This is a genomic window from Nocardia sp. SYP-A9097 (assembly GCF_009649815.1).
GTDB lineage: Bacteria > Actinomycetota > Actinomycetes > Mycobacteriales > Mycobacteriaceae > Nocardia.
This window is the reverse complement of the sequence record NZ_WJIC01000026.1, coordinates 9,444-66,578: the sequence shown is the minus strand read 5'-3', so window position 1 is coordinate 66,578 and position 57,135 is coordinate 9,444. Positions and strand designations below refer to the sequence as shown.

At 64.8% G+C, this 57,135-nt stretch carries 55 protein-coding genes, 2 pseudogenes and 1 riboswitch (1 of these 58 cut by a window edge); of the genes and pseudogenes, 29 read left to right on the top strand and 28 right to left on the bottom strand.

The features are described 5' to 3' along the window. From GFY24_RS33340 to GFY24_RS33325, 4 genes are all read left to right on the top strand, one after another. Positions 1–364: the 3' portion of a hypothetical protein gene (locus GFY24_RS33340; protein WP_153809093.1), read on the top strand. The gene continues 38 nt to the left of window position 1, outside the view; the window shows 364 of its 402 coding nt (coding positions 39–402); its start codon lies off the left edge, out of view; its stop codon occupies positions 362–364. Positions 365–429: 65 nt separating this feature from the next. After that, on the top strand, positions 430–1,053 hold the full coding sequence (locus GFY24_RS33335) for a TetR/AcrR family transcriptional regulator (protein ID WP_309231637.1): 624 nt from the start codon (positions 430–432) through the stop codon (positions 1,051–1,053). Between the two features lie 97 nt (positions 1,054–1,150). Further along, positions 1,151–2,038: an alpha/beta fold hydrolase gene (locus tag GFY24_RS33330; RefSeq protein WP_153809134.1), complete on the top strand. Its 888-nt coding sequence runs from the start codon at positions 1,151–1,153 to the stop codon at positions 2,036–2,038. Positions 2,039–2,138: 100 nt separating this feature from the next. Further along, complete coding sequence (locus tag GFY24_RS33325) at positions 2,139–2,909, top strand: hypothetical protein (protein ID WP_153809092.1); 771 nt, start codon at positions 2,139–2,141, stop codon at positions 2,907–2,909. 108 nt (positions 2,910–3,017) lie between these two features. Here GFY24_RS33325 and GFY24_RS33320 read toward each other — a convergent pair whose 3' ends face one another. Continuing rightward, positions 3,018–3,968 (bottom strand): alpha/beta fold hydrolase, encoded by a 951-nt coding sequence (locus tag GFY24_RS33320; RefSeq protein WP_153809091.1) that lies wholly within the window; start codon positions 3,966–3,968, stop codon positions 3,018–3,020. Between the two features lie 193 nt (positions 3,969–4,161). Between GFY24_RS33320 and GFY24_RS33315 the strand changes: the two genes are divergently transcribed. From GFY24_RS33315 to GFY24_RS33295, 5 genes are all read left to right on the top strand, one after another. Next, positions 4,162–4,929: a metalloregulator ArsR/SmtB family transcription factor gene (locus GFY24_RS33315; RefSeq protein ID WP_228566895.1), complete on the top strand. Its 768-nt coding sequence runs from the start codon at positions 4,162–4,164 to the stop codon at positions 4,927–4,929. A 38-nt stretch (positions 4,930–4,967) separates the two neighbouring features. Then, positions 4,968–5,474 (top strand): hypothetical protein, encoded by a 507-nt coding sequence (locus GFY24_RS33310; protein WP_153809090.1) that lies wholly within the window; start codon positions 4,968–4,970, stop codon positions 5,472–5,474. Between the two features lie 173 nt (positions 5,475–5,647). Further along, positions 5,648–5,819: riboswitch (M-box (ykoK) riboswitch) on the top strand. Positions 5,820–6,021: 202 nt separating this feature from the next. Next, positions 6,022–6,723: an MgtC/SapB family protein gene (locus GFY24_RS33305; RefSeq protein ID WP_153809089.1), complete on the top strand. Its 702-nt coding sequence runs from the start codon at positions 6,022–6,024 to the stop codon at positions 6,721–6,723. After that, complete coding sequence (locus GFY24_RS33300; protein ID WP_309231636.1) at positions 6,720–8,450, top strand: ABC transporter permease subunit; 1,731 nt, start codon at positions 6,720–6,722, stop codon at positions 8,448–8,450. The genes GFY24_RS33305 and GFY24_RS33300 overlap by 4 nt, the downstream gene beginning before the upstream one ends. 12 nt (positions 8,451–8,462) lie before the next feature. After that, positions 8,463–9,779 carry a nitrate/sulfonate/bicarbonate ABC transporter ATP-binding protein gene (locus tag GFY24_RS33295; RefSeq protein WP_153809088.1) on the top strand — a complete coding sequence of 439 codons (1,317 nt, stop codon included), beginning with the start codon at positions 8,463–8,465 and terminating at the stop codon, positions 9,777–9,779. Positions 9,780–9,849: 70 nt separating this feature from the next. On the opposite strand, the gene GFY24_RS33290 is transcribed toward GFY24_RS33295, so the two are convergent. Continuing rightward, positions 9,850–11,385, bottom strand: a complete 1,536-nt coding sequence (locus tag GFY24_RS33290; RefSeq protein ID WP_309231635.1) for a DHA2 family efflux MFS transporter permease subunit — start codon at positions 11,383–11,385, stop codon at positions 9,850–9,852. 258 nt (positions 11,386–11,643) lie between these two features. Between GFY24_RS33290 and GFY24_RS33285 the strand changes: the two genes are divergently transcribed. The 6 genes from GFY24_RS33285 to GFY24_RS33260 all read left to right on the top strand — a co-directional run bounded on the left by GFY24_RS33285 (position 11,644) and on the right by GFY24_RS33260 (position 16,302). After that, positions 11,644–11,877 (top strand): hypothetical protein, encoded by a 234-nt coding sequence (locus tag GFY24_RS33285; RefSeq protein ID WP_153809087.1) that lies wholly within the window; start codon positions 11,644–11,646, stop codon positions 11,875–11,877. A 19-nt stretch (positions 11,878–11,896) separates the two neighbouring features. After that, positions 11,897–12,997 carry an SPFH domain-containing protein gene (locus GFY24_RS33280; protein ID WP_309231634.1) on the top strand — a complete coding sequence of 367 codons (1,101 nt, stop codon included), beginning with the start codon at positions 11,897–11,899 and terminating at the stop codon, positions 12,995–12,997. Positions 12,998–13,040: 43 nt separating this feature from the next. Further along, positions 13,041–13,436, top strand: coding sequence for a cold-shock protein (locus GFY24_RS33275; protein ID WP_375336135.1), 396 nt, complete (start codon positions 13,041–13,043; stop codon positions 13,434–13,436). Positions 13,437–13,548: 112 nt separating this feature from the next. Continuing rightward, positions 13,549–14,658, top strand: coding sequence for an ATP-dependent DNA ligase (locus tag GFY24_RS33270; protein WP_309231633.1), 1,110 nt, complete (start codon positions 13,549–13,551; stop codon positions 14,656–14,658). Continuing rightward, complete coding sequence (locus GFY24_RS33265) at positions 14,655–15,719, top strand: ATP-dependent DNA ligase (protein WP_309231632.1); 1,065 nt, start codon at positions 14,655–14,657, stop codon at positions 15,717–15,719. The genes GFY24_RS33270 and GFY24_RS33265 overlap by 4 nt, the downstream gene beginning before the upstream one ends. 94 nt (positions 15,720–15,813) lie before the next feature. Continuing rightward, positions 15,814–16,302 (top strand): hypothetical protein, encoded by a 489-nt coding sequence (locus tag GFY24_RS33260; RefSeq protein WP_153809084.1) that lies wholly within the window; start codon positions 15,814–15,816, stop codon positions 16,300–16,302. Between the two features lie 22 nt (positions 16,303–16,324). On the opposite strand, the gene GFY24_RS33255 is transcribed toward GFY24_RS33260, so the two are convergent. After that, positions 16,325–17,434: an epoxide hydrolase gene (locus tag GFY24_RS33255; protein ID WP_309231631.1), complete on the bottom strand. Its 1,110-nt coding sequence runs from the start codon at positions 17,432–17,434 to the stop codon at positions 16,325–16,327. Positions 17,435–17,447: 13 nt separating this feature from the next. Between GFY24_RS33255 and GFY24_RS33250 the strand changes: the two genes are divergently transcribed. Both GFY24_RS33250 and GFY24_RS33245 read left to right on the top strand, forming a co-directional pair. Continuing rightward, positions 17,448–18,353, top strand: a complete 906-nt coding sequence (locus GFY24_RS33250; protein ID WP_309231630.1) for a WYL domain-containing protein — start codon at positions 17,448–17,450, stop codon at positions 18,351–18,353. Positions 18,354–18,363: 10 nt separating this feature from the next. Next, positions 18,364–18,615: a hypothetical protein gene (locus GFY24_RS33245; RefSeq protein WP_153809081.1), complete on the top strand. Its 252-nt coding sequence runs from the start codon at positions 18,364–18,366 to the stop codon at positions 18,613–18,615. 24 nt (positions 18,616–18,639) lie between these two features. On the opposite strand, the gene GFY24_RS33240 is transcribed toward GFY24_RS33245, so the two are convergent. Together GFY24_RS33240 and GFY24_RS33235 are read right to left on the bottom strand one after the other, a co-directional pair. Next, positions 18,640–19,509, bottom strand: coding sequence for an LLM class F420-dependent oxidoreductase (locus GFY24_RS33240; RefSeq protein ID WP_228566885.1), 870 nt, complete (start codon positions 19,507–19,509; stop codon positions 18,640–18,642). 28 nt (positions 19,510–19,537) lie between these two features. Beyond that, positions 19,538–19,936, bottom strand: a complete 399-nt coding sequence (locus GFY24_RS33235; protein ID WP_309231629.1) for a helix-turn-helix domain-containing protein — start codon at positions 19,934–19,936, stop codon at positions 19,538–19,540. 154 nt (positions 19,937–20,090) lie between these two features. On the opposite strand from GFY24_RS33235, the gene GFY24_RS33230 reads away from it, so the two are divergent. Continuing rightward, the gene (locus GFY24_RS33230; protein ID WP_153809079.1) at positions 20,091–21,011 is read left to right on the top strand and encodes an NADP-dependent oxidoreductase; all 921 of its coding nucleotides are present in this window, start codon (positions 20,091–20,093) and stop codon (positions 21,009–21,011) included. Here GFY24_RS33230 and GFY24_RS33225 read toward each other — a convergent pair. Beyond that, positions 20,982–21,893, bottom strand: a complete 912-nt coding sequence (locus GFY24_RS33225; RefSeq protein WP_309231628.1) for an AraC family transcriptional regulator — start codon at positions 21,891–21,893, stop codon at positions 20,982–20,984. The two genes, GFY24_RS33230 and GFY24_RS33225, sit on opposite strands and share 30 nt — an antisense overlap. A gap of 151 nt (positions 21,894–22,044) precedes the next feature. Here GFY24_RS33225 and GFY24_RS33220 point away from each other — a divergent pair, with 151 nt between their 5' ends. Further along, positions 22,045–23,091 carry a trans-acting enoyl reductase family protein gene (locus tag GFY24_RS33220; RefSeq protein ID WP_194853114.1) on the top strand — a complete coding sequence of 349 codons (1,047 nt, stop codon included), beginning with the start codon at positions 22,045–22,047 and terminating at the stop codon, positions 23,089–23,091. Here GFY24_RS33220 and GFY24_RS33215 read toward each other — a convergent pair. Both GFY24_RS33215 and GFY24_RS33210 read right to left on the bottom strand, forming a co-directional pair. Next, the gene (locus GFY24_RS33215; RefSeq protein WP_153809077.1) at positions 23,075–23,728 is read right to left on the bottom strand and encodes a TetR/AcrR family transcriptional regulator; all 654 of its coding nucleotides are present in this window, start codon (positions 23,726–23,728) and stop codon (positions 23,075–23,077) included. The two genes, GFY24_RS33220 and GFY24_RS33215, sit on opposite strands and share 17 nt — an antisense overlap. A 16-nt stretch (positions 23,729–23,744) precedes the next feature. Continuing rightward, on the bottom strand, positions 23,745–24,890 hold the full coding sequence (locus tag GFY24_RS33210) for an acyl-CoA dehydrogenase family protein (protein ID WP_153809076.1): 1,146 nt from the start codon (positions 24,888–24,890) through the stop codon (positions 23,745–23,747). Positions 24,891–25,061: 171 nt separating this feature from the next. Between GFY24_RS33210 and GFY24_RS33205 the strand changes: the two genes are divergently transcribed. Beyond that, entirely contained in the window at positions 25,062–26,525 is a 1,464-nt protein-coding gene (locus GFY24_RS33205; protein WP_153809127.1) for an SDR family NAD(P)-dependent oxidoreductase, read from the top strand. A gap of 346 nt (positions 26,526–26,871) precedes the next feature. Further along, positions 26,872–27,249 carry a DUF2784 domain-containing protein gene (locus tag GFY24_RS33200; RefSeq protein WP_153809075.1) on the top strand — a complete coding sequence of 126 codons (378 nt, stop codon included), beginning with the start codon at positions 26,872–26,874 and terminating at the stop codon, positions 27,247–27,249. Positions 27,250–28,003: 754 nt separating this feature from the next. On the opposite strand, the gene GFY24_RS33195 is transcribed toward GFY24_RS33200, so the two are convergent. Continuing rightward, on the bottom strand, positions 28,004–31,282 hold the full coding sequence (locus GFY24_RS33195; protein WP_153809074.1) for a protein kinase: 3,279 nt from the start codon (positions 31,280–31,282) through the stop codon (positions 28,004–28,006). 122 nt (positions 31,283–31,404) lie between these two features. Between GFY24_RS33195 and GFY24_RS33190 the strand changes: the two genes are divergently transcribed. Further along, positions 31,405–32,247: a Shedu anti-phage system protein SduA domain-containing protein gene (locus tag GFY24_RS33190; protein ID WP_153809073.1), complete on the top strand. Its 843-nt coding sequence runs from the start codon at positions 31,405–31,407 to the stop codon at positions 32,245–32,247. 339 nt (positions 32,248–32,586) lie between these two features. On the opposite strand, the gene GFY24_RS33185 is transcribed toward GFY24_RS33190, so the two are convergent. Continuing rightward, entirely contained in the window at positions 32,587–33,027 is a 441-nt protein-coding gene (locus GFY24_RS33185) for a hypothetical protein (protein ID WP_153809072.1), read from the bottom strand. Positions 33,028–33,326: 299 nt separating this feature from the next. On the opposite strand from GFY24_RS33185, the gene GFY24_RS33180 reads away from it, so the two are divergent. Continuing rightward, positions 33,327–34,619 carry an IS630 family transposase gene (locus GFY24_RS33180; protein WP_309231627.1) on the top strand — a complete coding sequence of 431 codons (1,293 nt, stop codon included), beginning with the start codon at positions 33,327–33,329 and terminating at the stop codon, positions 34,617–34,619. A gap of 118 nt (positions 34,620–34,737) precedes the next feature. Here the strand turns inward: GFY24_RS33180 and GFY24_RS33175 are convergent, their stop codons facing one another. Next, positions 34,738–35,352: a TetR/AcrR family transcriptional regulator gene (locus GFY24_RS33175; RefSeq protein ID WP_153809071.1), complete on the bottom strand. Its 615-nt coding sequence runs from the start codon at positions 35,350–35,352 to the stop codon at positions 34,738–34,740. A gap of 56 nt (positions 35,353–35,408) precedes the next feature. Between GFY24_RS33175 and GFY24_RS33170 the strand changes: the two genes are divergently transcribed. From GFY24_RS33170 to GFY24_RS43890, 3 genes and pseudogenes are all read left to right on the top strand, one after another. Beyond that, positions 35,409–36,422, top strand: coding sequence for an NADP-dependent oxidoreductase (locus GFY24_RS33170; RefSeq protein ID WP_228566884.1), 1,014 nt, complete (start codon positions 35,409–35,411; stop codon positions 36,420–36,422). A gap of 115 nt (positions 36,423–36,537) precedes the next feature. Beyond that, positions 36,538–37,430: pseudogene (locus GFY24_RS33165) on the top strand (IS982 family transposase). A gap of 40 nt (positions 37,431–37,470) precedes the next feature. Further along, a complete protein-coding gene (locus GFY24_RS43890; protein WP_153809070.1) occupies positions 37,471–37,947 on the top strand; it encodes a carbohydrate-binding module family 14 protein in 477 nt (158 codons plus the stop codon). Between the two features lie 85 nt (positions 37,948–38,032). Here the strand turns inward: GFY24_RS43890 and GFY24_RS33155 are convergent, their stop codons facing one another. The 12 genes from GFY24_RS33155 to GFY24_RS33100 all read right to left on the bottom strand — a co-directional run bounded on the left by GFY24_RS33155 (position 38,033) and on the right by GFY24_RS33100 (position 47,084). Continuing rightward, positions 38,033–38,374 (bottom strand): hypothetical protein, encoded by a 342-nt coding sequence (locus GFY24_RS33155; RefSeq protein WP_153809069.1) that lies wholly within the window; start codon positions 38,372–38,374, stop codon positions 38,033–38,035. Positions 38,375–39,190: 816 nt separating this feature from the next. Next, positions 39,191–40,267: a lytic polysaccharide monooxygenase auxiliary activity family 9 protein gene (locus GFY24_RS33150; protein ID WP_153809068.1), complete on the bottom strand. Its 1,077-nt coding sequence runs from the start codon at positions 40,265–40,267 to the stop codon at positions 39,191–39,193. Positions 40,268–40,595: 328 nt separating this feature from the next. Beyond that, positions 40,596–40,718 carry a site-specific integrase gene (locus tag GFY24_RS33145; RefSeq protein ID WP_194853112.1) on the bottom strand — a complete coding sequence of 41 codons (123 nt, stop codon included), beginning with the start codon at positions 40,716–40,718 and terminating at the stop codon, positions 40,596–40,598. Between the two features lie 138 nt (positions 40,719–40,856). Beyond that, positions 40,857–41,741, bottom strand: a complete 885-nt coding sequence (locus tag GFY24_RS33140) for a DUF4913 domain-containing protein (protein WP_153809066.1) — start codon at positions 41,739–41,741, stop codon at positions 40,857–40,859. Continuing rightward, positions 41,738–42,820 carry a type IV secretory system conjugative DNA transfer family protein gene (locus tag GFY24_RS33135; protein ID WP_153809065.1) on the bottom strand — a complete coding sequence of 361 codons (1,083 nt, stop codon included), beginning with the start codon at positions 42,818–42,820 and terminating at the stop codon, positions 41,738–41,740. The genes GFY24_RS33140 and GFY24_RS33135 overlap by 4 nt, the downstream gene beginning before the upstream one ends. Next, a complete protein-coding gene (locus GFY24_RS33130; protein ID WP_153809064.1) occupies positions 42,817–43,197 on the bottom strand; it encodes a hypothetical protein in 381 nt (126 codons plus the stop codon). The genes GFY24_RS33135 and GFY24_RS33130 overlap by 4 nt, the downstream gene beginning before the upstream one ends. A 57-nt stretch (positions 43,198–43,254) precedes the next feature. After that, complete coding sequence (locus tag GFY24_RS33125) at positions 43,255–43,728, bottom strand: hypothetical protein (RefSeq protein ID WP_153809063.1); 474 nt, start codon at positions 43,726–43,728, stop codon at positions 43,255–43,257. An 85-nt stretch (positions 43,729–43,813) separates the two neighbouring features. Further along, the gene (locus tag GFY24_RS33120; protein WP_153809062.1) at positions 43,814–44,689 is read right to left on the bottom strand and encodes a hypothetical protein; all 876 of its coding nucleotides are present in this window, start codon (positions 44,687–44,689) and stop codon (positions 43,814–43,816) included. A 66-nt stretch (positions 44,690–44,755) separates the two neighbouring features. Then, the gene (locus tag GFY24_RS33115) at positions 44,756–45,673 is read right to left on the bottom strand and encodes a hypothetical protein (protein ID WP_153809061.1); all 918 of its coding nucleotides are present in this window, start codon (positions 45,671–45,673) and stop codon (positions 44,756–44,758) included. 74 nt (positions 45,674–45,747) lie between these two features. Further along, positions 45,748–46,194, bottom strand: coding sequence for a hypothetical protein (locus GFY24_RS33110; protein WP_153809060.1), 447 nt, complete (start codon positions 46,192–46,194; stop codon positions 45,748–45,750). Positions 46,195–46,313: 119 nt separating this feature from the next. Then, on the bottom strand, positions 46,314–46,730 hold the full coding sequence (locus GFY24_RS33105; RefSeq protein ID WP_153809059.1) for a hypothetical protein: 417 nt from the start codon (positions 46,728–46,730) through the stop codon (positions 46,314–46,316). Between the two features lie 132 nt (positions 46,731–46,862). Continuing rightward, positions 46,863–47,084 (bottom strand): hypothetical protein, encoded by a 222-nt coding sequence (locus tag GFY24_RS33100; RefSeq protein ID WP_153809058.1) that lies wholly within the window; start codon positions 47,082–47,084, stop codon positions 46,863–46,865. A gap of 44 nt (positions 47,085–47,128) precedes the next feature. Between GFY24_RS33100 and GFY24_RS33095 the strand changes: the two are divergent. Next, a pseudogene (locus GFY24_RS33095) lies at positions 47,129–47,947 on the top strand (transposase); the annotation flags it as partial. Positions 47,948–48,985: 1,038 nt separating this feature from the next. On the opposite strand, the gene GFY24_RS33090 reads toward GFY24_RS33095, so the two are convergent. From GFY24_RS33090 to GFY24_RS33065, 5 genes are all read right to left on the bottom strand, one after another. Continuing rightward, the gene (locus GFY24_RS33090; protein WP_153809056.1) at positions 48,986–50,002 is read right to left on the bottom strand and encodes a hypothetical protein; all 1,017 of its coding nucleotides are present in this window, start codon (positions 50,000–50,002) and stop codon (positions 48,986–48,988) included. Positions 50,003–51,127: 1,125 nt separating this feature from the next. Next, the gene (locus GFY24_RS33085) at positions 51,128–52,486 is read right to left on the bottom strand and encodes an integrase core domain-containing protein (protein WP_194853110.1); all 1,359 of its coding nucleotides are present in this window, start codon (positions 52,484–52,486) and stop codon (positions 51,128–51,130) included. 726 nt (positions 52,487–53,212) lie between these two features. After that, positions 53,213–53,497 carry a hypothetical protein gene (locus GFY24_RS33080; protein WP_153809054.1) on the bottom strand — a complete coding sequence of 95 codons (285 nt, stop codon included), beginning with the start codon at positions 53,495–53,497 and terminating at the stop codon, positions 53,213–53,215. Between the two features lie 464 nt (positions 53,498–53,961). Beyond that, positions 53,962–54,168, bottom strand: coding sequence for a hypothetical protein (locus tag GFY24_RS33075; protein ID WP_153809053.1), 207 nt, complete (start codon positions 54,166–54,168; stop codon positions 53,962–53,964). Positions 54,169–55,130: 962 nt separating this feature from the next. Beyond that, a complete protein-coding gene (locus GFY24_RS33065; RefSeq protein WP_153809052.1) occupies positions 55,131–55,385 on the bottom strand; it encodes an IPT/TIG domain-containing protein in 255 nt (84 codons plus the stop codon). A 111-nt stretch (positions 55,386–55,496) separates the two neighbouring features. Between GFY24_RS33065 and GFY24_RS33060 the strand changes: the two genes are divergently transcribed. Next, on the top strand, positions 55,497–55,769 hold the full coding sequence (locus GFY24_RS33060) for a hypothetical protein (protein WP_153809051.1): 273 nt from the start codon (positions 55,497–55,499) through the stop codon (positions 55,767–55,769). A gap of 519 nt (positions 55,770–56,288) precedes the next feature. After that, a partial coding sequence (locus GFY24_RS33055; RefSeq protein WP_194853109.1) for an IPT/TIG domain-containing protein occupies positions 56,289–57,135 on the top strand: 847 nt, incomplete at its 3' end.

Sequence of the window (57,135 nt, the reverse complement as noted above, 5' to 3'; positions counted from 1 at the left end):
TATCGCCGCGGCGGCCGCGGCGCTCGTGCTGGCCGCGCCGAACGCCTCGGCGTATGTCACCAGCGTGAGCGTGTCCTCCGGCTCGGCGATCAGCCTCGGTAGCAGCAAGTACGGCACCAACTGCGGGTACACGGTCACCGTGAACGGCAGTCCGAACGAGTACGTCTGGCTCTACGACAGCAATAGCGCCACCTTCAGCCCGCAGCAGTTCAGCCTCGGCAGCGGCGGCAGCGCCACCTCGAGTTGGACGCCGACCTCCACGGGCACGCATGCGCTGCAGGCGTGGACGTACAACGGCTCGCAGTGGGCGTGGGTACAGGTGAGTACCGGGATCAATCTGGGTTCGGCCTGCGTGGTCAGCTGAGCGCGGTGAGCGGTCCGGCGCCGGGTGTGCGAATCCGCCCGGCGCCGGGCACTACCCTTGACCCGGTGCAGACAGGCCAGCCCCCCTCCGACGCAGAACCCCGTATCTGGGGTGGAACCACCCTCACCGAACGCCGTGCGGCCCGGCGCGCCGCGCTCTTGGACGCCGCGCTCGATCTGATCGGCGAATCCGGTGCGGGCGCGGTGACCATGCGCGCGGTCTGCCGCACCGCCAATCTCACCGACCGGTATTTCTATGAAAGCTTCAGCAGCCGAGACGAATTGCTCGATGTGCTGTACCGGCAGATCGCGGAGGAATTCCTGGAGCCGATGACCGCGTTCGCGGTCGCCGATGATCCGACTCGGGATCGGGCGCTCTCGCAGCTACTGGTCGACAAGGTCCTGGAAGATCCGCGCAAGTCCCGGCTGTTCCTGGTCGAGCCGTACTCCTCCACGGGGCTGGGGCAGACGACCATCGCGGTGATGCCCGCGTTCACGCGGTTGATTCAGGATCATCTCTTCGCCCATATCGAGGATCCGGTGCGGCGGCGCCTGGCGGCGGTCACCATGGCCAGCGGTAACGCGGGCATGTTCTCGGCATGGCTGAACGGGACGCTGCGCGCGACCCGTGAGCAGATCGTCGATCATCTGGTGGCGACCATCGCGGCGTATCGCACGATGTATCGCTGAGCCATTCCCGGAGCCATTCCCGCAGGTCACCCTCATGGTACGCGCGTACCACCATTGTGGTACGTTTCAACCATCAACGATGATCGAAGGGGCGGCCATGGCCAAGATCGGACGGTTCAGGAACGACGCGTCGCGGGAGGCATTCCTGCGGGCCTACACCGAGGCGGAAGCGCTGTGGCCGTTGCCCGCGACGACCTCCGATATCGAGACCTCCTTCGGTTCGACGCATGTGCGGCGCTCCGGGACGGGCGATGGCACGCCGATCGTGCTGCTGCACAACTTCGGCGGCAATGGGCTGACGTGGTACCAGGTCGTCGAGGACTTCGCACGGAACCGTGTCGTCTACGCGCTCGATACCGTCGGCACGGCGAGCCGCAGCGTGCAAACCGCGCCGCTGGCAAAGGAATCCGATTTCGCGGCCTGGCTGCAGCAAGTCCTGGACGCGCTGGGTCTCGAGCGAGTACATCTGATCGGCTATTCACACGGCGCGTGGCATACCGCCGCTGTGGCCCTGCATGATTCGCGCCGGCTGGCGAGCATCACCTTGATCGAACCCGGCGGCGTGCTGACCAAGCCGGAGTGGAAGATCCTGTGGAAGATGGTCCAGTTCGGCATGAAGGGCAAGAGCGATGCCAACCTGCGCGCGATGATGGAATGGCTCTCCCCCGGCGTCGAACTGACCCCACTGCAAGCCGCGCTGGTCAAACCCGCGATCGAGTACCGCATGAAGATCGGCTGGGCTCGGGTGCTCAAAGATGCCGAACTGCAATCGATTACGGTTCCGACGCTGGTGATCTTCGGCGGGGAGAGCCTGGTGGCGCATCCCGAGGTGGCCGGCGCGCGGATCGCCGAACATCTTCCGCACGGTGAAACCGTCACCTATCCGGGCGTCGGGCACGGCCTCCTGTTCCAGATACCGGACCAGATCGCCGCCCGCACACTCGAATTCATCGAACAGCACGAGGACGCACCCGCGACGCGATAGGTCGCCCGCAGGTCCGCGGGATCGCCCCGGCCGGCCTCGCGCCTACTCGCGGTTATGCAAGCACCGCGCGCTGTCGGCCCGGGTTGGCACAATGCGCGGTATGCGAGTGAGCTACTTCGACACCTTCGACCCTGTCCCGCGCGAGCGGTTGAATACCAATACCGTGGCGCGACTCGATGGGGTCGTGTCGTTCTCGGAGTTGCTGCCGGTTCTCGAGGAACTGCGGGCTCGATATGCCCCGGCGCGGCTGGTGTGCACGCTCGATGATGTGAACCAGTGCGCGTACACCAGCATGCACGCTTCCTTCGACGACCGGCTCGACTATCGCGATGACGGGTACGACGAAAAGGACTCCGCCGCAGTGCATCACGCGGACAACTCGGGTGCGGTCCGCATCGCCGCCGCCCTCGAGGATCCGGGCCTACGGGTCGAATGGGCGGCATTGGACGGCACGCGGGCCGGAACGGAGGCGACCATCGCGGCGCTGATCGAGGCGAATCGTCACCCCGAGCGTGTATTGGATGATGTGGTTTTGATTCAGCGCGTTCCGGTACCTCGCGATGATCTGGCGATCGCGGGAATCCCGAACGGCTACTTCGAAAGCGATTGGGATATCTTCCGAAACCACGCTGTCGTGCGCCGATTGGCCGTGCATGGTTACCGTCACATCGGTATCGGCGCGGCATTTCTGGGCTTCGACCGCCCCACCGCTCCAACTATGGACGAGGCGCACGCGGTGGCGGCTGATCTCGCACATCTCTACGGAGCAGCCGCCGCCCCGGAATGGCCGGAACTCGCCGCTGTCCTGGCCACGCAGCGGCTGCTGATCCTGGGCTACGCGGAGGATTTCACCGACACGCTCGACCGCTAGCGCGGACTGCATGCCGGTCGGACGATCACCAGGAGGTGATGGTCGCATCCATTCCCGAAATGCGACCGCCAGTTCCTGGTGATCACCTGTCCGGCAAGCGATTTCGGGTCAGGCGACCAGGGCCAGGCGGGGGGTGGTGGTCGCGGGGGTGGCGCGGGAGATCAGGCGGGTGAGGGCCGCGGCGACCCGGGTGGGCTGTTCCTGGATGACCGAGTGGCCGGCGCCTTCGATCAGGACCAGGTCGGCGTAGTCGATGGCGGTGGCCATGGCGATCGAGTGCGACGGCGGGGTCATCAGGTCGGCGGTGCCGCACAGGATCAGGGTGGGAATTTTCGACAGGACGGCGAGGGCGTCGGTGCGGTCGTAGGCGGTGAAGGCGGTGAGGTAGGCGGACATTGTCACGATGGGGGTGGGGTTGTGCATGGCGATGGCGAGGGTGAGCATGCGCGGGTCGATCCTGCGGTGACCGGCCTCGGCGGTGCGCACGATCGGGGCGAAAACGTTGCCCGCCAACAGTTTCGCGTGGTGCATCAGGGTGGGGGCGCAGCGCACGGCGGCATGGAAAACGGAGATGACCGGGTGGCACAGTAAGCGGCCGATACCGGCGTCGGCCAGGCCGGTGGCGGCGGTGGCGATGAGGCCGACCCCGGTGATGCGAGTGCCGACCTCGTGCGGGTTCTGCCCGATATAGGTCAGCACCGCCATACCACCCATCGAGTGTCCGACCAGGACCACCGGTCCGGCGGGGGCGACCGCGTCGAGTACATCACGCAGATCATGGCCGAGCTGTTCGAGGTTGTAGGTGCGCCACGACGCGGCGGCGGAGTCGCCGTGTCCGCGATGGTCGTAGCAGACGACCCGCGCCTCGGGATACCGGCGCAGCAGCGCATCGCGAATGCGGGTCCACAGCGCGGCCCGGCTGCAATGTCCGTGCAGCAGTACCACTGTCAGCTCCGCATCGGCCGGACCGTACGCGCGTACCGCGAGGTCCACCCCGTCCTCGGTTCGGACCGTGAGGTGCGTCGGCGCCGCGTGGGCGAGGGTGCTGGCGATCGGCATGGGTTCAGTCTTGCCCGCCCCGGCCGTGCGCGGCAGGGCCCCGAGTGGTGCCGATGCCGCCCGAAGGTGGCGCGAATCCCCACCTAGGTGAGGAGCGGAAACCGCTGGTGGCGCACGTGTTCCTCGATCACCATTGACATATGCAGGTAAATGCCTGCATGATTTGGGGGTGCAAGACGAACCGGATCTGGACCTGGTCTTCAAAGCGCTCGCCGACCCGACACGGCGGCTGGTGCTGGATCGACTGCGCGAACACAACGGGCAAACCCTGCGCGAATTGTGTGAGCGGGTGGAGATGGCCCGCCAATCGGTGACCCAGCACGTGGACATTCTGGTGCGCGCCGGACTCGTCACCGTGCTGCGGCGCGGGCGCGAACGGGTGCACTACATCAATCCGGCGCCCATCCATGACATCGAACAGCGCTGGATCTCCAGCTTCGACCGACCCCGACTGAACCTGATCAGCGCCATCAAGAACCGAGCACAGGAGTACGCCATGACCGCGACCATCCCCGACTACGTGTACGTCACCTACATTCACGCCAGCGCCGAACAGGTGTGGCAGGCCCTGACCGACGCGGATCTCACGTCCCAGTACTGGTTCCACGAGAACATCTCGGACTGGCAGGTCGGCTCGGAGTGGGAGCATCGCCGCGCGGACGGCTCGGGCGTGATCGACGTGGTCGGCAAGGTCCTCGAGGCGGACCCGCCCACTCGTCTGGTGCTGACCTTCGAGGATTCCCCGCAGGAGGAGCGCGAGCCCTCGGTGGTCACCTTCCAGGTCGATCCGCACATCGATATCGTGCGACTCACCGTCACCCACACGAATCTGCCGAATCAGGAAATGCTGCAAGGCATTTCGAGTGGCTGGCCGGCCGTGGTGTCCAATCTCAAATCTCTCCTGGAGACCGGCAAGGTGCTGCCGCAGGCGCCGTGGGAAGTATCCAAGGCCCATTCCTGATCCGCAGATCCGCGACCCCCTCCTCGAAGGAGACGCTCATGCTCGACACCACCGCCCTGCGCGCGGCCTACCGCGCCCTGCTCGAGGCCGCGGCCACCGTCGCCGAGGCACCGCATCGGCTCACCCCGCCGCCCGGGGAATGGAATGCCGATCAGATCCTGGCCCACGTCAGCCTGCTCACGGCGACCACCATCTCCGCCGCCTCCGCGGTCGCCGCGGGACAGCACACCACCTACGACAACCGGCTGGCCCTGGACACCTGGACCATCGACAATGTGGTGGCCCTGACCGGCGACAATGCGGCGCTGCGGGAGCGGCTGCGGCAGCAGGGCGAGGTGCTGTGCGCGCTGGGCGGTGCGGCCCTGACCGATCCGGAATTGGACACCCTCGTCCCGACTCGTCTGCTGTCGGCGGATACCCTGCTGCTGGATCAGCCTCTCGCGCTGCGTGATCTGATCAGCGGTCTGGCCGATGCCGAGCTCCCCGGTCATACCGATCAGCTTCTGGCGCTGCTGGCCGGCCGGTCCGCCACCGCTGCGGCCTGACCGGTCGCGCGAAATGCCGCGCAGCACGAACAGCGTTGCCCCGCTTCATATTTCGCCTCATCTCATACTGCCGCAGGCCTTCGGATATGGCCTGCGGCAGTTTTCGCGTCCACAGTTGCGCCCATCACAGGGGTTGCCGAATCCGGCGATCGGGGTGTTTACTCGCTGACGCAAGGTGCCGTCGTTAGCTGAGGCTCCTCCGCGGATACAGGCCGGCGACCCCGAACGTCGAGAGACGCCCCGGGTCAGGACAGGTCTCCCCGAGATAAGGGGTGATCCCGACCGGCTCCCACTCATGGTGGGTTACGCCGTGGAGTGCTGAAGGTCTTACGAGGGGTGGCTACCGTTCCGGCGATCAGCGCCGGATACCACCCTCTTTCCGGCGCGTATGCGGAGTGGCTGGGAGGTGATTGTCGTGCCCGATGGATCGGACAGAGTTCCGTTAGCCAATCGTTCACCAGGCGACACTCCCCCGGCCCGCCGCACGCCGATTTCCGCGCGCTAGCGTCCGTTCCCGAGTGCGCCGACCTCTACTTCGGAGGGCGTCATGACCACATGGGAAATGCTGCTTCGACTCGGCGCGGGTGTCGGGTTCGGCGCGGTGATCGGCTTCGAACGCCAGTATCGGGCACGCATGGCCGGACTGCGCACCAACGCACTCGTCGCCGCCGGTGCGACCCTGTTCGTACTGTTGTCCGCGCACGGCTTCAACGGTGCCGACGCGGACCCGACTCGTGTTGCGGCACAGATCGTTTCGGGCATCGGCTTCCTGGGCGCGGGTGTCATCCTGCGCGACGGGTTCAATATTCGCGGACTCAATACCGCGGCCACCCTGTGGTGCGCGGCCGCGGTCGGCTCACTGGCCGGGGCGGGCATGTACAGCACCGCGGCGGCGGGCACGGTCGCGGTGGTGGTGGTCAATACCGCTCTGCGCACCGCGGCGCGCGCGGTGGATCGGACCGACGATTCGGCCGATGAGGCGCTGTACGCGTTCACCGCGAGCACCGACGACGCGCATGAGGCCGCGGTGCGTTCGCTGCTGGTGCAGTCACTCGCGCGCACCGATTTTCGGCTGGTGTCGATCTCGAGCCACAATGTCGAACCCGATCGGGTGCAGGTGCGCGCGGAGTTGACCGGTGACCGGCGCGATGACCGGCAGATGGAGTCCGCGGTGAGCCGGTTGAGCCTGGAACCGTCGGTGACCAGCGTGGGCTGGCGCACCGTACCGCAGCCGGAGGTGCAGGCGTGAGCACCACCTACCCCACGCGGGGTGTACTGGATCGTCCGCGCTCGCGCTGGGCCGATATCGCGGTCTTCGCGGGCGCGGCGATCGCGATCTGGATCGCGGTGCGTGTCTCGGCGGGCATGGATGTGCCGTTCGATCACGCCGGCGCACCGTCCTCGATCTCCACCGATCCGGCGGAACTGCCGTACTACGCGGCGCGCTCGCTCATGCGCATGTTCCTGGCGCTGGGCTTGTCGATCGCGTTCACCTTCGTCTTCGCCACCGCCGCGGCGCGGTTGCCGCGCGCGGAGAAGGTGATGCTCCCGGCGCTCGATATTCTGCAGTCGGTGCCGATCCTGGGTTTCCTGTCGGTGACGGTGACCGGTTTCATCGCCCTGTTCCCGGGCTCGTCACTGGGTTTGGAGGCGGCGTCGATCTTCGCGATCTTCACCTCCCAAGCCTGGAATATGGCGTTCGCGTTCCACCACAGCCTCCTCTCGCAACCGCGTGAACTCGACGAGGCCGCCCGGAATTTGAGATTGTCACGCTGGCAACGGTTTTGGCGACTCGATGTGCCCAGCGGCATGTTCCCGCTGGTGTGGAACGCGATGATGAGTTTCGGTGGCGGCTGGTTCTTCCTCACCGCCGCCGAGGCGATCAGTGTCAACAATCGCGAGTACGCGCTGCCGGGAATCGGCTCCTATGTCGCCTCGGCCGCCGCCGAAAGCGATACCGGCAGAATCCTTTTGGCCGTACTCACCATGATCGTCATGGTGCTGGGACTGAATATTGTGTTCTGGCGGCCGATCACGGTGTGGGCGGAGCGATTCCGGTACGAGGACACCGAGGCCGCGCACGCCCCGCGCAGCCTGGTACTGGATGTGTTGCGCCGCTCGCATATTCCGCTGCTGCTGGGCAAGGTGTTCGGGCCGTTCATCTACCCGATCGATCGGGTGATGCGGGTCTTCGGGCCGGCCGAGCACCCGCTGTATGTGCCCGAAAAGCGCCGTCGCGCAAACGATGTGCTGTTCACCACGATCACCACGATCGTGCTGGCGGTGGGCTGCTACTACATGCTGCGCTATATCGGTGCCACTGTCGGCTTCGAGGAACTCGCGCACGCGGCCTACCTGGGTGCGATCACCCTGTCGCGCGTGCTCGTGCTGCTGGTGTTCGCGACCCTGATCTGGGTGCCGGTCGGAGTGTGGATCGGGTTGAACCCCAAGGTGTCCCGGCTCGCGCAGCCGATCGTGCAGGTCCTGGCGAGCTTTCCCGCCAACTTCCTGTTCCCCCTGGTGGGTGCGGTATTGGTGGCCACGGACGCGAGCCTGCAATGGGCGGGCATCGCGCTCATGGCATTGGGCGCGCAGTGGTACATCCTGTTCAACGTGATCGCCGGGGCCTCGGCGGTCCCCAATGATCTGCGGGAGGCGGCGGCGACGCTGCGGCTGCCGCGAATCCTGTGGTGGCGCACGCTGATTCTGCCCGCCATCTTCCCCAGCTATGTCACCGGCGCGATCACCGCCGCGGGCGGGGCCTGGAACGCCTCGATCGTCGCCGAGATCGTCACCTTCGGCTCCACCACGCTCACCGCGACGGGTTTGGGCGCGTACATCACCGAGGCCACCACCGCCGGTGACGGCCCGCGCATCCTGGTCGGCGTGCTCGTCATGAGCGCCTACGTGGTCGGGGTGAATCGACTCTGCTGGCGGCGCCTGTACACCCTCGCGCAGCGCCGCTACTCGCTCTGACAAGGAGACATCATGACCACCGTAACCACCGGTGAGATTCTCATCGATATCGACGATGTCGGTATGTCGTTCACCGGCGCCGCCGGGGAGCGCCTCAATGTGCTCGAACACGTGAATCTGCAAGTGCGCGACGGAGAGATCGTGGCGCTGCTGGGCCGCTCCGGCTCGGGCAAATCGACACTGCTGCGCGCGGTGGCCGGACTGCTGGCCCCCACCAGCGGACAGGTGCGCTATCGCGGCACGCCCTTGACAGGCGCGAATCCCGGTGCGGCACTGGTCTTCCAGTCGTTCGCGCTGATGCCGTGGCTGACCGTGCAGGACAATGTGGAACTGGGTTTGGCCGCACGCGGTATCTCACCCGCACGCCGCCACCAACTCGCCCTGCAGGCGATCGACCGGATCGGTTTGGACGGTTTCGAAACCGCGTACCCCAAGGAGCTGTCCGGCGGTATGCGCCAGCGCGTCGGTTTCGCCCGCGCCCTGGTCCTGGAACCGGATCTGCTGCTCATGGACGAACCGTTCTCGGCCCTGGACGTGCTGACCGCGGAGAATCTGCGCACCGAACTGGTGAACCTGTGGGCCACAACCGATTTCCCCACCCGCGCCATCTGCCTCGTCACCCACAATATCGAGGAAGCGGTGCAACTGGCCGACCGTGTGGTGGTGCTGGGCGCCAATCCCGGCCACATCATCGCCGAGGTGCGAGTGGATCAGCCCCGCCCCCGCAATCGTCGCGCACCCGGTTTCACCGCACTGGTCGATCACATCTATGGCCTGCTGACGGGCCGTGACACCGAAATCGCCGCCGCCACACCCGATACCGGCACCCCGTTCCGCACGCCCCTGCCCGATGCCTCGGTCGGCGGTATCGCCGGTCTGCTGGAATTGGTGTATGCCAAGGACGGTCGCGCCGATCTCCCGGTGATCGCCGATGAACTCAATTTCGAACTCGACGATCTCCTGCCCCTCGTCGACGCCGCCGCGCTATTGGGTTTCCTGCTCGTCGATTCCGGCGATGTCATTCTCACCGATGTCGGCTCGAATTTCACCACCGCGAATATCCACACCAGCAAACATGTTTTCGCCACCCAGGCGCGCCGGCGTGCCCCGCTGGTCCGCACCATCTGTAGTGCGCTGGTCGGTAGCTCCGACGGTTCGGCGCGCGCGGACTTCTTCCTGGACCTGCTGCGCCGCGGTTTCTCCGCCGAAGATGCCCGCCGCCAACTCGAATTGGCCATCGACTGGGGCCGCTACGGCGAACTCTACGACTACGACACCGATTCCGGCCGCCTCACCGCCGACCCGAGCGGGCCGGCGGCGACGTCCTAGCGGGCCTGCCGGAAAGCATGTCGCCCCCGCCGGATGATCCCGGCGGGGGCGAGATGGTGGTGTGAAAACCTCAGTGCGCGACGATGGCCGGCGCGTCGACCAGTTCCGGATTCTTCGGTTTGGTGCGGGGTAGGAAGAACGCCGGGATCAGGGTGACCGCGAGCAGGACCAGGGCCACGACGAAGGTGTGCGCGAACGCGGTGGCCGCCTGCTCGAAACCGGTGGGTAGCGCGCTGGCGATCGCCGGATCCTGCGCGATCGCCGGATTGGAGCGGGAGGCGATGGCCGCACCGGCGAGCGGGTGATTGTTGAGCAGGTTGGTCAGCACCACGGAAATGGTTGCGGTGCCGATGGATCCGGCGGTCTGGTTGACGATGTTCATCAGGGTCGAACCGCGTGCGACCTGCGCGTGGGTGAGGGTTTGAATGGCGGCGGTCATGGTCGGCATCATGGTGCAGCCCATACCCAGGCCCATCACGAACAGTGCCGCACACAGCGCCACGTACGAGGTGTCGGCGGTGACCTGGGTCAGGAAGGCCATGCCCAGCACCATGATCGAGATACCGGTGAGCACGATCTTGCCGGGCCCGATCTTGTCGACCAGGCGTCCGGCGATCGGCATGGTCAGCATGGCGCCCAAGCCCTGCGGGGCGATGAGCAGACCGGCCATCAAAGTCGATTCGCCACGGACCTGCTGCAGATAGCTGGGCAGCAGCAGACCCGAGCCGAAGAACGCCATCGCGAACAGGGTCATGGTGAGTACCGCATAGCGCAGCGACTTGTTCTTGAACAGTCGCAGATCGATCAGCGGATGTTCGGTGTGCAGCGCGCGATACACGAACGCCACCAACAGGATCGCGCCGATGATCGCCGGGATGAGCACCTTGCGCGAGGCGACGGTGCCCTCACCGGGAATCGAGGACACACCGAACAGGAACAGCGCCAAACCCGGTGAGGCCAGCAGCATTCCGATGAAGTCGAACGATTGCGAGGGTTCGGGCCGGTCCTGCGGGAACACGACGAACGCCAGCGTCAGCGCGATGATGCCGATGGGCAGGTTGATCAGGAAGATCCAATGCCAGCTGAAACTGTCGATCAGCCAGCCGCCGAGGATGGGGCCCATGATGGGGCCCAGCAGCATCGGCACACCCAGTACGGCCATGACGCGGCCGATGCGCTGCGGTCCGGCGGCGTGGGTCATGATCGTCATACCCAGGGGCATGAGCATGCCGCCACCCAAACCCTGGATGACGCGGAAAGCGATGAGCGACTCGATATTCCAGGCGGTGCTGCACAGGATGGAACCCAGGACGAAGAACACCAGCGCGGCCATATAGAGGCGTTTGGTGCCGAATCGGTCGGCGGCCCAGCCGGTCAGCGGGATCACGGTGGCCAGGGCCAGCGTGTAACCGGTCATGGTCCACGCGGCGATGGCGTAGGTGGTGTCGAACGTCTGCTGGAAGGTCGGGATCGCCACGGTCACGACGGTCACGTCGAGAATCGACATGATCGCGCCGAGCACGACGACGCCGGCGATCTTCAGAACGCCGGCATCCAGTTTGTCGTCGGCCGAATCCAGGGCCGGTATATCCGGAGGGGTGGTCACCGGTTAAGCCTGCCAGCTCGAGGGCCGGGGAACCAGAACTTTCTCACCTCGACACGCACAGGCATATTATCGGCACCTTTCACGATTGCGGAAGCGGCCGACCGAAACTCGGGCACCGCTCAGCGGCTCCCAAATGGTACCCAGCGGTAGCAATGACACAGTTATCGATTTGGTCGCGATATTCACCTCCGCGACGGCTCATTGCCGCACAACGCAACTACGCTGGTATTTCACCGCGAATCCGAGAAGTTGGCCACGATGTCCGACCCGGTAGAGGGACTCACCGGTACGCTGACGACGCCGATCCGGGGTCCACACATGCTCGGAGAGGTTCTGATCGCCATCCGAGGGGGAACCGAGCTGTACATCGCGCGCGCCGACCATGCCCTCGACTCCGGCACGCCCGTGCTCGTGGTCGCGGTGCATCCGGGACGGATCGTGGATGTGGTGCCGTGGATCCCACTCCCGGGCGATCATCGTGGGGAAATCTGAGATATCAAGGGAGACAACAGTGCTGGGTTATCACGTACCCGACCCGGATGAGGCCATGCTGGTCAGCGGCGGCGGCGCCAAGGCCGATGCGCCGTTCCGGGTGGTGATCGGTCACGGCGCCTGGGTGCTGCCGTGGTTCCGCAAGGTGCGGTTTCTGTCGCTGGCCATGTTCGAGGCCGAGATCGGCGAACGCTGCGTCACCAAACAGGCCATCCAACTCGATGTGCGCGCGGTGATCGCGTTCAAGGTCGCCAATGACACCACCTCGATAGTCAATGCCGCACAACGGTTCCTGTCCGAACAGGAACGCGAGATGTCGGTGCTGACCGGGCGTATCTTCTCCGGGCATCTGCGCTCGATCGTGGGCTCGATGACCGTGGAGGAGATCATTCGCGAACGCCAGAAGCTCGCCGACGAGGTGCTGGTGGCCTCGAAGGTGGAGATGGGCAATATCGGGCTGTGGGTGGACTCGTTCCAGATCCAGTCCATCGATGACGGCAATCTCGGCTACATCACCGCCCTGGCCGCCCCGCACAATGCGGCCGTACAGCGCGACGCGCAGATCGCGCAGGCCTCCGCGGCGCAGCTCGCGGCCCAGGCCGAACAGGAATCCCAGCGTAAACAGGCCGAATACCAGCGCGAGACGGCGCTGCTGCGCGCGCAGTACCAGCGCGATATCGACAAGGCCAATGCCGAAGCGGCGCAGGCGGGTCCGCTCGCGCAGGCCACCGCGCTGCAGGAGGTCATCACCGCCCAGGCCGAGCAGGCCCGCAAACAGGCCGAACTGCGTGAGCAGCAGTTGCAGACCGAGGTGGTCAAACCCGCTCTGGCCGAGGCGGAACGGGTGCGCATCCTGGCCGTGGCCGAGGCCGATCGCACCCGGATCCAGGCCGAGGCGGCGGCCTCGAACAATCGGATCGCACTGGATCAGCTTCTGATAGAACAGCTTCCGGAGATCGTGAAACAGGCCGCGACGGGGTTGTCCAATGCCAATCTGACGGTGCTCAATGGACCCGACGGGGTGAGTGAGATCGTCAATGGCATGGTGGGACAGGGGTTGACGGTGTTCAATTCGTTGCAAAAGGCACTTTCTTCCAACAATGATCGTGTCGCGGACTAGAGTTATCGCAGAGGGACGCGGCGTACGAGGAGCGGGTGTTCAGGTGTCCATCGGGAAATTGGTGTCGTTCGACAGCTCTCGGGGTTTCGGTTTCATCCGTCCGGAAGACGGTGGGCCGGACGTGTTCGTCCATGTCAACGACATCGGACTGGACGAAGATGAGCTGCGACAGGGGCGGGTGTTCGAATTCGATGTGACCGAGGGGGATCGTGGGCCCAAGGCCATCAATCTGTCCCTGGTCGCGGGTGCGCCACCGCCGGTGCGCGCGCATAAAAGCAAGGATCGGCCTGCGGGCGGGCCGATGAGCGCGTCCGAGCATCGGCGGTTGATCACCGAACTGCTCCTGGACGCGAGTCCGGCGCTCACGGCCGGGGAGATATTGACCATCCGGGACAGGCTGACGGCGTTCGCCGATCAGCACGGCTGGATCGAAAACTGAGCGGTACCGCAAAACCGACCAGTACGGCACTACGATCTTTTCTGGGACGCGGACCGGTGAATTCTCACCGGTCGCGCCGTCTACCTGGGTGAACCCAACCCGAGGAGGTCGTGTGGAGCTGCCCGTCACCCCACCGGTGAAACCGATGCTGGCCAAATCGGTCTCGACCCTGCCCCGCGAGGGGGGTTTGCGCTATGAACCCAAATGGGACGGGTTCCGGTGCATCGTCTTTCGCGACGGCGACGAGATCGAACTCGGATCCCGCAATGATCGACCACTCACTCGGTACTTCCCCGAACTTGTCGAACTGCTGCGCAAGGCGCTGCCGGACAAGTGTGTGGTGGACGGTGAGATCGTCATCGTCACCGAGAACGGCCTCGATTTCGACACGCTGCAGCAGCGGTTGCATCCGGCGGCCTCGCGGGTGAACAAGCTGGCGGTGGAGACACCGGCCAGTTTCGTCGGGTTCGATCTGCTCGCGCTCGGTGATCGGGATCTGACGGGTGAGCCGTTCTCCGAACGCCGCAGGCTGCTGGAGACGATTCTGCACGGCGGTGGGGACGGCACGGACGGGCTCGAACGCATCCACCTGACTCCCATCACCGATGATCCCGATGTGGCGCAGGACTGGTTCACCCGGTTCGAGGGCGCGGGTTTCGACGGGGTGATGGTCAAGGCCGCGGATCTGGCGTATCTGCAGGACAAGCGGGTCATGTTCAAGGTCAAGCATGAACGGACCGCCGATTGTGTGATCGCCGGATTCCGCTGGCACAAGGACGGCCAGGGTGTGGGGTCGCTGCTGCTGGGGCTCTTCGATGCCGAGGGCAGTCTGCATCATGTCGGGGTGGCGAGCAGTTTCACCGCCGCCCGGCGCAAGGAACTCGTCGACGAGCTCGCGCCTTTGCGGGTGGACGCGTTGGAGAATCATCCGTGGCGGGAGTGGGCCGATGCCGCCGCCCAGGCCCGCGCGGACGGCAAAATGCCGGGCGGAGTGAGCCGTTGGACCGGCGGTAAGGATCTGTCCTGGGAGCCGTTGCGCACCGAACTGGTCGCCGAGGTCCGCTATGAGCATGTGATGGCGGGGCGGCTGCGCCACGGTGGGCGGCTGGTGCGGTTCCGCACCGACCGCACCCCCGAATCCTGTACCTATGCCCAGCTCGACGAGGTCGCCCCCGCCGAGCTGTCGGCGATTTTCGATGAGGCGAAAGGTGTTGCGCGGTGAGCGATTCCATCGAGCTCGAGGTGGACGGGCACAGCGTGACCCTCTCCAATCCCGGCAAGGTCTACTTCAACAAGCGCGGCGAAACCAAATTGGATCTGGCCAACTATTACCTGTCGGTGGCCGAACCGATCATGAACACCATTCGTGACCGCCCGGTCCTGCTCGAGCGTTATCCCGATGGGGCGTCCGGTAAGTCGTGGTTCCAGAAACGTGTCCCCAAATCGGTCCCGGATTGGTTGCGGACGACGGTGGTCTGCACCCCCAACGGCACCACCAGTGACGCCCTCGTGGCCGCCGATATGGCGCATATTCTGTGGGCGGTGAACCTGGGCTGCTTGGGTTTTCACGTCTGGCCCACCCACGCCGGCGCCGAACTCGAGGCCGCCACCCCGCAGGTCCACGACGCCAACGGCGATCTGCTTCCCCCGACCGGGATCACCGACGAACTCCGCATCGACCTGGATCCCTCGCCCGGTATCAGCTTCGAGGATCTGCGCGAAGCCGCAAGGCGCACACGGGATCTGTGCACCGAGCTCGGCATCGATGTGCGGGTGAAAACCTCCGGCTCGCGCGGCCTGCACCTGTACGCCCTGCTGGAACCGCGCTGGGATGGCTACCAAGTCCGTTCCGCCGCAGTGGCTTTGGCCCGCGAACTCGAACGCCGCCACCCCGACACCATCACCGCGGCGTGGTGGAAGGAGGAACGCGGCTCCCGGGTCTTCGTCGACTTCAACCAAAACGCGCCCCACAAAACAGTTTTCGGCGCCTGGTGCGTACGCCCGAAGGTAGGCGCCCAAGTCTCCACTCCCCTGTCCTGGGACGCCCTGGACTCGGTCACCAACGACGATATGACCATCGCGACGGTCCCCGCGCGCGTCGCCGCTCTAGGGGACCCCTGGTCCGACCGCCTCCCTCAATCCTTGACTCCCCTGCTGGAAATGTCGGAAAAGGACCTGGCCTCGGGCCTGATGGACGCTCCCTGGCCGCCCCAATACCCGAAAATGCCCAACGAGCCACCCCGCGTGCAACCCAGCCGCAAAGCCACCCCGAAGGACTCGTAGTCGGCGGGAATCCTCGAGTACCGCGAATTCCGCTCTGCTGGCGTAAAACGTTGCCAGCATATTGCCGCTGATCCGTACAAGGACGGGAGTCATCATGCGAGGCGTTCCGAAATTCGCGGCAGTACCCCTCCTGCCGATCGTCGTATTCGCAGTATCGGCCGGTCCCGCGTCCGCGGACCCGGTATCTTTCGACCCCGCGCACGTCGACGTGGGAACCGGATGCGCGGGAACGGTCCGCGCCGAGGTATCCGCCAGCCAGGGACAGCAGGCCGGTGAATTCGTCGATTTCATCGACAGCTCGTCCAGGGTGCAGGTGAATTTCACCCCCGACACGAACGCGAACCCGCTCGACTCGTTATCGGCTTCGCCGGGTGCGGCGAACGACTGCCAGGTCACCACCACGGTCACCATGCGCAATATCGACACCGGCGTGAGCACCACCGACACCCGCACCACCGCGCATGACGGGCATTACGGTTGGAATGCCGCCTTTTTCACCCTCGCCGGCGCGGGGCGCGTCACGGTCCAGGTGAGCACCAATCCCACCCCCGCCGAAGTGACAATCGACGTCCCCGCCCCGTAATAGCCGCGAGATCCGGTGTCTGTCAACGGTATCGGCCGAATGTGGCGCGCAGGTCGTCGATGATGAGGTCCGGTTCCTCCATCGCCGCGAAGTGTCCACCGCGATCGAATTCGGTCCAGCGCACGATGTTGTGGTTCCGCTCGGCGATGCGGCGGACCGGGATGCCGAGGTCGTACGGCATCACCGCCACGGCGACCGGAACGTCGGTGTCCGGTTCGGGCGCGCCCCAGGTCGCGGCGCCTTCGTAGTAGTAGCGCGCCGAGGAGCCCGCGGTGCCGTTGAGCCAATAGATCATGACGTTGGTCAGCATGGCGTCACGATCGACGGCGTCCTCGGGCACCTCGGTCGAGTCGGTCCAGTCCTTGAATCGTTCGACGATCCACGCCAACTGACCCACCGGGGAATCGGCGAGCGCGTAGGACAGCGTCTGCGGCCGACTGGCTTGCAACATCGCGTACGCGCCGAGTTCGTACTGTGCGCGCTGCGCCAGCTGCAGGGCGCGCTTCTCGGCGGGATTGTCGAGGTCGGCCGTCTCGGGAGTGACGGTGGCTGAGGCGATCATCGTAAGATGCAGTGCCACAACGTGTTCGGGATCGATCACGGCGAGTTCCCGCGAGATGGCCGCGCCGGTGTCCTCCCCGTGTGCGGCGTAGCGGTCATAGCCGAGCCGCGCCATCAGTTCGGCCCACGCCCGCGCGGCCCGGCTTGTCGACCAGCCGACCACGGGCCCGGACCAGCCGAATCCGGGGATGGTCGGCACGACGACATCGAAGGCGTCCTCGGCGCGGCCACCGTGCACGAGCGGATCGGTCAGCGGACCGATCACGTCGAGGAACTCCACGATCGATCCCGGCCACCCGTGGGTGAGAATCAGCGCCATCGCGCCGGGCACCGCGGACCGGACATGGATGAAGTGCACATTGTGCCCGTCGATCTCGGTGCGGAACTGGGGGAACTCGTTGAGTCGCGCCTCCTGCGCCCGCCAGTCGTAGCTGGTGCGCCAGTACCGCACCAGCTCCTGCGTGTAATCGAGCGGAATGCCCTGCGCCCAGCCGACTCCGGTGACACCGTCGGGCCAGCGGGTCTGGTCCAGTCGCCGATGCAGGTCGTCGAGCTGGGGCAAGCTGCGCACACTCGGCTACCCCGTGCACGCGGTCGCCGGAGCGTCCGGATATCGCCTGGGCGCGGGAACCAAACTGCCCCCGCTGCTCTTGAACGATGAGGAGGCGGTCGCGGTTGTCGTCGGGTTGCGCACCGCGGCGGGCGGAACGATCACCGGTATCGAGGAGAGTTCGCTGCGGGCGCTCGCGAAGCTCGAGCAGATCCTGCCCGCCCGGTTGCGGCAGCGAGTCTCGGCGCTGCGGGCGGCGACCGTCACCATGCCGGCGGGCACGCCGTCCGTGGACGCGGACGTGCTCACCACGATCGCCGCCGCGATCCGCGACCACGAACAGCTCCGCTTCGACTACCGCACCCACGACGGCTCCGAGATCCGGCGCGCGGCCGAACCGCATCGGCTCGTACACACCGGACGGCACTGGTATCTGGTCGGCTGGGACATCGAGAAGAAGGATTGGCGCACCTACCGGGTCGACCGCCTCCGCCCGCGCATCCCCAACGGGCCACGATTCAGCCCGCGCGAGGCACCCGAGGTCGACCTGACCGGCTGGGTGTCCCGCGGGGTCAGCACCGCCCCCTACCGCTACCGGGCGCGCATCACCCTCGAGGTAGCGGCCGCGGTCGCGGCGGACCGCATCCCACCGACCATCGGTGTCATCGAAGCGATCGACGATGAGCATTGCCTGCTGCACACCGGCTCGAACTCGCTCGACGAAATAGCCGTCTACACAGGACTTTTCGGCTTCGGATTCCATGTGCACGAACCACCCGAACTAATCGACCACCTCCGCGCACTCGCCCACCGCCTCACCGCGGCCATCACGCCCCGCGACGACGCACCCGGTTCGCCCGACCACCCAGACGGGAACGATCTGGGTGAGGGATGGGAACGACCCGGGGTGAGCGGTGGGCTCGGCGGGGTTCGGGGGTGATGATTGCTGGGTGGGGATCGAGCGGGTGCGGGTGCGGTGTGTGCTGGTGTACGGGGACGGTGAGACGGCGGTGGCCTATCTCGAAACGCCTTGGCATCCGGCGCGATCGCCGCTGGCCTGGGCCGCCCAGGAGATAGCGGGACAGGCCGGGCTGCCCACCAATGAGCTGCCCGGCCGGGAGTTTTGGGTCGATGTGCAGCGGTTGCCCGAGGGCGCGCTGCGGCTTTCGGGGTTTCTGCTGGTGTTCGACCCGCGACTGTAGTGCGTGCGCTACGCGGACATGTTGCTAGTTCGCGTGCGCGGTCAGCAGCGGGGCGAGGGTGCGCAGGGCTTGCAGGTGATCGCCGCCGACGACCTGCAGGGCGACATGGTCGCCGCCGGCACGCAGGTGTGCGGTGGCGGCGTCGAGGATGCGGTCGGGCGTGCCGTGCAGGATGAGCGCGTCGACGAGGCGGTCGCTGCCGGGGCCTTCGAGCTCCTCGGGTCCGAAACCGGAGCGGCGCAGGTTGTTCGCGTAGTTGCTGAGGGTGAGGTAGAAGCGGGTGTAGTCGCGGCCGATGGTGCGGGCGCGCTCGGGGTCGGCGTCCAGCACGATCTTGTGTTCGGTGGCGATCAGGGTGTCGGGGCCGAGCAGGGTGCGCAGGGCCGCGGTGTGGTCGGGGGTGGTCAGGTAGGGCAGGGCTCCGGCGGTGCGGTCGCGCGCGAGTTCGGCGACCTTCGGGCCGAGGGCGGCCAGGGCGCGACGCTCCTTCGGCACTCCGGCCTCGTCCAGCTCGTCGAGGTAATTCACCAGTGCGTCAAAGGGTTTGGTGTATCCGTCGTTCTGCTCGCGGTGCCCGGCGCCGATACCGAGCAGGAACCGGCCGGGGTAGCGGTCCTCGAGGCGGTGGAAGGTTCGCGCGGATTCCTCGGCCGGGGACGCCCACACATTGACGATGCTGGTGCCGATGGTGATCGACTCCGAGGCGGACAGGAGTGCCTCGTAGCCGTCCCAGTCCGCGGCGGGCGAGCTGCCCAGCCATATCGCGCCGTAGCCGAGTTGTTCGAGTTCACGCACCCCGTCGGGGGTCGCCATCGGATGGGGCAGCCACACCCCGAATTTGCCCAGTCGATCATTCGCCATACCTGCGGGCAACAGCTCCGCTGCGACTCGCATTCCCCCGCAGGCAGATTCGAGTTCGGATTCAGTTCGCGCTGTCGAAGGCGGCACGGGCGGCGAAGACATCGTCCATGTTCTCCTCGGCCCAGTCCTTGAGCAGATGCAGGATGGGGATCAGGCTGCGCCCGAGCGGGGTGAGCGCGTAGTCCACGCGCACCGGGACCTGCGCGGTCACGTGACGGGTGAGCAGGCCGTCCCGTTCGAGGGTGCGCAGGGTTTGGGTGAGCATCTTGTTGGTGATACCCGCGACGATGGCGGAGATTTCACCGTACCGGCGCGGACCCTCGGTGAGAGTGGACAGCACCAGGCCGGTCCATTTGTCGCCGAGGGTGTCCATGAGTTTGTTGGTGGGGCAGGCCGCGACGAAGGCGTTGTAGGCGTTCTTGCGCTGTTCGCGCTGCTGGGACACGGTTCGGGTGGGCACGCGGATTCCTTCCGGTGGGCTAGGCACTTGCCGGTGCCTTCTTCTCACGAGGTGACTGCCGGGCTTAATTTGGGGATGCGCCCGCTGCCGGATTACCGGCGGAGGCGTTCCACCGGTGGACATTCCAACTCATCTCATACTCAGGAGCATTCCGATGCGTGCTGTGGCATTTCGTGAATTCGGCGGGCCGGAGGTCTTGACCGTCCTGGACCTGCCCATACCTACCCCCGGCGCGGGGCAGGTGCTGGTGAAAGTTGTTGCGAGCCCGGTGAATCCGGCGGACACCGCGGCTCGCGCCGGATACTTGACGGGCCTGCTGCCCGAACGGGAGATCTATATTCCGGGGCTGGAGTTCGCCGGAACCGTCCACGGGCTGGGCGCGGGCGTCACCGCGTTCACCGTGGGGCAACCGGTCATCGGATTGCTGCCGTGGCTGGCCGATCCGGTCGGCGCGGCCGCCGAGTACGTGGTGATCGACGCGGATATCCTCGCCCCGGCTCCGCAAGCCGCGGATCTGGTCGCGGCGTCCACCCTCCCGCTGAATGCCATCACCGCGGATCTGGCGGTGTCCGCGGCCCAACCCACCCGGGGGCAGACCGTGCTGGTCACCGGCGCGGCCGGCGGTGTGGGCGGATACGCGGTGCAGTTGGCGGCCGCGAGCGGCGCGCAGGTGATCGCGGTGGCCGGTGCGGGCGATGCGGAACTCGTACGTTCTTTGGGCGCAACCGATTTCGTGGACCGTGAGCACGCTGATCTCGAATCGCTGCGCGCACTGGGTATCGACGCGGTCATCGACGCCGCGGTGCGCGGTGCGGAATTGATCGCCGTGGTCCGTGAGGGCGGCCGGTTCGTGGCACTGCTCCCGCCCGCCGCCCCGCAATCCGAGCGCGGGATCACCGTGCACACCGTGCAGCAGGCCCCCAATGGTGCCCGCCTCGCCGAACTGGCCGAACTGGTCGACGCCGGCACCCTGACCTTGCGGGTCGCGGACACCGTTGCGTTCGCCGACGCCGGATCCGCGCACGCCCGCTTCGAAAAGGGCGGGCTACGCGGACGACTGGTCCTGCTGCCCTGACGCCGCGATACCGGAGCCCGCACCCGGCGAGCTCCGGTATCTGCCCGGCGCGACACCGAATTCGCGTTTGAACGCCTTGGCGAACGCGAATTCGGAGGTGTACCCGAAGCGTTCGGCCACCACCCGCACCAGGGCGTCACTCTCACGCAGCACCCGCGCCGCCAAGGTCATACGCCACCAGGTCAGATAGGTTTGCGGGGCGATGCCGACGGTCGCGGTGAAACGCCGGGCGAACATCGACCGGGACAGACCCGCCTGTGCGCCAAGGGATTTCACCGTCCACGGCGCTCCGGGATCGGCATGCATGGCCGCCAGCGCGGCATAGATCGCCGGATCGCGCAGCGCCCCCGCCCACCCGCTCACATCGGGTTGATCGTCGTACCAGGCACGCAACATGTACTGCAGCAGCACTTCCAGCAGCGGCGCGATCACCCCGGATTGCTGCCGGGTGTCGAGTTCGAGTCCGAGCAGGTCGATCGCCCCGCGCAAGGCCGTGTGATGCCCGATACGGGCGGGCAGGTGAATCACATCGGGTAGTTCACTCAGCAGCGGATGCGCACGCGACTGGTCCAGAATGTATGCGCCGCACAACAATACGGTGGTCTCATGCCCGCCGGGCGCATCACGGTCGGCATGCGCGCCGGCGGGCCGGTCACCGATGGCGTGCCCCGTTTCGCGTGGCAGGAACGCCACATCCCCGACCTGCAAGTGGATCGGATCCCCGCGCGCGGGGGTGAGCCAGCACGAACCACGCAGCACCACATGGAATCCCGCGCCGTCCTGCGGCGGGAAACGCAGACCCCATGGCGCGCGCATCTCGGTGCGATTGGAATGCGGTGTGCCGATACGCATGGCCGCCACGGCATCGCTGAGAATATCCACCCTGTCCACCATACGTCGGGTGCGCACACTCCAGGACGTTCGGACATGTCCGGAGGCTCAATGAGCATGGATCGTCCCGAATCCGGTTCGTAGCGTGAATACCGGGCCGATGCCCATCGGTTCCAACCCTTCAGCTCTGGAGTTGTCTCCCATGAGAATTGCCGTGTACGGAGCCACCGGATTCACCGGTGGTCTGGCCGTCGCCGAACTGGGCCGCCGCGCGCTCACCCCGATCCTGGTGGGCCGGGACGAAAACCGACTGCGGGCAGCCGCCGACGCCGCCGGGCTACCCGACGCCGAGATCCGCGTCGCCGCCCTCGACGACAGCACCACGCTGACGACGGCTTTCGCCGATTGCGACGCAGTCGTCAATGCCGCCGGACCCTTCACCCGCTGGGCCGCACCGGTCATCGAGGCCGCCCTCGCCGCGGGCACCCCCTATGTCGACACCACCGGTGAACCGCATTACCTGCGAACAGTTTTCGACACCTACAGCGAAGCGGCCACCCGCGCCGGGGTCAGTCTCGTCCCGGCAATGGCCGATGACGGTGGTCCCGGCGACCTGATCGCCGCACTCACCGCCGCCCACCTGAACTCCCCCATCGATGAACTCGTCATCGCAGATCTACGCCACCCGGGCCCGGTCTCGCGCGGCACCGCACGCACCATGGCCGCGGTCCTGGCCCTGGATCCCTTCGAATACACCGAAAGCCGTTGGGTGCCGGTCGAACCCGACGCCACCCCCTTGCGGGTTCCCGGCGAAGCGGACCCGGTCGAGGTCGGAGTATTGACCACGCCCGGTATCGTCACCGTCCCACAGCATGTACGCGCCCGCCACGTACGCAGTCGTATCCGCGCCGACGTGGCCGTACTGTTCAGCGCACTCACCCCGGACGTGGTCGACTCGATCCCGGCCACCCTCACCGAACAGGAACGCCAGGGTCGCTGGTTCATGTTCGCCCAAGCCACCGCCACCGATGGCACCCGAACCAGCGGCTGGGTCACCGGCCCCGACGGCTACGGCCTCACCGCGATCATCGCGGTGGAGGCCGCGCGCCGCCTGGCCATCGACGGCGCGCGCCCCGGAGTCCTCAGTCCCGCACAGGCTTTCGACCCGGCCGATTTCCTCAACCACCTGAGCGCGCACGGCGTCACCTGGGGAGTGCGGCAGGAATCCGAAATCAGTTCGAGCCGTTGACCTTCGGGAACGATTCGGTGATCAATGTGGTGAGGGTGTCCGAGAGCAAGGCATGCACCTGCGCCCGATTCAGCGAACCGCGCACGATCCACTCCCGTCCGGCCGCCTTCACCAAACCGCCGTAACACCTGACCAGCGCCTGCAATTCGGCGCTGTGCAGCGAATCGTTCAAACCCACCATCTGCACGACCCGGGCGGCGGCGGCATTATCGGCCTCGTCGAGAATCCGCTGCACGTCCGGATCGTCGCCGATCCCCTCCAGTCCGGTGACCTTCACCCAGGTGGTGCCGTGCTCGCCGATGGTGTCCAGCAGCCACGCGACACTGGCCTCCACCCGCTCACGAGTCGTGCCCGAGGGCTCGAGCATGTGGTTCGCGCGCGGCAGAGTCACCATGCGCCGCACCACCGCCAGATACAGGTCACGCTTATTGCCGAAATAGTGGTTGATCAGCCCGCGCGCCACCCCGGCGCGCTGGGCCAACTCCGCGGTCGAGACAGCCGCGTACGGACGTTCGCCGAACATGTCGATGGCGCAGGACAGAATCTGCGCACGGCGTTCGTCCGGTTCGAGGCGGCGGCGCCGCGACGGGATGTCGTCGGCGCGCACCGGCTCGAGCACGGTATTACCGCCGGGCATCGGCGGTGCTGGTCTGTCAGAGTGAGCGGGCAATGAGGTCCTTCATCACCTCGTTGGCGCCCGCGAGGATCCGCAGGACCCGGGCGCCGGTGTACAGCTGGGCAATCGGATATTCGGTCATATAGCCATAGCCGCCGAAGAACTGCAGGCAGCGATCCACCACATTACCGAGTTGGTCGGTCAGCCAGTACTTCGACATGGCGGCCGTAGGAATATCCAGCTCGCCGCGCAGATGTTTGGCGATGCAATCATCGAGGAACACACGACCGATCCGGGCGATGGTGGCGCACTCGGCGAGCTCGAATTTGGTGTTCTGCATGGCGAACAACGGTTTGCCGAACGCCTCACGACCCTTGGTGTAGTCGACCGTCAACTCCACGGCCTTCTCCGTCATGGCCACCGCCAGAATCGCGGTGACCAAGCGCTCCTGGGCGAGCATCTGCATCATCTGATAGAAGCCCTGACCCTCGGCCTCACCCAGCAGATTCGACGCGGGCACCCGCAGACCGTCGAAGAACAGCTCCGCGGTGTCCTGCCCCTTGCCACCGATCTTGGACAGAATCCGGCCACGAGTGAACCCGGGAGTGTCCGCACCGACCTCGGCGAAAATCAGCGACACACCGGAAGCGCCCTGGGTCGGATCGGTCTTCACCGCCAGGATGATGCCGTCACACAGCCAGCCATTGGAGATGAAGATCTTCGAACCGGTGATGACGTACTCGTCACCCTCCCGAATCGCACGGGTCTTGATGTTCTGCAGATCCGAACCGGTACCCGGTTCGGTCATACCGATCGAGAGCAGCATCTCCCCGCTCGCGGCCTTGGGCAGCACGCGGCGCTTGAGCTCCTCGGAACCGAACTGGTGAATGTACGGCGCGATGATCGAGGAGTGCACCGCCATACCGAGCGCGCCGTCACCCAGATGCGCCTGCGCCTCGATGATCGCGGCCTCGTGTGCGAATGTGCCACCGCCACCGCCGTATTCGGCCGGAATGGCCGCGCACAGCAGGCCGAGTTCACCGGCCCGGTTGTACAGGGCGCGGTCCGGATGGCCCTGTGCGACGAACTTCTCCTCATGCGGAATCACCTCCTTCTCGAAGAAGGTGCTCGCCAGTCCTCGTACCGCTTCGACCTCGTCGTCGCTCCATGCGGGGCGTGCCATTGTGGTTCCTTCACTGTGCAGGCTCGCGCTCACGCGCCTCGGGACCAAGGGTGCACGGCTATTGGCAAAGTGTCAACAATGCGTCAGTGGCCGTGGCAAGGCCGCCGACACCACGATGCGACAATGGACGACGCCCACCGCTCACCGCACGAAGGACAGCAGCACCCACCGATGGCCGAGAACACCGCACAAGCGACCGACACCGAGACAGCGGCCATCCCCGCCGACGACCTCGCCACCTGCTTGCGCGTCCTCGAACAGGCCGGACAACTCGACAAAGAACACCCCGACTCCATCGCCGTCCAGCGCGCCGTCGGGCACATGTTCAAAAAACTCAAGCAGCGCAAGCGCATCGAAGCCCGCGACACCATCTCCGAAGCCGACAAAGCCGTCATCGCCGCGACTGCCACCGGATCGCCGAACCGCATCGACGACGAAACCGCCGGAATCCCGATCAGCTCCAGCACCACCGGAGTCGCCACTGCCGGCACCCTGCTACGCGCCCGGCCCTGCTACATCTGCAAGCAGAAGTACACCCACGTCGACGCGTTCTACCACCAGCTCTGCCCCGAATGCGCGGCACGCAGCCACAGCAAACGCGACGCCCGCACCGACCTCACGGGCAAGCGCGCACTGCTCACCGGCGGACGCGCCAAGATCGGCATGTACATCGCGCTGCGGCTGCTGCGTGACGGCGCGCACACCACCGTCACCACCCGCTTCCCCAACGACGCCATCCGGCGATTCGCCGCACAACACGACAGCGCCGACTGGCTGCACCGACTCCGGATCGTCGGCATCGACCTGCGCGACCCCGCCCAGGTCGTCGCCCTGGCGGATGATGTTGCGGCACAAGGACCCCTCGACATCCTGATCAACAACGCGGCACAAACCGTGCGACGCTCACCCGGCGCGTACAGCGCCCTCGTCGAAGCCGAATCCGGGCCACTGCCCGCCGGCGAACTGCCCGACGTGGTCACCTTCGGCAAGACCATGCAGGCACACCCGACCGCACTCACCGCATCACTGACCCCCAGCCTCACCGCCGCCGACATCACCGATCTGGCGCTCGTCGCGGGTTCGGCCACCCCCGAACGGATTTCGCAGGGCGTGGCCATCGACGCCGGCGGGCTCGTACCCGACCTCGCCCACACCAACAGCTGGGTGCAGACCGTCGGCGAAGTCGACGCCACCGAACTCCTCGAAGTCCAGCTGTGCAACTCGACCGCACCGTTCATTCTCATCTCGCGGCTGCGGCCCGCCATGGCCGCCGCGGCCGCACCCCGCAGGTACGTCGTGAACGTCTCCGCCATGGAGGGCGTCTTCGGGCGGGCATACAAGGGCGCGGGACACCCGCACACCAATATGGCCAAGGCCGCCCTGAACATGCTGACCCGCACCAGCGCACGCGAAATGTTCGAAGCCGACGGCATTCTCATGACCGCCGTCGACACCGGCTGGATCACCGACGAGCGCCCGCACTACACCAAGGTCCGACTCGCCGAGGAAGGCTTCCACGCTCCCCTCGACCTGGTCGACGGCGCGGCCCGGGTCTACGACCCGATCGTCCGCGGCGAAGCCGGTGACGACCTGTACGGCTGCTTCCTCAAGGATTACGAACCCTCCGCCTGGTAACGAGCAGGGGGCCGACCATCGGCCCCCTGCCCTCTTTTGCTGATCTTTTTCTTGTATGTGAGTTGCTGCTTTCCGCAGCAAACACTTAAGGTGGAATACATAGTTAGATGCGCATATCTTTGTATAGGTATGTTTTATCACCGGCAGGGCTTATGCCATGGTCGGTTCACCCCCTTGCGCATCACTAATTCTCGATTGCCGCTTCCTCGCTTGAAAGTGCCACTTCCCCACCGCCTTTCGCGGCGGCCAACTCCCCCGAACTCACATGCATAGATGCGCATATCCGCGTGTTGAGATGCCTCAGATTGCTTCTCCCCTCCCCCGTTCACGGCCCTATGCTGGGGACATGCTGTTCCGGCTGCTGGCCGACGTGACCGCGGGCGTGCACTTTCTATTCGTCGCCTACGTGGTGGTGGGCGGGTTTGTCGCGTGGCGTTGGCCGCGCACCATCTGGTTGCATGTGGCAGCTGTCGCCTGGGGATTCAGCACCGTGCTGTTCGGTTTCGAGTGTCCGCTCACCGATTTGGAGAACTGGTCCAGGCATCGGGCGGGCCTGGCCGGATTGCCATCGAGTGGATTCATCGACAACTACATCACCGGCGTGCTGTATCCGCGGAGCGCGCTCGACCTCGTACGCGTACTCGTAGCGCTCATGATCGCCGTGTCCTGGTTCGGGTTCTGGTTCCAAGCCTCGCATCGCCGATACGGTCGGGCCATCAAGTAGGCGGCCACCGTGGACACGTTTGCGCAGGTAGAGACATCATCCGGTCCGATTGCGGGCTGAGGGCGCCAGCCCTGATGGGCAGTGATCCGGAGTTCGGGATCACCGCCGCAGGCCGCGGATTCGGTATGCGGAGGCGTCACGGATCGGCGGCGTGCCGGAGGCGTTCCGTCCGTCCTGTGCCGTTCGGTCCGGTCTGTTCGGCGCTGTCTTGGCAAGTTCTCGGCAAGACGGAAACCGTATCTGAACTGGCCGAACAGAGACTCCTTGGCGAGTCGGCTCGTCTGTCCCAACCACCGAATGGATGGGTCGAATCTGTACAAGACCAACAGCCCCACGGTCGGCAAAGCCACAACCGAGTGCCAAGCGAGCAGTACCAGGCGAATAGCCCGACGCTGGGGACCCGTGGTGCCGCAGCAGATCTGGGTGGCCCGGGTAGGAGCCGACCGAGAGCTGTTCGGGAGTTCCCGGTGTTCTGCCAGGAGCGCCGGATCGTCCTGCACGGCAACAACTTCCTGACCGGCGAGCAGGCGGATTCATCAGTCGCTCCCGACCCGACCGAATATGGCGAGCCGCACCAATCGGTCGCCGCCAATGCCTCTGCGCGGTACAAGATCTCGCCTTCCTCGGTCGCGTCGGTGCGACTACCACGAAACCGTCACGCGTCTCCAGCACCAGGTTCAGCTTCTCGAGATGCTGCTCGAGCGGCAGAACGAGATACAACGCCGGAACACCGCTCGAGAGACCCGGCAGAAAGTCAATGACATTGTTCGGCATCTTCTGTGATCCATGCTGCGATCTGGGCACGGGAGGTGAATCCGAGTTTAGTGAGGATATGCTCCACGTGGACCGCGGCGGTGCGATGGGAGATCACCAACTTTGCGGCGATCTGCTTGTTGGTGAGACCGTGAGCGATGAGTCCTGCGACCTGCCGCTCGCGTTTGGTCAGAGTCTGGGACGGAGCTGCGGTGAGCGTCCCGCCGATGGGTTGTTCGCCGAGGGCGTAGGCTACGGCTTCCGCCATCCCCATCGCTTGGCCTTTTCGCATGGCAACATCGAATCTGCGTGCGCCGAGGGCCGATCGCGTCAGCCTTACGCATTCATCGTGATGCTGCGGCATTATCGGGGTGAAGCTCGCAGCGTTGCTCACAGACCGGTCCAGTTCCTGCGCGGCTCCCATCAGTACGGCCGCGCGCTCGGCCTCGCCTTCGGAGCCGGCGGTCCAGGCCAGCGCTTCGAGACATACCGCGGCGACGAACACGCTCCACACCCGCCGGTTGACGCGCAGCGCGTTCTCGAACAACCTGATTGCCCGGGACGGCTCACCCAGCTGCCAGTACGCAACGCCCATGCTCACCAATGCCGTCGAGTGGAAGAGCGATTCGCCGCACGCCTGGGTCATGGAAAGAACTCGCTGGTGACACTCGAGCGCCTGTTGTATATCACCAGCCACTTCGTGCAGCCAACCGAGCATTGTCAAAATGGCAAGGGGCAGATATCGGGGCCGATTCGAGCTCAACCCTTCGAAAGCGCGTTCCAAGGAGGAGGACGCCGCTGCAAGGTCACCGCGATACAGCGCCAGGGCGCCGTCACCGTAGGCGATCAGCGCATCGGTCATCGGGGTGGGGGCCTGTTCGGCGAGCACGCGCTCTTGCTCGACGAGCGCGGTCCCTGCTGACAAATCACCCTGCATCACGGCCAGAACGAGGCCAGCGTGGAGCGCTTCGACACTGTCGGGTATTGATCGTCGGGCAGGGTGGTTGAGGACGCGGTCGATCCACCGGCGACCCTCGCTGTACAGACCCCGGAAAGTCCAGAACATCAACAGTGCGGTGGCGGTGCGCAATCCGGCTTCGGCCGCGGGCTCGGTATCCTCGGACAGGTTGTATTCGAGTGCATCGCACACATTGAGTTGCTCACGTTCGAGCCTTGCGAGCCAGTCAAGTTGCCGGCCGCTGATCCACTCGTCCTCCGCCGCTAGCGCCAACTGTTGGACCCAGTCGCGGTGGCGGCGCTGCAGCAGCTGATCCTCGCCGAACTCCCTCAGCATCCGCCGGCCGTAGTCCCGTACCGTCCCGAGCATCCGGAACCGCACGACTGTGTCCTGTTCCTGCCGGATCAGGATCGACTTGTCGACCAACGAGGACACCACATCGAGCGGATCCTCCGGAGCCAGATCGGCTCCGCACACCTGTTCGACGGCGTCGAGTTCGAAGCCACCGGCGAACACCGACAACCGGGCCCACAGCCGCTGCTCGATCGGGGTGCACAACTCGTAACTCCAGCCGATACACAACCGCAACGTCTGCTGTCGCGTCGGCGCGGTACGGCTGCTGCGGGTTAGCAGCGCATACTGATCGTCCAGCCGATGGAGGATCTGCTGGGGCGACATCGTGCGCATGCGCGCGGCTGCCAACTCGATCGCCAGTGGTAATCCGTCCAGCCGTGCGCAGATGCGGGCGATGGTGGCTTTATTGTCCTCGGTCAGCTTGAAATCTGGCACCACCGCGGTCGCGCGGTCGACGAACAACGTGACCGCGTCGTAACGAGGCAGTCCCCGCCGCGCTGACTCTCGGTCCGGAGCTGGGACCGCCAGCGGTGGCACCCGCAGGACCGCTTCCCCGGCGATATCCAGGGGTTCGCGGCTGGTGGCCAGGACCCGAAGGTTTGGACAGGCTCGGAGCAAGGTCTCGGTCAACTCGGTGACGGCCTCCACAACCTGCTCGCAGTTGTCCAGCACGAGTAGCACTTTCCGCGAGTTCAGAAATTCGACCAGGATCTCGAGTAACGGTCTGGCTGACTTGTCCGGCACCCCGAGGGTGGCAGCGACGACGTCGACCAGCAGCGACGGATCGGACACGTCGGCCAGCTCCACCAACGACAACCCGTCGGGGAAGTCGCGTCCAGCATGTGAGGCGGCGCGTAGCGCCAGCCGCGTCTTGCCGACCCCGCCGATTCCGGTCAACGTCACCAACCGGGCCGAGGCCAGCAGATTCTTCACCTCCGCCACTTCGGTACGGCGGTCGACAAAGCTGGTCAACTCCAGCGGCAAACCGTCGGCACGTCGTGAGGTTGTGCCGGCCGGTGGACACCATCCCCCGCCGGCAGGCGCGCGATCGCGGCGCTCGGCGGCCGGTTCAGCGTGTAGTGCCATCTCCTCCACCTGTTGCCCGCGGTGGCGCTGCGCTTGCCGCATCGCCTCGCCGAGGGCCGCCGCCGACGGCCGCTGATCCGGATCGCGGCTCATCGCTGTCGCGATGATCGCGGACACATCCTCCGCGATGCCATGCTCGCGCAGGTCGGGCACCGGCTGGGAGGTGATCCGCAGGAACTGGGTCACCACGTTCTCCCCGCTGCGCCGTTCGAACGCCGCATGCCCGGTCAGCGCACAGAACAGGGTGGCACCCAACCCGTAGACATCAGCAGCCGGAGTAGGAGCCTCGCCCTCGAGCACCTCCGGGGCTGTGAACGCCGGGGATCCGGTGAGGGTGCCCGCAGTCGTCTGGAACCCCCCGGCGACGCGCGCGATACCAAAATCAGTCAATGCCGGCTCACCATAGCCGGTGAGCAGAATGTTGCCCGGCTTCACGTCCCGATGCACGGTACCCAACCGATGTGCGCTCTCCAACGCGCCGGCGATCTTCACCCCGATCCACAACACCGCCTCCGCCGACAGCGGACCATGCTGGCGGATCTGCACGTCCAGGGAGTCCGGCGAGTAGTACGGCATCACCAGAAACGGACGCCCGCCGGCGGTGGTACCCGCCTGCAACACCGTCGCGATATTCGGATGCCCGGTCAGCTGACCCATCGCCTGCTGCTCCCGGAAAAACCGTTCCCGATTCTCTGTGTCCAGCTTCGCGGTCAGTACCTTCACCGCCACCGTCCGGTCCAGTGCCGGCTGTGTGCACCGATAGACCACGCCGAAACCGCCCCGCCCGACCTCTTCGGCATCTTCGAACCCGGCCGCGCTCAATTCCTCCGTGACAGGCTCGGATACGTCACGAAGTGTGCGAAACGGATCATTTTCGCTCATCAGCTGTGCACCACTCGCCAGAGCATCCCCGAAGCCGGGAACTCACGTTAACCCATCGTTAATTGACAGCGTATCGCGTATCCGCGCCGAGCTGGGACCGCTCGAACACGCTGCACGCGGATGTGAACCTGGACCGCCCGCCCTGGCCGCTGTTCTTCGCCAAGGTGGCAAAGAATGCGAAAGGCGATCCTGTGGACCTGCCCGACAGCCGGGTTGTTAGAGAAAATCCGAGGAATGGATTTCTGACAATCAGCAAGAAGAAGGGCATCACATATGCAGAGGAGTCTTCAGGATCAATTATTGCCGTTGAGGATTCCAGCGCCACCTTTGCTCTTGAGGTAGGACCAGGGTCGCTCGATGTCGTAGTGACCCAAGAGGAGGAGCGGTTACTACTACCGAGCTTGGGGCGTGAGTTGATCGCCTTTCGCAGAGCCTATATAGATATCCGATCTCTCGGTAGCGCAGTTCGCGAGCTGAGCGGAATGATCGAATTCAACGATATTACTGAACAAGATCTGCAAGATTTCCTGACGGACTATCCGGAACTGCTGCTGTTCGATACCTATGATGCTTCTATGCCGCATATAGTTCTCGAAGCACCTAATGGAAGACAAATACCCGACTTCATAGTTCGCGACACAGTGGATAAGTTCTGGGACATTGTGGAAATTAAGAAGCCCAATGCTCGAATTTCTAAGAAACCGAGTAGGCCGACGCCCTCGGCAGCCGTAATGGAAGCCGTTGCGCAGGTACGCGAATATCAGATGCTGCTTGAAGATCCGACAGTTTTGGCTAGAGTTAGAAATATCTACGGTGTAGAATTTGAGGCGCCTAAAGCTCACATAATAATCGGACGCACATCGACTTCGCCACGAATCGACAGAGTCGCCCACAGAGACTTATCGGCACGCGTCATGTCTTGGGACTATCTTGTCGAACTCAACCGATGGAAGTATGGGGGATGAGCGGGCATCCAGCCAATATGATCTTAATCCGTTGTTATCGATGGATAGACGCATAGTGCGCGAGGTCTCCTGAAGCATGACTGCGGAGCAGTACGACTAGCGCATCGGGTTCATCGGCTGCACTATCACTGCCTCTTTCGCCGCTCGGCGGCCTCCGCGACAACCGTCACAACAGCAGCGACGGCGGCCGAAGCTGCGGCGATCGGGACAGCGCCCGCGCCAGCTCCAGCAAGTGCTGCGACGACCGACGCTACGGTGCCGATGCCACCGATTGAACCGGCCACCTTCGACCAGAAATGGTGACCCGACTCGTCTGGAGTTTCCTTCTCATGCTCGGAATCACTTCCAATCATAAACCTTGACTCCCACCACGACGCAACTGGCCAAGACCAGTATTCCAAATATATTTGCTATCAGAACCCAGCCGATTCCCTTTGGCGGGATTTCTTTCAGCTTTGCATTCGGTTCATACGCGAATATTCGCAAGAATAAAGGTAGACCCGAACAACTGCACAGCACAACAAGAAACCCTGCGGCCATCTCCGATACGGGTACTGATTTGTCTTGGTGGGCCGCCAAGAGGAGTGATCCAGCAAGCGCTAAGCTTCCAGCTAGAGACCAGTCGGTCCAAAATAGGGCGTCATCCCGCGTCAGCCCGTGTTTCTTTCCGGTAATCTCAGTCCGGCTGATGGCCTTCATCATGACCTGAAGAAGTGCGCTTCCCACTGCAACTCCAACCGTGATCGCAATCTCAAGCCCATCGTTGCCGATATTCCCCATCAAGCCTACCTCAATCGACTCGAACTTCCCGTTTGCATCGTCCCTGCATGAAGAATCGTTGCGTCATGATCATCGAGCAAGGTTCTCGTTGCGGGAGCGCCATTACACTATCGCCTGGTTGTCTGCGCTGTTACAGGAACATGGTAAATGTACAATATGTACCGCGCGTCCAGTCTTGAATGATCGAGCCGAGTCCCTCTGATGTCGAGTGGCACTAGTGTGTCGCGCCTGAAATAAGTTCGCTATGTTGTTAGCCTGTTTGTGTGTCGCATCGTGGGCCTTCCGCTGTTGAGATCGTGGTGTCCGACGCTGAGAGTGTGGAACTGGCGCGCAGGGCGGAGTCGTCGGATCGGCGTGCGGCGCAGCGGGCTGCGATCGTGCTGGCTTGCGCTGAAGGTATGTCGAATGCGGGTGCTGCGCGGCTTGTCGGTGTTTCGGTGGGGTCGGCGGCGAGATGGCGTGCGCAATTCGCCGCTCAGGGCCTGCAAGGACTGGGCGATCGCGATCGCGGTGGGCGGCCTGTGGCCGAGATCGTCTTGACCGACGATGAGCGTGAGACGTTGCGGAGGTGGGCGCGTCGTGCCAAGTCGTCGCAGGCGCTCGCGGAACGCTGTCGGATCGTATTAGGTTGTGCGGCAGGCAAATCCAATCAGGATGTGGCGGACGAGTTGGGTATCACGGCCCAGACGGTGGGTAAGTGGCGGACTCGTTTCGCGCGTAAACGTCTCGAGGGCCTGTCCGATGAACCGCGTCCGGGACGGCCGCCATCGATCCTGTTGGACAAGGTCGAGGAAGTCCTCACCACGACTCTGGAACAGAAACCGGTGGGCACGACGCATTGGTCACGGACCGCGATGGCGAGGCGAAGTGGCTTGTCGCCCTCGGCAATTGGGCGGATCTGGCGCAGGTTCGAATTGAAACCGCATGTGGCCGACGGGTTCAAACTCTCGACCGACCCGCTGTTCGTGGACAAGGTCGTCGATGTGGTCGGGCTATATCACAATCCGCCGGAAAAGGCGGTCGTGCTGTGTGTGGACGAGAAGTCCGGGATCCAGGCTTTGGACCGCTCGCAGCCGGTGTTGCCGATGATGCCCGGCATGCCCGAGCGATACTCCCACGACTACGTCCGCCACGGCGTGACCAGCTTGTTCGCGGCGTTCGACATCGCCGACGGGGTCGTGATCTCCAAGCTTTACCAGCGCCGCCGCGCGCAGGAGTTCAAGAAGTTCCTGATCGCGATCGACAAGGCCGTGCCCGCGGAACTGGACGTGCACCTGGTCTGCGACAACCTCTCCACCCACAAGACGCCGGCGATCAACACCTGGCTGGCCAAACATCCTCGCTTCCATATGCATTTCACCCCCACCGGGTCGTCCTGGCTCAACCAGGTCGAGCGCTGGTTCGGGTTCCTCACCGACCAACTCCTGCGCCGCGGAGTCCACAAAAGCGTTGCGGCACTGGACAAAGACATCACAGCCTGGATCGAGCAATGGAACACCGACCCGAAACCCTTCGTCTGGCGCAAAACCGCCGAGGAGATCCTCGAATCACTCGCCAGATATCTTCAACGGATTTCAGGCGCAGGACACTAGACGAGTAAGTCCGAAGTTCTGGTGGTGCTGCCCAGCGCATGGGTGGACGTCTCCCGTCCAGGTTTGGTTGGCTGGGGATGTGGCGGGCTGAATCCCGCATGCCGGGATGCGGAGCATCTCAGCCGCTTGACGCGGAGGTGAAGTCCTGGGTCGTGGGTGCCGCGACTGGAAGGGGGTGGGCAGTTTCCGGGCGGAGGGCGTCGAGGATCAGGTGCAGGTAACGGCGCCATAGGTCGGGGCGTGTCCCGGCGACGGGGGTTGCGATGCTGGTGGGGGCGCTGAGCAGTAGGACGATATCGCGGCCGGTGATGTCGTCGCGGATGGCACCGGCGTGTCTGGCGCGGGCGGTGAGTTTCTCGGCGATGTCGGCCAGGTGGTCGCTGGCGGCTCGGACTGCCGGGTGATTACGTGAGGTGGTGGTGGCCGCCTCGCAGAATGAGCGGTCGCTTACCTGCAGTTCGGTGCCGGCAGTCATGAACTCGAGCAGGGCCTGGTACGGGCTCGGATGTCCCAGCAGCGTTTCGCCGGTCGCGGTCAAGGTGGCGAGTTGGCCGCAGAAGATGGCGGCAACCAGGTCTTCCTTGCTGGCGAAGTGGTTGAAGACGGTGCCTTTGGCGACGCCGGCACGGACAGCGATTCGTGCGATGGAGACGTCGAGGCCGTGCTCGGCCAACTCGGCGGCGGCCGCGTCGATAACGAGGCTCCGGTTGCGGGCGGCGTCGGCGCGGGGCATGTTCTTGATTCTAACCAAACTTGACCATGCGGTCACCTTTAATGCAACATGACCGCATGGTCAACTTGATGCGAGCGGCTGTTGCCAGGGAGTACGGATCGCCGTCGGTCCTCTCGGTCGAAGATGTGCCCGTGCCGGTGCCCGAGGCGGGGCAGATGTTGGTCAGGGTGCGTGCGGCGGCGCTCAACCCGGCTGATCTGCGGAGTCTGAGCGGGGTGATGAAGGAGTTGGCTCCACTGACGTTTCCGCATGTGCCAGGCAGCGACTTCGCTGGCACGGTCGTGGAGCTCGGCGCCGGTGTCACCCGCTTCGCTGTCGGTGACGAGGTGTTCGGTGTGGGACTACCCCGTGCAACGGAGGCTATGGCGGCGATGCTGTCGACTCCGCCGTCGCTGACCACCGGGGCGATGGCCGAGTATGCCGTGTTCGAGGCCGACACTCCGGCACTTGCTCTTCGGCCGTCCGGGCTGGCTCCCGAACACGCGGCCACGCTGCCGATTCCTGGGCTGACGGCGCTGGCCGTAGTGCGGGCGGGCGGGTTCTCGCCTGGGGAGCGGGTTCTGGTGATCGGTGCCGCGGGTGGTGTCGGCGGTACGACGGTTCCGCTGCTGGCTGCGGCGCGACTGCATGTCATCGCGACCGCTCTACCCGAGGACGAGGACTACGTGCGCAGGTTGGGAGCAGCTGAGGTGATCGACTACCGTGCCCTCGACACGGTGGCCGAATCGCTGCGGCGGTATCCGGACGGCGTGGACGCCGTGGTGAATCTGGCCTTGCCCGGTGCCGCACTCGTCTCGGTGTCCGAGGCGATCAGGCCGGAAGGTCGGCTCCTGAACGCTGCATTCCCCAGTCCCGACCCGTCCGATTTCGACCGCGCGGACCTGACGGTGCAGACGGTTCTCAGCCACGCACGCCCCGGCGATCTGGATCAGTTGGCCGCGCAGGCCATGACCGGAATCCTGCCGTCCACCATCAGCCGGTGGTTCTCATTGGAACAAACACCGCAGGCCTACACCGAGCTTGCGGACGCCCACGTACGAGGCAAGCTCCTCGTCACCGCCGGCCGATGAGACCGCGGCCCGGAACCTGCGTCGACAGAACCGACACATGGCGAACCGCACTCGGCGGAAAAACCTTGATTGCCAACAAAAATCGGATGGACAGAAAACCGCCCGAAACCATTGTGTGACGAACGATCTGGACGCCCTCCTGACCGCACTGTACGTGAAAAACGACGATGAATTGGCCGGTCCGCGATGGACGGGTCGGCCACCGGTGCTGACCGACTCGGAACTGGTGTGCTTGGCGGTGGCCCAGTCACTGCTCGGGTTCACTTCCGAGGCACACTGGCTGCGGTACGCCCGTAAGCACCTGGCCCGGATGTTTCCGTATCTGCCGCAGCAGTCCGGCTACAACAAGCGTTTGCGGGCCGCGTTGGGCTTGGTGAAGCGGGTGATCCGGATGCTGCCCGGTCGAGTGATTTCTGGCTGGACGACTGCTGGATCGTGGACTCGACCCCGGTGCCGTGCGGGATGTCGCGCCCGACGGTGAAGCGGTCAGAGTTAGCCGGGTGGGCGGGCTACGGCTACTGCGCCTCCCACTCCCGCTTCTACTGGGGACTGAAACTGTATCTGGTGTGCACTCCCGCCGGGATCCCGATCCTGTGGGCGCTAGCAGACCCGAAAATCGGTGAGCGCGAAGTCCTTTCGGCCATGCTCGAAGTCGACGCCGACGTGGCCGCCGAGCATGAGGGCATCCTGCTGATCTGTGACAAGGGTTTCGCGGGCCGCGAATTCGAAACCATGGTGAGCGAGTACGGGATCACCATGCTGCGCCCATCGCGCAAAAACGAGAAGACCCGCTACGGTGAACCACTGCTGAAGAAGGTCCGACAGCTGATCGAGTCGGTCAACGACACCCTCAAAGGCCAGCTCGACCTGGAAGACCACGGTGGACGCAGCTGCGCGGGCGTGGCGGTTCGCGTCGCCCAGCGAGTGTTGGCGATGGCCGCCGCGATCTGGCACAACCACGCCCTCGGCGAACCCGTCACCCGGTCACTGATCGCCTACGACCACTGACCAGGGTTCGGACTTACTCGTCTAGCAGGCCGCGCCCGCCGTGGCCTACCTCGCAACACTCGAACCCAACCCGCTGGCACGAAAAGTGTCAGCCGATCGCAACGAAGCGAGGTCGGCGCGTCCACACGTGCGTCCGTCCAGCCCCTGCCATGATTCGAGCGACCTGATACTTTATCCGAAGGAGACGACCGTGCGACTCGCCCGTATCCTCGCTCTGCCCGCCGGTGCGCTGCTGCTCGGTTCCGGCCTCACGCTCGCCGCCGGGTCCTCGGCCCGCGCGGAGGGCGTTGGACTCGACGTCGCCGCCTTCAGCTGTCCCCAGCCCGACGGCCTCTTCCCGTACCCGGAGGACACGACGAGGTACGTTCAGTGCTCAAACAACATCGCGACCGTTCACTCGTGTCCGTCCGGCCTGGATTGGAACCGGAAGGGCCAGTACTGCGACTGGCCGGCCACCGCGGGCGCGGTGGCTGACGAATACCAAGCCGGCCAAGGCTCGGCCCGGCATCGGTCTTAACCCCGCCACCAGGCCGAAACCATGCGAGCACAACTTGTCCGGCCTTGTAAGAGATAACCCCTGAGCATCGAATTCGCAGGTCAGGCTAACTTTGTTGTTTTTCCGCGTCCGGGACCTCTGTCTCGGGGCGGCGTTCGCGGTACGCCCGTTGTCGGCAGGCTGGATTGCAGTAGATCCGCTGCCGTCCACGTTGACCGGGTAGGCGAGTTTCCAACCGCTTCAGGCATCGCTGGCATCGGCCCTGCGGGGTGTCGCCGTTGTAAAGCCATTGCAGCAGCGACGCCGTGTCGGGTGAGATGGCGCGGAAGTACAGCATGTCCTCATCCAGCGACTCCTGCAGAAGTGCCTTGATCGATGGGCCGTCAATGTGAAGTTCGGGTTCGACCCATCCAATCCGTTCGAAGATGAACTCGTACTGGCTGGCCATCAACCCACCCGTCCGACGTCATTCCCATGATCAAGTCAAACAAGCAACACTGTTCTTGGAATGGCTTGCAGGCCAAGGGCTCACGCTCGCCACATGCCGCCAATCCGACGTCGATTCCTGGCACGCCGGGCACGGCCCGCATCAGCGTGGTTGCCTTCGAACTTTTCTGTTGTGGTGCATGAACAGCAAGCTCACCCGGCAATTCCGGCTGCCCACTGGAGAACTGAATCGAAGACCACCGATGCCGCCTCAGGAGCGCATCGAACTGCTCGGTCGTATTCTGACCAGCGGCGACCGGCCATTGCGTTCCCGCGCGGCGGCTGTCATCGTGTTGCTCTACGCCCAGCCGCTGACTCGCGTGGTCTGCCTCACCATCGACGACATCATCGGCGACGGCGACCAGATGCTCCTGCGGCTGGGCGATCCTCCGACTCCGGTCCCCGAACCCGTCGCCGACATCCTGCTGGCCTGGATCGGGCACCGCACCAACATGAATACCGCCACCAATCGCGATTCGCGCTGGTTGTTCCCAGGTCGACGGGCCGGACAACCGATGCACCCGGAAACGCTGGGCGGCCTACTGAAAGCGCTTGATGTCCTGAACGTTCCAGGCCGGACATCGGCCATGCGGCAGCACATCCAACAGATGCCCGCGATCGAGTTCGGGGCAGGCATCTTGACACGAGATAGGACCATATCCGGGCTTCGGCGTGTGCCGAGCGGGAATCATAGCACCAGCGACAGGATGCCTCGCCGTGCCGCTGAAGCCGCCCGCCCTGAGCTTTCCTTCCGGGAGCAGGACGGAAAGGTGGTCGGTTACCGCAGCATCACGTCACACGTGGACGCGAAGAACTCGCCCGTCTTGCCGCCGTTTCCACCGTCTGGAGTGTCCGGTCCGCCGTGGCCGCCCCAGATCTGCACGATCGCCGCCCGCCCGGTCCGACGCGGGAAGGACGCGAACTCCCACTGGCTGGAGTCCTCTTCCCGGTGCGAGCCCTGGATCTCGACAAGGAAGGGGATCGGCTCCAGGTCCTGCCAGCTCAAGCCGTCGCGCGGATCCCAGTCCGCACGAGTGATGAACCACCGGTGGGACCAGGACTCGTTCGTGTGATAAGCGGTGTAGTCATAGGTGAAGGTCTGAGTGTCAGCGGAGGTGTCCAGCTCTGTCAGGGGCCAGTCCCCCAGCGCGGCGTCCGGCGCCAGATCCAGACCGCGGAAAGCCGGATTGCCCGTGGAGGGCACGGTGCCGTTCTGGAAGAACTTGCGGTATTCCAGATACTTTCCAGCGTCGTTCCACGGGTAATCGGCGAGCATCCGTTCGGCTCCCGGCACCACCTCCTGCCAGACGGTGCTGGTGTTCAGACGGCGCGCCTCGACGCAGATCGGCGAGGGGTCCGAGTCCCGGATGGCAGCGGCTGCGCGGCTGCGCGGGTGGTTGACCGTACCGTGGCGCGGCGATGCATCGAGGCCCCCGGAACGCCTTTCGGGCCGCGCAGGAGCCGACCACTGACGGGCGCGCTCCAGACCGACAGTCACCTCGTTGGTGAACGCAGTGAACTGGCCATCGACCTTGGCGCGGATCTTCACACGGTATTCGGCGTCCGGTTCCCCACCCAGATCCACCCAGTGACTGTTGGACGGTGCCCAGTCCCAGGTGGGCCAGTGGAGGAAGACCGTCTGGCGCACCTCGCCGTTGACCCACACCTCGTAGACGTGCGGATAGGGCGCGTCGCCGTTGTTCCAGTCCTCTGGAGGCGGCCAGGCCCCCTGGTCAGACTCGTTCTGACCGATCCGCCATCGCAGGCTCAGACCGTACATCGTGTGCTTGCCGTCATCGCGGTAGGCGCCTTCGCCGCGAAGATCGGACGGGGTAGTGCCCTGGGAGCCGCTCATAGTGTCTCCTCTGCTGAATGGAATCCACCCTTGCAGGCCGCCCCCCAGGCCGGGGAGCGGGAATGTTGCCGAACAGTAGCTAGATGTGATCGCCGCTACCAAGGATGACACGGACTGGGGTCGCCTACGTCGTAAAACAAAGGAAATGCTGATCGAGACGGAAATTGCTACGTGATGCCTGACTCCGACGACCGCAGGAGAAGGAGAAGCGCCACGACCACGGCTGCCGTTCGCAGTGGGACTTCAAATCCGTGACTGAACGGCGTCCACCCATACATACCCCCTGCACAACTCTTGACTCGGAGACGCACGCCGAAGACTGAACATGTCAGGCGCCGATGTGCAAAGTGCAGAGAAGAAACATGAACAGCCGCCGCAGGTCGTAGCAGTACGAGGACAGCGTGTTTGGGCTGTAGCCGGAATCGCGTAGATGCGCCAGAAATCGGGTCACCGGTCGCGATCTCCTCGCCGGCGACGTCGAGCGGGCGCACCCGCCGGACAATGCTGCCGTCGACATCCTTGACCACCCGCATGCCAGCCTCCCTCTCAGTCTCAGAACGTGCCTGGGTCTCTTGTCCGGCCATAATCTTCACAGCGGTCCGCTGTTTCGAAGTAGTCGGAAATCCGGACCGAACCCGAGTTCGTCGATCGGTGACGAGCTACCTCCCGTTCCGAACCAGCCCGTCGGCACCGAATCGGAGGGGAGTCCAGGCTGCGGGACGTGCCGGTCGGGGGTGCAGCGGTGCAGCGGGCCCTGCGCGGCGTCGAGGATCACTCGCATATGGGGGTCGATGTGCGAAACGAACAGGGTGCTCATCGCCGTGCCGTCCTCGGCGACACGCGCTGCTTCGAACACCGCACGCATTGCGGCGAACCGCACCGCTACGCCGTGGTGTGCCCACCATTGCCGGCACCAGGTGTATTGCCCTTCGCGGTGATTGGCGGCGATGCGTACTGCGGTCACCGGCAGGAGCCATTGATCGACGAAATCGGTGTAGTGCGCAAACCGCGGTGGCTTACCCTTGCCTCCTTCCCCGTCGCTGAGGTTCGCCGGTCGCCGCATGTCTCCGAACCATCCTGCAGGCACGGGGTCGGCGGAAAGTGATTGCAGTGCTATATGTTTGGTTCTCGTGCAGCGGTGCAGGGGTCCGTTGGCGGCATCGAGGATGATTCTCATGTGGGCGTCAATGTGGCTGAGCAGGAAGGTCGATATGGCTCCGCCGGAGCGGCTGCGGCGCGAGGCTTCGAATGCGTTGTGCAGGGCCGCGATGCGGACCGCGACTGGGCGGTGGCGCCACCACTGTGGGCACCACGTGTAGGTCTGTTCCCGGTTCGCCTCGGCGAGGCGAACCGTCTGGAAGGGGAAGAGCCATTTCTCGGCGAAGGTCACGAAGTCCGGGTAGGCCGGGGGCTTCGGTGGATTCTTGGCGGCACCGCCTGGCTGTGGGGTGGCGCCGGCGGAGGGTGTGGTCATCGCTCGATGCCTCCGTCGTGTCCGGATGGTGGGGTCGCGTGGGGTTGTTTGTGCAGGGAGACAGCGTGTTCGAACTGGTGCAGTGAGGCGGTGACGAGCGGCGCGAAGACGGGGTGGTTCCACCAGAAGATCTTGCGCACGAGCATCGGCTGATGCCCGGGAAGCCGGATCAGGGCCCGATCTTTGGGCAGCGCACCGAGTTTGGCGACATTGAGCAACGGTTCGGGTCGCCAGGAGGTAGTGCGGTTGACTCCTGCGGGGCCGATGGAGCGGGAATGGTCGGCCACGTCGTGGTCGTCGATCATTTTCGACCATTCATCGAGGTAGCCGACGGCGGCGATGTTGCCGCCGTAGATCTCGATCGATTGGGCGCGCATGATTTTCACACCGTTGACACCCCAGAGGTCCTCGCCTTGTTCGAGGACCTGGATGATCGTCATCAGAATGATTCCGCAGCCACCGCAGTAGGTGTAGTAGCTGGGTAGCTCGCCGATACGGGCGCAGTTGGCTGCCTCGTCCAACACTGCCAGCAGTGGCACCGCCAGCCGCCCGTCCAGACGTGCGCGGGCGATCGCTAGCGCGGCTTCGAGGATTTGTCCGACGAGTGCGGCGGTGAGTGGCCCGGCCGAGTCGGGGCCGGTCATCGACAGGGCGTACAGGGTGTCGTTGCTGAGGACGAAGTCGGCGGGTTTGAATTCGGGCAGGTGGTGCCGGGTGGGTTCGTGTTCGATGTCGATGACGATGTTCTTCTCGCCTTCGTAGACACTGAAGCGTTTCCGTCTGGGTGGTGTCACCATGCGGGCATAGTTCTCGTCGGACAGGACGTTGAGGAAGCGGCGGCCAGGGCGGTGTTGGCGTCTTTGAGCTTTTGTGGCCATTGCGATGCCGGTGCCACGTCGCGGCGCCTGGTGCCGTTGTGCCAGTCGTGGTCGGTAACGTCGCTCAGGAGCTCGCGTGTCATACATCCGCGCGAGCAATTGCCCGCTCTCGAGCGCCAGCTGTTGGATCTGCTGCATCAGCTCGAGGTGTTCGGCCGCGATATCGCGGGGGTTCGGTCCATCGTTTACCGGCTCGGTCATGGCTCGGCTCCGGTGGACGCGTCCGGCGCGGGAGATCCGGGACCGCTTTCCACCGCGGGAGAAGTCGGCCAGTCCAGGTCGGGGTCGTTCGGCAGCGCGGCATCAACAGCGTGGTCGATGGCATTCGCCCCCGGGTCGTCTCGTTCAGCGCTCAGCGCATGGGTGACGTGCTCGAACATGGTGTGCGGGGCCGGAATCGGCTCGATCGCGAACGCGTTGCTGGGGTCCATACCCAGCGCAGCCAGGTCCCGGTGGGCGCCGTCCGCGATCCCCGGCCACGCGTAGATACGCCAGCGTTCTTCCAGCCCTCGAGCGTCATAGGTATCAACCGACGCGGCGAGGATCTGCTGCCAACCGCCTGCGTCGGTGGCCCACATTCCATCGGATTCTTCCGCGGTCAGCGAGACCGCCCGTGAGACCGCGCTGGCCCGCATTCACAGTGCGGCCATATTCCGCTCGTATTGTGCCAGTACCTGCGGGTCCTCGAAGTAGTGTGCGTCCGAGAGAAGCTGTTGATCACGCACCACATGGATCGCGGCCATGTGCTGCAGTTGCCACGTGTCATTGACGACACCGTCGATCATCATCTCCCGGACCCGATCCCCAGGTTGCACGGAGTCGACCGGGGCACGAAATCCTTGCTCTCCCAGAAAAACAGCGTCGTCGACATCAATCCGGGAGATGCCGACCGCCCGCGCCTGAGTGACAACCTCCTCGCGCGAGATAGCCAGCAGTTGCAACTGTGTGCGCCACGCCAGCACCGAGGCCTCTCCCCCGCCCTCGCTCCCCTCATATCCCTGCCGGAGAACTCGCGAATGGTCCGCCGCCAGGTTTTGGATGCGATCCAGCAGCCGTACGCGCCAGGTCGGCACGCTTGCCGCCGGTGTCGATGAATTCGGTTCGGTCATGCCTATTCCTCCCTCGTCGAGCCATGGTGTTCTGCAACGGGTTTCACCACCTGATCGGCAGTCCGGAGCGGCTGGCGGGGCCGGCTCATGGTTCGATCCCGGGAACTGTTGTGGTGACTGGTGATTGGTCCGGGCTGTCTGTGATGACGAGCTCTGCGCTTGTGTCGCTGGTGATTCCGGCGGCTTCGATGGCCTCGGTGATCCGCGCGCCTGGCTCGGAAAGTCCGGTGCCGGGTTCCGGTGGTGTGGTCGGTGACAGTTGTGCCCGGATCAGCTCGGTCATGTCATTCGGGGCGGGCAGTGCCCGGGTGCCTGCGGTGATCCCGGCGTCGGTGAGCGCTTTGGCTTGCAGGGCGAGGTCGGTCGTGGCGGTGCGGGCGTGCGCGCGCCATCGGTCGACGAGGGTGACGTGGTTGTGGTCGCGGACGCCCTCGGCCGCGGTGGACCAGGTGTGTGCGCCCCAGAGTTGTTCGGCCTCAGTCGCTGACACCTCCAGCACGGCGGCAACAGCGTTGATCCGTTGATTCAGCACCCGCAGTGTGCGATCGAACATCTGCGCGGTCCCGACCTCCGATCGCGCGCCGCGCTCCCCGTGCACTGCCGCGACCGCTGCCATGTCCTGCACACCGCGCACCTGCTGTTCCAGATTCTTCAGGAGTTGGTCCCGGTCGATGAATTCCGGTGCGCGCCAATGCACATCGGCACGCCACCGCATGCCCAGATCGCCGCGCTCCCGCACCTGGGCGACCCAGACGGCAGGGATTCCCGCGGCGGTAGCGGCGTTCTCCAACTCCTGTCGCAGCACAGCTCGACCGTGGAAATCCTGGTACCACGAGGCAGGCGGAGACTGCCCCGTGGTTTGCTGCCTGGCCTTGGCGCGGTCCTGCATCACCCGTGCGGTCGCGGCGTGAACATGCACGGCCTTAAGCACTTTCGCCTGCAACCGAGTCGGCTTACTCATCACGGCCCCTGGCTGCCGGTTCCTGTGTGCGGCAGACCCATTCCGAGGCCTGGCGGGTCCGGCTGGTCATGGTTCGAACCCCACGTCCGGCGACGGCGACGGCGGCTCGGGCGTCGCGGCGGGGCTGGCATTGCCGAGACCCGCGTCGTCGCCGTAGCCGTCGATGACGTCGACATCGATCACCTCGGCGGCCTCGATCGCCGCCTCGATCACGGTCCCGTCGACGACAGGCGGTTCCGGGTCATGGGAGTTCTGCTGGGCGTGGTGATTCACCACGATGTAGAAGTTCAGTTCCTCGGCCAACCCGTTCGTGGCGCGCGATACCGCCGGCGGTATGTCCGAGGCGCCGGCCGGTGCGCCAGAATCGGCATCGAGGAGGTCGTGGACGCTCAGATCGGCGTCCTCGGTGAGCCGCTCGGCGAAGGCGTCGGCATGGGATTGATGCTGATCGGACAGGTGCGCGGTGCTGTCCGCGGCCGCATAGGCTGCTGCGGCACGCATCGCCGCGCCCTGGTCGCGGTCTTGCCCACCAAGGGTTTCGGTGAAACCGGCGGCGCGGCGGCGGATGTCGATGAGCAGTTGCTTGTATTCCACGTCCAGGTCGTGGCGCTCTTTCTCCCAGCCTGCGCGATTGAGCAGATTCTGCCGTTGCACCTGATGCAGGTCATCCTTGTTCGCGCGTTCGGCTGTGCTGTCTGCCGCACGGCGATCCAGATCCGCATCGCCACGCTCGACGACACGCTTTTTGATCTGACGTTCCAGATCGTGCAGCTCCTCGGCGCGTTCGAACTGCCGGGTCTTGAAATGCTTTTCGAGCTGGTGAAGTTCACCCTCGTTCGACTGGCGAGCGTGGTAGCCCTCCACCTTCAGCTCATGCACCTCGGTGTTTTGCCGCATTCGCTGCTCAGCGTCGTCGGTGCGACGGTCGAACTCGGCCTGCGATCGCGCTTCGGCGCCGCGACGCTGCAGCAGGTTCATCGTCATCGCCGCTGTCTGCATGGCTTGCACGAATCCGGTTCGGACCGCTTGCCCACCCTCTTCGACCGGGTCGCCACCGCTCATGCCCTCACCTCCAACGCTGAAATGCGCCACCCCGCAAGCGAATTCGGGTGAATCGCACGGATGTAAACGACCAGGGAGGTTGACGGTGTGCCGTCTCCTGGGTGCAGGGCCACGGTGGCAACACGGGCGAAGAGGGTGTCCGTGTCGGCTGGATGGTCGTCATCGCCGAGACGAGCGGTCGCGGTGAGACCGATTCCCAGGCGGCGCCACCGCTGCCACTGCGTACTCGTAATCGGTGCCAGAACCGAGCTCGTGATGTCCCAGCGCGCGGCGAAGTCGGTCGTCATCAGCGGTGACGCCGCCCGGAAGGACGAGCGTTGGTCGGCCTGTTCGCCGGGCCGGCAGGTGAACACCGTCTCCAGCGTCGCGACCACCACCTGCGCCGCCGAGCACGGATCGATCCCAGTGAACGGCTCGGCGAATACTGCTGCGGGACAGTCCATCCTGTCGACCGCACCACCGGTGGTCGAGACCCGACTGCAGGCGCCGGTAACGGCAAGTAGCACGCAAGCAGTGACCCGCAGCGCGGCTCTGCGCGGGGTGGGCCACACGGTCGCCGGTCTCACGCCAGCCCCTGCAGGTTGTGGATGAGCGCGCCGAGATCGCGTGTCCACCAACCGATCCAGCGTCCGGGCGGGTGATCGACGGCAGGGTTGTTGAGCGCGTCGACGACCAGGTCCAGGATCAGCCCACGGCTGATCGCCGCAGCCTCGACCGCACCGCGATCAATCCCCGGGTTGGCCACTGTCAGCCGCAGCGTCGCGACGTCGGCGCCCCATTCCTCGCATGCTCGTGCCGCGACCCAGATCGCTTGCAGTGCCCCAGCTTTCGCCGCGTCATCGATAGTGTCGATGACGACATCGGCATAGAAACGCGAATGCCAGATCACCGTTCGGTCCGGTCGGGCCACCGTGAAGGTCCGCAACGTGGCGGCGGTCCAGAGCACCAGATAGGGGCCGCGGGCAGCCAACGCCGCCATGCGTTCCTCAGGGGTCGTGAGCTTACCGGGCCAGGCGGCTCGGTTGCCGTGCGCTGTCTCAGCAGAGGGGGGCGCCGAACCAGTCGGCTCCGTCGCGGCCGGGTCGGCCGAAGAGTGGTGAGTTATCTTCTGTCACAGTCGTTTCCCTTCGGCCGGGTCGGCAGGGATGCTGAAGCGGCGCACATCCAGGTGCTCGCCCTCCCACAGCGGTGCGATCGTGACGCTCTGCCCGGTCTGGGGTGCGTGCAGGATCAGGTCGTGGCCTTTGTCGTTGCGCCCGTAGTAGATGGCGACATGGTGTGAGTTGCTCTGGCCCGGGGAGGTGAAGAACTCAGGTTCAACCGGTGGTCGCAACACCCGAGGTCATGGAGGGTGTTATGGGAAGGCCATCGGACTGGATGCGGGAGGTCACCGGACGAGCTCCGATGCGGTCACCGGGGGCTCCCGGGCACCCGCGCTCGGTGGAGCGGCTCTTCTGGGACAGGATCGCGGAGGGCATGCTTCCAACGGAAGCCGGTGTCGCGGTGGGGGTATCGCCAGTCGCGGGCTCTCGCTGGTTCCGGGAAGCTGGCGGGATGTCACCGTACTCCTGGAGCCGGCCCGGCGGCCGCTACCTGTCGTTCACCGAGCGCGAGGAGATCGCGCTACTCGAGGCGCAGGACAAGGGAGTACGGCAGATCGCGCAGGCGCTGGGACGCAGCCCGTCGACCATCTCGCGGGAGTTGCGACGAAACGCCGCGACCCGCGGAGGGAAGCTCGATTACCGCGCCTCGGTGGCCCAGTGGAAGGCCGAGCTGTTCGCCAGACGCCCGAAGAAGTCGAAACTCCTTGAGAATCAACAGCTTCGGAAGTATGTCCAACATCGACTGTCGGGGCGGATCGCCGACGCGAACGGCAGGATCGCCGCCGGCCCGGCGACAGGAACATGGACCGGCCGCAACAAGCCGCACCGCTCGGACCGGCAATGGGCGCAGGCGTGGAGCCCGGAGCAGATCGCGCAGCGGCTGAAGATCGACTTCCCCGACGACACGTCCATGCGGATCAGCCATGAAGCGATCTACCAGGCACTATACATCGACGGCCGCAGTGTCCTCGATCGTGAACTGATCTTGAATCTGCGGACCGGCCGGGCACTGCGCATGCCGCGGGCCTGCGCCAAGCGTGTGGCCTGGGCCCACGTCACCCCCGACGTGCTGATCAGCAAGCGGCCAGCCGAACGCAATGGCGCCATCGCTTCACGACCTTCCAGGGCCAGGACGACGCGGCACCCTGGACCCCGTACCGCTGATCACGACCCGAAAGACACCCTCCCCCGTCCGGTGCTCCAAGTGCCGTAGAGGTCGACGTGGTGTTCGAGGTCGCCGAGGTTGAATTGCTCGGCGCGGCCGCAGATTCGGCACAGCGGGTTGTGGTGGTGACTGCGGTTGCGGCGTAGGCGGTAGAGGAATTCGCCGGAGTCGCTGCAAGATTCGGTACACGCTGGTGAGCCCGACGCTGAAGGGCGATTCGGCGCGTAGTTCGGCGTGCAGCTGCTGGGCGCTGTGGAAGCGGTCGTTGCGGGCCTTGGGGGGCGAGCCGGGCGCGCTCGCGTCTGGTGGTGCGGAGGCCGGCCGCAGCGCTGTCAGCTGATCGAGAATCCCGTGGCGGCATGTGCTCTGGCCCGCCCAGACCAGCCGAGCAACACGATTCTCAATAGTGTTGTCAAGACGGCGAGGGTAATCGGGCGACCTTACCTATCAGGACACCTCGTTCGCTCGTCGAATAGTCTTGCCGCACAAACGACTTCGCCGTCGAGTCCGTATAAGCGATCGATTCGCAATTCTCAATTAGCGGTCGAGTCGCCGCGGATGCCGGGTGGCCAATCGTGTTGCGCCACACGCACCGCAGACGAATGGAAGCCATACCCTACATCCTGGACGCCCGGGTCCTGCCGATCCTCTCGGGCGCCAACGAGGTGATTGGGAGCTCCAGACCCCTACGACCGGACTGGGACACCCGCAATAGAAGGCATGGACGAACGGATGGCAGGTCGCCACTCCCCCATCATGTGGTGGCCACCGTTTCTACACCACACATTTGGACTCGACCCGTCGAGCACCTCGATCGGGCGGCGGGTCTATCAACCGCCCCTTCGCATCTCGAACAGGTCAATCACCAAGTCTGTACCAGATCCAGTTTTACGCGCCGCCGAAACGCAGGCGACCCTGTAGGCGCGAGCCCTAGTTGAGCAACTAGCCAGCGGACAAGTCCGTAGCCTAGGGGTCTGCATCAGGATGTCGTTCGATCAGCATATGCTCCAAGTGGGCCGGACCGTCAGAGTTCTCACCGACACCGACCACTGCGACAAACTCGCGATCACCGGCACGTCGCTGCAGGAGACTCCAGGAGTTGGCGAGATACCAGCTTGCCCCGGCGGTACCACGCGGGCCCAAGCCGGCGCAGAATATCCAGTATCGGCCGGGGTGCAGATCCGGACTGGGTCGCACCCGCGCGATGACGCCGACGCTGCGATCTGCGCTCGAGTCATAACGGCTGCCGTCCGTCAATTCCAGTCGCTCGAAATGGGAACCACCTTCCGCGCCAATGCTGTTGATAGTGAACAGTGGACGCTCGACGGTTTCGAGGTACATAAGCGTGCAGTCGTTGCAAGTCAGCCCGAAGCTGATGTAGGGGTGGTCGCTATCCGCAACGATGTCCCGGTCGCTGCAGGTCTCAATCGATATAGCGGTATGGCGTTGGAGGACAGAAAATACGTAAAGCAGTGCGCGAACTTCCTTCTGTGGCAGAACAACCAAAACATCTGGGCGATGGTCAGCCGCACATGCCCGGACCTTCTTCCCGAATGTGCCTCGATACGGAGGCTCGTCCGCACCGCATGCTTGCACGGGCCGCAGCGGTAGCTCGAAGGTCGGGTACACGAGAGTAATTCCGCTGGTGATCATCTCGGCCCCGAGGAATTCCCCGAGTTCGATGTCCGTTCCGAGAAGACCCGACTCGTCCGGTCGAGCGACTATTGGTGCGGCCTCTGCCATCTGAAACAATCTCTCGACAGTCCAGCCAGGGAACATCTTGGCCAACACCCGGCAATGGTAGTCACGGGGTAGCCCGACCATCCTGCCCGAAAGCCACTGATAGAACTGTGTTTTCGCTGGCCCATACCCTGGAGGGACGGGAGGATCGAGCTGTGCGGCACATCGATCGTATGCAGACAGAAAATCCGGGTGGCTCTTGAGATGCAGCTCCGCCAGCAGCATCTTCAGGACGGTAGCCAATGAAACCCCCAACCCCCTGCAACCGCCACCCTGGTGGCGGCGACTCGACCGACAACCGCAGCCCCGCTGGGCCATCAACGATGTCCGGAGACGGCCCGGACGCAGTACCGCTCTTGGCGATCGACAGGCCAGTCCCAGTGAGGCTGAGCCGTAGCGCCGCACACACCGGCCCCTCAGCCGGGCCCGATGTTGTTCAAGGCAGGTACGCCAACACAACAGACCCTGTTGCCGGCTCCCTCCGAGGCGATAACCGTGACATGCACAATTCGACCGAGCCGGCGGAGGCGACCGCCATAATCTACGGATCCGAACTGACGGTGGAGGTGGTCACGGGAGCACCGAGCCGCACGATCGAAGGACCAGCAGAGCCAACACTCGACACATCGTTCGAACTCCCGTCGTGGGAGCTGAGGGGGAGAGAGGTGATGGTAGGCATGGCTCTATCTCCTTTGCCGCAATGGCGTTTCCTTTACTGCACCGGATAGCTCCCCAACTCGATTGATGGCCCGCTCTTTCCATTAAGCCCCCTCATCCCGTTGCAGGGCAACGCATCTCCGATCCGCTTTGTCCGTATTCACATCGTTAGTCCGAATCGAGGTCACAACGATCCCGACCGCTGACCGCTGGCTCAGGGAATTCGTATGGGGTGGCGTGTACCTTCGGCCAGAGCCGGCTGGGATCGTGGGTCGGCCACGGCGCCGTCGGGCATGCGGGTCTTCGTCAGAAAAGGGCGCGCATCTCGATGCGCATCTACGGTTCACCCACCGCGTCGGGCGGCCCGTTGAACGGGCCACTGCACACGCCGGACTTGATTGACCGGTTCCCAGGACGGAACGAACCCGACCATGTGGAAGCTGGGAATGTGGGCATCCGGACCGCTGAACGCGGGGATTCCGAATACCGGCTGATGCACTCAGCCCTTCGCCCCGCCGCCTGATCCCACTGAACCTGATCTATTGGCGACGAATCGGAAACAGACGAAATGGTCGTGTCATAGCTGCGGCGGTGCAGAACTCAACGGTGCACGCGGAATCCTTCGGGTCGGAGACCTCACCTGTGCCGCGATCACGTCGGAGCACCGCCCCTGATGTGTGACGTCTCAAGACATCCTTACCCGTTTGTGCTCTAGAGATCGGTTCCGTTCGACTGCCGCTTCGGCCATGCCTTGAAGCGGGTGAGTGGAGCGTTCGAAGTTCGTGGGTGAACAGCGATTTCCTTGTCACCGTCCAGGATTCGAAAGTGGGTGTCCTCGGCGTAGACGGTGACAAGTTTTCCAGCGTGCGCGCGACCGACACGGAGTCGTTGGGTGGCCACCATGATCACGCCGTCCGTCGGAACTCGCCGTTCGGACCGCGGCGCGTGATCCGGCGGTGCGGGCGGCACCGGTGTGATGGCCTGCCGCGCTCCACGGATTTTCAGGCGCTGATCGAGTGTGATCGAATAGGGCCACGACTTGACCAGGGCGTTGTCCGCGATCGCATGCATGACATGCCCATCGAGGCGCAGCGTGATTCTTTCCCCAATGAGATGAGCATCGACGGTCCAGTCTTGGTTACGGAGCCGGAATATACCGTCACGGTTGACAATTCGATCGACTTCGACCGTCGCGTTGGGCGGCAGCCGGTGCCGTCCGGAGCTGTCGAAGGGCAGTGCGGGCGCGCTGGGAGCCGGGCCCGCGGTCCTGGCTCCGCGCAAGCGCAGTTGGTGCAGGTGTTCGGCCTGTGGCAGGGTCTTGACCTGGTGCCGGTCGAGAATGATATGGATGCTGCGTTGATCGGCCCAGACTGTGACGATGCGCCCGGCAAAGGCAGGCCCCACCCAAACAGACTGGGCCTGTGCAATTTTGAACAACCCGAATGCCGGGACGGTCACCTCCCATTCGACCGCCGCCAACCAGACATCGACTGTCGGCTCGTGATCGACGATAATCGGCGAAAGCTCTTTCCCCGCAGCCTGTTTGGGTGTTGTGGGTATGGGCGCTGTCGACTGTTGTGCGGTTGAGGGCCGGAAATGGCTTGCGGGTGTGGCCATGTCCAGAGCCTGGTGAGGCCGGATGTAGCTGTAGGAATGTACCCAGTTGTCGATGGCTTCCTGGGCCGCGTCCAGGGTGACGAATACCTTCACCTCGTCGAGCAGTTCGGTGCGCAGGGTTTTGTGGAAGCGCTCGATCTTGCCGGTCGTCGTCGGAGCCCTGCGCTTGGTCAAATGCTGCCCGATACCGCTCTCCCGGCATACCCGCTCGAACAACACCCCGGCCGGAAATGGTCGAGTGAACCGGCCGGTGAACTGTTCTCCGTTGTCGGTCAACACTTCCGAGGGCACCCCGTATCGATGCATGACCGCGGTGAAAGCCTCCACCACCGCACGCCCGGTCGGCCTCACCACCACCTGCGCAATCACCACGTACCGGGCATGATCGTCGATGCCCGTGACCAGTTTGCACTCGCGACCGCCGGCGAGGAACACCCCGCCAACCAGGTCCATACTTGCGCAGGCAGGGGCTGTCCGCCTGCGAGGGATCTCGAACGACCATGTCCACCGTGACTGTCCAATGCTGCTCAGGCCGGGTGGATCGAAGGAGTCTGCGGGCCGATCCACCCGGCCGCCGAGCGCGATGCACCGCCCGAGCTGGCGAAGCGGGCACCGATTCCGGAGTCGTCCACTAATGACCCCGGACGGATGACCCGACATGAGAGTGCGGCGCGATAACCGCACCCGGATCCCCGCCACACCCCACGATCAGCCCACCCACACAGCACGGTACTGAGATCCTGTGCCGCAGCGGACCGAATACCGCGCTCGTGGCACGGATCGAGAGTGCCCAGGCACGCAAGGTCGCAAATCTTGCGAATCAGTGGCGTGAGCGAGATTGTCGTGCGGAATGCCGGAGGGAACCGGCCCAGCCGGTCGGTGAACCCCAATGGGGTGAAGTGACAGATCCGATGACCGATCTGATGGGATCGACCGCAGCTGCTCATCAGCTGCTCGGCCCTCATCAACCCCATGACCGCTGAACAAGCAGCAGGCCGGCTCCCCGCACAGCCCACACTCCGACTTCGCAACACGCTTGTCCACCGGGCAAAGGCCCGACACACCGGCCTGAGTCCGGCGCACGCGGTGGTCACTGAGAAAGATGTAGGTGAAGGATGTAGGGGTGCGGACTCGCTTCCACGAGAACCTCGACCAGCTTGCCGTCCAACTGCGGGCGATTTACGAGGCGGGGTTTAGGTCCAGCCTGTAGCCGCCGCCGCTCGGGGCCGGATCGGAGGAGAGGTAGGCGTCGGCGACGCTCATCCGGGGGTGGGTGAAGGCACACAGCAGCCGACAGTGGGCGTAGAGGTTTGGGCCGCCGCCCTGGAAGTCGTCGAGCAGGGACTTGAAGACCTGTGCTTGGCCGGCGGACCCGGTCACGACCGTCGGGTCACCCAGGTGTCCGATCCTCGCGGCGGCTTGCTGGAACTCGGGAATTGTCGCCTCGCGCAACGTGTCCGCCATTGCCCGGCGTTGTTTGAGTTCGTGGTTGAACACCGCCAGCGCGGCGTCGGGGGTCGATTTGGGCGATCCAGTGCGCGGTCAACGCGTTCTCGAAACACGTACGCACAGTGGGCATCGCCAGCAGGACATGCTCGTGTTCGAGCAAATCCAGCGCCAACCGGCCGAGGTGGTGGGCGTGTATAGCGAACCCGAACACCGCGCCGGCTCGGGCGCGGTCGGCGCCGCCGCGCTGAACGACCTTCGAGCTGGCCCGCCTCGAGATGGGCGAAGAACGTCGCGATCAGTTCCCTGCCTACCGTGGCGTGAATGGCGGGATCCGCGGACACCGGCGGCTGATTGCTCTCGGCCAAGGTCATGTCGGCACATGGTAAGGAAGCCGAACCGCCTCGGCGAGTGGATATTCCCAGCGTCCCGCGTGGACAGTCGCTGTCGAGGTCCAGACTGGGAGAGGGCGCGGGATGGGTTTAGTCCCCGCGGGTCGGGGATATTGGTTCTGGCGGTTGGGGTGGCCGCAATCCGTGGATCACCCCGACATCGGCGCCGATCGCCATACCGGTGCCGACGATCCAGACGAACGTGGTGAGGAACGGCCACTCGTTCGAGGCCAGCATCCGAGCTGCGAATACGAGGCCAAAGATCGCTGCACCCGGGATCATCGCGACCGCGTTCACGATCGCGAAGTAGATCATCGGCGCTAACCCGGGCCGATTCCGTTCCATCCAGTCGTGCATAATCGGCTCCTCCTGTCGTGCAGGTGGATTCATGCTGCCGCATCCATCCCTGACAGCACCAGATGGCGAAACCTGGCACGATCGGTCACTAAGCGTTCCTGAACCGTTTCGGACCTACCTCAACCCCGATACCCCGGCTGTCACCGCGAAAGCCTTGTGCAGGAGGAGGTCTCGACCAGACGCCGGCCGCGGCCTGATCTCTATCCACCCAGCACCGGCATCAAAACAACCAGACCGCTCTGTAGACCGCTAAGGGCTACTTCTCGCACGGCTGTCCCCCACGGACCGTCTCGCGTAAGACGATCTACCGCCACCTCGACCCCGATGCTCCGAACTGACACTGGCGCGGCGGAGCAATCAGAAACCGTCGAATCAGCCTGTACCAGGCGACGTCTCGAACTTCGTTGGATTGATCAGCGTCTGCTCCGGACCCATATCCGCCCAAAATTCGGCCGATACTACAAGTGCCGCCAATTGCATCGAATGCGAATCGCGATGGTCCGCCTCACTCGCTGCACGACGCGGCGAATTCGTTGTCCACCAGCCGGATTCGGCGACAATGCCGCTGCTGGGAGTGTAGTTCGTTTGGCCCCACTGATGCCTGAATCATGCCAGCTGCCAGCAGTTTCTTCCCTGTAGTCGCATCCGATGCGGACTTCTCGCATCGGATGCGACTCGTCACAGCGAGCCCCGGATTCGGATGCTGACCGGGGTAGCCCGTCGCTTGCGTGGCCGAACGGACGCCCGAATGGTCCAAGAATCGACCGCAACTGGCGACGGTTGAATACGCGACCTCACCAGTCGGCGACCCCATGACACGATCCTCACCACATACCTGCGACCGCAACGCGATTGGGCCGTCAGCAGGCAATTGCCCACCGGCGGTACAGCTACACCCGTCGTCAGACGTAGGTGTAGGGCAGTGGGTTGCTGGTGCCGTCCAGCTCCACGGTGACGGTGACGTTCACCGTGCCTGTTCCCGTCGGCGAGATGGCCGTGATCTGGGTGTCGGAGTCGATGGTGAATGTGGTTGCCTTGGTACCGAACCGCACGGTCAAAGGACCGACATTACTGAACCCGGAGCCGGTGATCACCACAGAGCTGAAAACCGTCGCAGGACCGGAAGAGGGTGTCAGGGAGGTAAGAATGGGTGCCATGGTCCGACTCCAAGTCGAAATAGAATGAAAAAGGTTACCTTGCAACGGATGCCGATCTTGCTGTGGCAACCGCTACATATCCAGTAAGCCTCCGGCGACGGCACTTCGGCAATGGATCCACAGTTCGTTCTCTTCCGGTTTGCCCGGTTTCGACCCCGGTGGTTCGCGGCGAAGGGGACCGAATACGGCAGGCGGCGTGAGGATCCGGTCCTGCGGGCCCGGATGCGGCAGGAGATGGCCGATTTCGAGGCTGCCGAGCGGGCGCATCGCGACGGCAGACCGGCACAGGCGCGGGGCGACCCCGTGGCGGCCGCCGCGTACGCACGTGCAGCCCAGGAGCGGGAGATGCGGTGCTGCACGCCGCGTATTGCTTTGCGCGGCTGAGTGACTACCGGAGCATCCTGCGGTATTGCGGTGTCGCGCAGGGCGAGGGCTTCGCCGAGGCCGACGACCTCTCCGAGCACTGCCGTGCACGTGTCACCACACAGTATCCGTCCACCGGGCCGACAGCATTGCGCGCTACGGTGCGCGAGGCTCGAGAGGTGGGTCCGCGCCCTGGTCCCCCACACCCTGCGGTGAATCCTCGCGCCGGACACTGGCAACCGATTCCGCAGATCTGGACCCAGCCGCCCGGATCGTGCGCAAGTCCGAGCAGCATGATCAACCGATCGCCTGCAGGTCGAACACATACAGGCACGCCGGCACGGCGCTTCGGCGGCTAGCCAGCGCGCTGAATAGCTACCGGACGAACCCGAACACTGATACAAACCGGACGAAAACGGACCGGGGATGCATTGCCGAAGTGCCTGTGCTGGAGGGTTACTGGGTTAAGCGGCTGTGGCGGCTGGGCCTGTGCTGCTGCGGGAGAACCCTTTTCACTCATCATAAGTAGAAGGCAAGACAATGGCGCCTGTTATCACCTCGCTGACACCCTCTTCCGGTCCTGCAGCGGGTCTCAACTCTGTAATCATCACCGGCTCCGGATTCAGTGGTGTCGGCCCGTTGACCGTCCGGTTCGGCACGACGGCAACGACATTCACCATCGACTCCAATACACAGATCACGGCCATCGCACCGCCTGGAACCGGCACGGTGAACGTCACCGTACAGGCACTGCTGGACGGCACGAGCAACCCGCTGCCCTACACCTATGCTGGGGTTCCTACCTTGACCAGCATCAATCCGCCTTCGGGGTCGGCGGCCGGGGGGACGACGGTCGTGCTGACCGGGACGAATCTGACCGGCGCGACCGCGGTGAGTTTCGGTGGCACACCGGCAACCTCGTTCACCGTCAACTCGTCAACGCAGATCACGGCGGTGACGCCTGCCCATTCAGTTGGGACGGTGACGGTCAAGGTCACCACAGCCGGCGGAACGAGCAACAGTGTCACCTACACCTACGTCGCGGTGCCCACGCTGACCACGGTGGTGCCCAACGCCGGTCCGGTGACCGGCGGGACCACGGTCGTGCTGACCGGGACGAATCTGACCGGCGCGACCGCGGTGAGTTTCGGTGGCACACCGGCAACCTCGTTCACCGTCAATTCCTCGACGCAGATCACCGCCGTCGCCCCGGCCCATTCAGTTGGGACGGTAGCGGTCACGGTCACCACCGTGGGTGGAACGAGCAACAGTGTCACCTACACCTACGTCGCGGTGCCCACGCTGACCACGGTGGTGCCCAACGCCGGTCCGGTGACCGGCGGGACCACGGTCGTGCTGACCGGGACGAATCTGACCGGCGCGACCG

Excerpts from the sequence above, each read along its gene's own strand:
- GFY24_RS33085 (WP_194853110.1), bottom strand. The coding sequence starts at position 52,486 with ATGGACCTGGTTGGCGGGGTGTTCCTCGCCGGCGGTCGCGAGTGCAAA.
- GFY24_RS33185 (WP_153809072.1), bottom strand. The coding sequence starts at position 33,027 with ATGGGGAATATCGGCAACGATGGGCTTGAGATTGCGATCACGGTTGGA.
- GFY24_RS33175 (WP_153809071.1), bottom strand. The coding sequence starts at position 35,352 with ATGCCCCGCGCCGACGCCGCCCGCAACCGGAGCCTCGTTATCGACGCG.
- GFY24_RS33295 (WP_153809088.1), top strand. The coding sequence starts at position 8,463 with ATGACCACCGTAACCACCGGTGAGATTCTCATCGATATCGACGATGTC.
- GFY24_RS33060 (WP_153809051.1), top strand. The coding sequence starts at position 55,497 with ATGGATCCACAGTTCGTTCTCTTCCGGTTTGCCCGGTTTCGACCCCGG.
- GFY24_RS33130 (WP_153809064.1), bottom strand. The coding sequence starts at position 43,197 with ATGTGGGCCACCGACGCAGGCGGTTGGCAGCAGATCCTCGCCGCGTCG.
- GFY24_RS33120 (WP_153809062.1), bottom strand. The coding sequence starts at position 44,689 with ATGAGTAAGCCGACTCGGTTGCAGGCGAAAGTGCTTAAGGCCGTGCAT.
- GFY24_RS33195 (WP_153809074.1), bottom strand. The coding sequence starts at position 31,282 with ATGAGCGAAAATGATCCGTTTCGCACACTTCGTGACGTATCCGAGCCT.
- GFY24_RS33285 (WP_153809087.1), top strand. The coding sequence starts at position 11,644 with ATGTCCGACCCGGTAGAGGGACTCACCGGTACGCTGACGACGCCGATC.
- GFY24_RS33230 (WP_153809079.1), top strand. The coding sequence starts at position 20,091 with ATGCGTGCTGTGGCATTTCGTGAATTCGGCGGGCCGGAGGTCTTGACC.
- GFY24_RS33210 (WP_153809076.1), bottom strand. The coding sequence starts at position 24,890 with ATGGCACGCCCCGCATGGAGCGACGACGAGGTCGAAGCGGTACGAGGA.
- GFY24_RS33200 (WP_153809075.1), top strand. The coding sequence starts at position 26,872 with ATGCTGTTCCGGCTGCTGGCCGACGTGACCGCGGGCGTGCACTTTCTA.
- GFY24_RS33330 (WP_153809134.1), top strand. The coding sequence starts at position 1,151 with ATGGCCAAGATCGGACGGTTCAGGAACGACGCGTCGCGGGAGGCATTC.
- GFY24_RS33220 (WP_194853114.1), top strand. The coding sequence starts at position 22,045 with ATGAGAATTGCCGTGTACGGAGCCACCGGATTCACCGGTGGTCTGGCC.
- GFY24_RS33260 (WP_153809084.1), top strand. The coding sequence starts at position 15,814 with ATGCGAGGCGTTCCGAAATTCGCGGCAGTACCCCTCCTGCCGATCGTC.
- GFY24_RS33325 (WP_153809092.1), top strand. The coding sequence starts at position 2,139 with ATGCGAGTGAGCTACTTCGACACCTTCGACCCTGTCCCGCGCGAGCGG.
- GFY24_RS33080 (WP_153809054.1), bottom strand. The coding sequence starts at position 53,497 with ATGGCGGACACGTTGCGCGAGGCGACAATTCCCGAGTTCCAGCAAGCC.
- GFY24_RS33135 (WP_153809065.1), bottom strand. The coding sequence starts at position 42,820 with ATGACCGAGCCGGTAAACGATGGACCGAACCCCCGCGATATCGCGGCC.
- GFY24_RS33215 (WP_153809077.1), bottom strand. The coding sequence starts at position 23,728 with ATGCCCGGCGGTAATACCGTGCTCGAGCCGGTGCGCGCCGACGACATC.
- GFY24_RS33305 (WP_153809089.1), top strand. The coding sequence starts at position 6,022 with ATGACCACATGGGAAATGCTGCTTCGACTCGGCGCGGGTGTCGGGTTC.
- GFY24_RS33150 (WP_153809068.1), bottom strand. The coding sequence starts at position 40,267 with ATGAGCGGCTCCCAGGGCACTACCCCGTCCGATCTTCGCGGCGAAGGC.
- GFY24_RS33065 (WP_153809052.1), bottom strand. The coding sequence starts at position 55,385 with ATGGCACCCATTCTTACCTCCCTGACACCCTCTTCCGGTCCTGCGACG.
- GFY24_RS33115 (WP_153809061.1), bottom strand. The coding sequence starts at position 45,673 with ATGACGATGAACCTGCTGCAGCGTCGCGGCGCCGAAGCGCGATCGCAG.
- GFY24_RS33320 (WP_153809091.1), bottom strand. The coding sequence starts at position 3,968 with ATGCCGATCGCCAGCACCCTCGCCCACGCGGCGCCGACGCACCTCACG.
- GFY24_RS33110 (WP_153809060.1), bottom strand. The coding sequence starts at position 46,194 with ATGGACTGTCCCGCAGCAGTATTCGCCGAGCCGTTCACTGGGATCGAT.
- GFY24_RS33170 (WP_228566884.1), top strand. The coding sequence starts at position 35,409 with ATGGTCAACTTGATGCGAGCGGCTGTTGCCAGGGAGTACGGATCGCCG.
- GFY24_RS33155 (WP_153809069.1), bottom strand. The coding sequence starts at position 38,374 with ATGGCCAGCCAGTACGAGTTCATCTTCGAACGGATTGGATGGGTCGAA.
- GFY24_RS33205 (WP_153809127.1), top strand. The coding sequence starts at position 25,062 with ATGGCCGAGAACACCGCACAAGCGACCGACACCGAGACAGCGGCCATC.
- GFY24_RS33240 (WP_228566885.1), bottom strand. The coding sequence starts at position 19,509 with ATGCGAGTCGCAGCGGAGCTGTTGCCCGCAGGTATGGCGAATGATCGA.
- GFY24_RS33310 (WP_153809090.1), top strand. The coding sequence starts at position 4,968 with ATGCTCGACACCACCGCCCTGCGCGCGGCCTACCGCGCCCTGCTCGAG.
- GFY24_RS33105 (WP_153809059.1), bottom strand. The coding sequence starts at position 46,730 with ATGGCGGCGTTGGCTGCCCGCGGCCCCTATCTGGTGCTCTGGACCGCC.
- GFY24_RS33125 (WP_153809063.1), bottom strand. The coding sequence starts at position 43,728 with ATGACCGAACCGAATTCATCGACACCGGCGGCAAGCGTGCCGACCTGG.
- GFY24_RS33140 (WP_153809066.1), bottom strand. The coding sequence starts at position 41,741 with ATGACCACACCCTCCGCCGGCGCCACCCCACAGCCAGGCGGTGCCGCC.